This window comes from Mycobacterium sp. Root265, from assembly GCF_001428895.1.
In the GTDB taxonomy this organism is placed as follows: Bacteria; Actinomycetota; Actinomycetes; order Mycobacteriales; family Mycobacteriaceae; genus Mycobacterium.
The window spans coordinates 1-56467 of the sequence record NZ_LMJA01000011.1; the positions used below are offsets into that span (position 1 = coordinate 1).

A 56467-nucleotide genomic window follows, 5' to 3' on the forward strand; every position below is an offset into this window, starting at 1 on the left:
AACCTGACCAGGCTCCACCACGCCACCGGATAGCCCCGAGTCAGCAGCCACAGACGGCCAGCACCAAGAAACCGCCCAACCAATTCGCAACAGCCACTGGTTCCGACTGAAACTCCACAAACCGCGAGTCAGAGGCCGAGGGATTTGGCGATGATCACCTTCATGACCTCGCTGGTGCCCGCGTAGATGCGGGCCACCCGGGCATCGGTGTACAGCCGGGCGATCGGGTACTCCATCATGTAGCCGTAGCCGCCGAAGAGCTGCAGGCAGCGGTCGATCACCCGGGCCTGCATCTCGGTGCAGAACAGCTTCACCCGGGCCGCGTCCGGCGCGGACAGCTCACCGTCGACATGCAGTGTGACGGCCCGGTCCAGCATCGCCTGGGCGGCCTCCACCTCCGTCGAGCAGGCCGCCAGTTCGAACTTGGTGTTCTGGAACGACGCCACCGGCGTGCCGAACGCCTTGCGATCCTTGGTGTAGTCGATGGCCGCGGCGATCGCCGAGCGGGCCTGCGCCACCGAGCCCACCGCCACCGTCAGCCGCTCCTGGGCCAGGTTGTGGCCGAGGTAGCTGAACGCCTCCCCCACCTCGCCGAGCACATTGGCGGCGGGCACCCGGACGTCGACGAACGACAGCTCCGCGGTGTCCTGCACCTTGCAGCCCATCTTCTCCAGCTCCCGGCCGCGGGTGAACCCGGCCATCCCGTCCTCGACGACTAACAGGGTCAGACCCTTGCGCCGGTTGTCGGGATCGGTCGAGGTGCGCGCGACGACGACGACGAGGTCGGCCTGCATGCCGCCGGTGATGAAGGTCTTGGCGCCGTTGACGATCCAGTGATCGCCGTCCTGCACCGCGGTGGTGCGCATACCGGCCAGATCCGAACCGGTGCCGGGTTCGGTCATCGCCACCGCGGTGAGCAGCGTCCCGTCGGCCAGGCCCGGGAACCAGCGCTTACGCTGCTCCTCGTTCGCGTAGTGCAGGAAGTACGGCAGGATCACCTCGAGCTGGGTGCGCACCGTGGACAGCGTCACCAGAGCCTTGGCGGCCTCCTCCTGGAGCACCACGTTGTAGCGGTAGTCCGGACTGCCGCCGCCGCCGTACTCCTCGGGAATGGCGACGCCGAGCATGCCCAGGCTGCCCATCTTCTCGAACACCGCGCGCGGCATCCGGCCACCCTTTTCCCACTCCGGGTAGGCCGGCACCACTTCCTTCTCGACGAAATCGCGCGCGAGTTCGCGGAAAGCCTCGTGATCCTCGGTGAACAGATTGCGTTGCACGTGAAGCCCTTTCGACTAGAAGACGTACTCGACCAGGGTGGCGTTGGCGGTCCCGCCGCCCTCGCACATGGTCTGCAGCCCGTAGCGGATGCCGTTGGCGCGCATGTGATGGATCATCCGGGTCATCAGCACCGCACCGGAGGCGCCGAGCGGATGTCCGAGCGAGATGGCACCGCCCAGCGGGTTGAGCTTCGCCTCGTCCACTCCGGTTTCGGCCAGCCACGCCAGCGGCACCGGCGCGAACGCCTCGTTGACCTCGAAGACGCCGACATCGTCGATCCCGACGCCGGCCTTGTGCAGCACCTTCTCCGTCGCCGGGATGGGTCCGGTCAGCATCAGCACCGGGTCGGCTCCGGTGACGGCACCGGCGCGGTAGTACACCAGCGGGGTCAGGCCCAGGTTGAGCGCCTGATCGGCGGTCATCACCAGCAGTGCGGCCGCACCGTCGGAGATCTGTGAGGAGTTGCCGGCGTGGATGACGCCGTCCTCGGTGAAAGCCGGTTTGAGCCCGGCCAGCTTCTCGACCGTGGTGCCGCGCCGGATTCCCTCGTCATCGGTGATGACGTCATCGTCGGTGAAGACGGGCACGATCTGATCGATGAAGGCGCCGGCGTCCTGCGCCGCGGCGGCGCGGTCATGTGACTGCGCCGAGTACTCGTCGCAGCGCGCTCGCGACAGATCCCATTTCTGGCAGATCAGTTCCGCCGAGATGCCCTGGTTGAAGGAGAAATCGTCATAGCGGGCAAAGACTTTCGGGCCGTACGGCTGGCCGGTGGCGCGCGCCGCACCCAGTGGCACCCGGCTCATCACCTCGACACCACCTGCCACCACCACGTCCTGCTGACCGGACATGACGGCCTGCACCGCGAAGTCCAGCGCCTGCTGGCTGGACCCGCACGCCCGGTTGACCGTGGTGCCGGGGATGCTCTCCGGCCAGCCCGCGGCCAGCACCGAGTAGCGCCCGATATTGCTGGACTGATCGCCCACCTGGGACACACAGCCCCACACCACATCGTCGATCAGGGCCGGATCGACCCCGGTGCGCTCGACGAGTTCCTTGAGCACCACCGCGGACAGGTCGGCGGCGTGCTGGGCGGACAGTCCGCCGTTGCGTTTGCCCACCGGTGTGCGCACGGCTCCGACGATGACGGTTTCACGCATGGGCTCTACTCCTTAGTGGGCGGGACCGCCCAGGTTCCGGTGAATTCTGGTTCCCGTTTGGCGGCGAAGGCCGAATAGGCCTCCCCCGAGTCGGCGGTGGCGAAATTGCCGGGCTGCGCGCGGGCCTCGTTGGCCAGCGCCTCGGCGAAGGTGGCGGTGGCTCCGTCGTTGAGCAGCGCCTTGCTCTGCGACAGAGCGAACGGCGGTCCGTCGGCCAGCCGTTGCGCCAACCCGCCGACAAATCCGTCGATCGCATCGGCGTCCTGCACCCAGGTCACCAGCCCCAGCTCATGCGCCTCGGCGGCGTCGATCATATCGGCTAGCAGCACAAGACGTTTGGCCTGCTGCAGGCCGACGAGTTTGGGCAGCAGCCAGGATCCACCGAGATCGACCGACAGCCCACGCTTGGAGAAGATCTGGCAGAACTTCGACTCCGGGGTGGCCACCACCAGGTCGCAGCCCAGCGCCAGGTTCCAGCCGGCGCCGACCGCGACGCCGGTGACCTTGGCGATGGTCGGCACCGTCAGGTTGTGCAGCGCGAGGGCGACATCGGTGAGCCGCTGCAGCTTTCGCCGCGGATGGATGACCTCGCCGGTGCCGATGTCGGCGCCGGAACAGAACGCCCCGCCGGCACCGGTGAGCACCACCGCGCGTACCGAATCGTCGGTGTCGGCTGCGCGGAGCGCCGCCGCCAGTGCATGCCACAGTTCGACGTCGATGGCGTTCTTGCGGTGCGGCCGGTTCAGGGTCAGGGTGCGCACCCCGTCGCGGTCGTCGATCAGCAACACATCACTCATGCGCGATCCGCCTTCGGCTCCTCGCTGGTGCTCACGCGTACACCGGGCCGATCGCACCCTCACCGCGCAGGGCGGCCAATTCCTCGGCGGTGTACCCGAGTTCCCGCAGGACGTCGTCGGTGTGCTCCCCCAGGCCGGGTACCGCACCCATCCCCAACTCCAGACCGCTGACCACCGGTGGCGGCAGCAACGCGGCGATCTCGCCGTTGGGCGTGCCGACCTGCCGCCAGCGGTCCCGGGCCTTCAGATGCGGGTGCGCGATGACCTCGCTGGGCTTGTTGTAGCGCGAGTTGCCGATCCCGGCGGCATCGGCGATGCGCTGGATATCGTCGAGATCACGCTGTGTGCACCATGATTCGATGGCCGCGTTGAGCTCATCACGGTGCGCGCACCGCTCCGGGTTGGACGCGAACCGCGGGTCGTCGGCCAGGTCGGGGCGTTCGATGATCTCCCGGGCCAGCCGCTGCCATTCCCGGTCGTTGGTGGTGCCGAGCACCACCGTCTGCCCGTCACGGGTCCCGAACGAGCCATAGGGCGCGACGGCCGGAGAGCTCATACCGAGGGGCTCCTGATCGATCCCCGAGTGCTGGGTGTAGGTCAACTGGTAGCCCATGATGTCGGTCATGGTGTCGAACAGGCTGACCGCGACGGCCGGGGCGGCATCGGCGGCGCCGTTGCGCGCCCGGCCCAGCAGCAGCGCCATGATCGACAGTGCCGAATACAGGCCGGTGGTGATATCGGCGACCGGCGCACCGGGCTTGGCGGGCATCCCCGGATAGCCGGTGGCCGCGCACGATCCCGATTCCGCCTGCACCAGAAGGTCATACGCGCGCTTCTCGGACAGCGGGCCGCCCGGGCCGTAGCCGTCGATCTCGACCGGGATCACCTGCGGGTGCCGCGCCCGCAGGTCCGCGGGACCCAACCCGAGTCGCGCGGTCGCCCCGGGGGCGAGGTTGGACACGAACGCGTCGGCACCGGCGAGCAACCGGTGCAGCACGTCCATACCCGCAGGCGATTTCAGGTTCAGGGTCACCGATTGCTTACCCCGGTTCGCCCACACGAAGTGGGCGGCCAGGCCGTTCACCACATCGTCGTAGTCGCGGGCGAAATCCCCACCCTTGGGGTTCTCGATCTTGATCACCCGGGCGCCGAAGTCGGCGAGCACCCTGGTGCACATCGGCGCGGACACCGCCTGCTCCATGGCGATGACGGTGATGCCGGCCAACGGCAATGCCGGCCCGGTGGTGCTCATGAATATGATCCCCTCTGCCTGAACGCGAGATTGCCGTTATCACGACAAAGTGCGAGTGGACATGACGATAACCGCACCCTCGCGTGACTCTTCAGGTCAGTAGCTCTTGGGAAGGCCCAGGACATTGGCCGACAGGAAGTTCAGGATCATCTCCTGGCTGACCGGGGCGATCTTCATCAGGCGGGACTCCCGGAAGAACCGGGAGATGTTGTACTCCTCGGAGTAGCCCATCCCGCCGTGGGTCTGCAGCGCGCGGTCCGCGGCGTCGAACCCGGCATCGGCGCACAGGTACTTGGCCATGTTGGCCTCCCGTCCGCAGGACTGGCCGTTGTCATACAGCCAGGTGGCTTTGCGCAGGATCAGTTCGGCGGCGTCCAGGCGTGCCAGGGAGTCGGCCAGCGGGAACTGGATGCCCTGGTTTTTGCCGATCGGACGGTCGAACACCACCCGCTCGTTGGCGTATTTCACCGCGCGGTCCAGCGCCACCCTGCCGATGCCCAGGGCCTCGGCGGCGATCAGCATCCGCTCCGGATTGAGTCCGTGCAGGATGTAGGAGAAGCCCTTGCCCTCGTCACCGATGCGATCCTCGACGGGGATCCGCAGGTCGTCGATGAACACCTCGTTGGAGCTGACGGCGTTGCGGCCCATCTTCTTGATCGGCCGGATGTCGACGTGATCGCGGTCGATGTCGGTGAGGAACAGGGTCAGACCGTCGGTGGGCTTGGCGGCCTCGTCCCGCGGTGTGGTGCGAGTCAGCAGCAGGATCTTCTCCGACTCCAGCGCCTTGGAGATCCACACCTTGCGGCCGTTGACGACGTAGTGGTCGCCATCGCGCTTGGCGAAGGTGGTGATGCGCGAGGTGTCCAGTCCGGCACCGGGTTCGGTGACCCCGAAGCACACGTGCAGGTCGCCGTTGACGATGCGCGGCAGCGTCGCCTTTTTCATCTCCTCGGATCCGAAGACCACCACCGGTTGCATACCGAAGATCGACATGTGGATGGCGCTGGCGGCGTTCATGGCGCCACCGGAGCGGGCCACCTCCTCGGCGAGGATGGTGGCCTCGGTGATGCCCAGACCGTGCCCGCCGTACTCCTCCGGGATGGTCATGCCCAACCAGCCGCCGGCGGCGATCGCGTCGTAGAACTCGGTCGGGAACTCGTGCGCCTGGTCTTTTTCCATCCAGTAGTGATCGTCGAACCTGGACGCCAACTCGGCCACCGATTTGCGGATCAGCTGCTGATCCTCGGTCAGTTCGAAGTTCATTCCCTCAGACACAGTTCCTCCTCAGTCCGTGCACGCGACGGCACGGTGCAGGTGTTCCTGCACCGTCCGCCGAATACGCTCTCTGGCTAGTCTTGGACGCCGCTCACCGCGCGCGCGTTGGCGGTGAAGTCGGCGACCTCGGCGCCCGAGCGCTTGTCGTGCGAGCTCGACGCCTGGATCGAAATATCGTGCCCCTCGGCCTGTTTGCGCAGCGCGCCGACGGTGGCCTGTTCGCGCGGGATGTGCTTGAAGGGCTCGAAGTGATACAGCCGCATCGCGTTCTCGTGGGTGATCTTGTTGATCTCGTCGTCGGGAACGTCGTAGGTGTCGAACACCGCGTGCAGTTCCTCGGGGGCCCCGGGCCACATCGAGTCCGAGTGCGGGTAATCCATCTCCCAGCAGATGTTGTCCACGCCGATCATGTGGCGGTTCTTCACGCCGACCGGATCGGAGATGAAGCACGTCATGAAGTGCTCACGGAACACCTCCGAGGGCAACTTGCCGCCGAAGTCCTGATGCGTCCAGGTCGAATGCATCTCATAGGTGCGGTCCACCCGGTCCAGGAAATACGGGATCCACCCGGTGCCGCCCTCACTCAGGGCGATCTTCAGGTCCGGGTAGGCCTTGATCGGCGCCGACCACAGCAGATCCGCGGCGGCCTGCACGATGTTCATCGGCTGCAGGGTGATCATGACGTCCATCGGCGCATCGGGCGCGGTGATGGCCAGCCGGCCCGAGGATCCGATGTGCACGTTCATCACGGTGTCGGTGTCCACCAGCGCATCCCACAGCGGCTTCCAGTACTCCAGGTCGTGGAAGCTCGGATAGCCCAGCGCCGACGGGTTCTCGGTGAAGGTCAGCGAGTGCACGCCCTTTTTCGACACCCGCCGGATCTCCTGCGCGCACAACTCGGGATCCCAGATCGCCGGGATCGCCATCGGGATGAACCGGCCGGGATGCGAGGCGCACCAGTCATCGATGTGCCAGTCGTTGTAGGCCTGCACCAGTGCCATCGAGAATTCGGCGTCCTCGGTGGCGAACAGCCGCGCCGCGAAACCCGGGAACGAGGGGAAGTTCATCGTCGCCAGCACGCCGCCGGCGTTCATGTCCTTGACGCGTTCGGCGGCGTCGTAGCAGCCCTTGCGGATCTCATCGAGTCCGGTGGGCTCCAGGCCGTACTCCTCCTTGGGGCGGCCGGCGACCGCGTTGAGGGCCACGTTCGGGATCACCGTGTCGCGGAACTGCCAGGTGTCGGATCCGTCCGGGTTGTGCACCAACCGCGGCGCCTCGTCGACATATTTCGCCGGCAGGTGGTTCTTGAACATATCCGGCGGTTCGATGATGTGGTCATCGACGCTGATCAGAATCATGTCGTCTTGGTGCATGGGCCGTCCCTTCGGGGTTCCATCGTCGAACGCTGGAGATTCTCGATACATGCAAACTAACTTCTCACAGTACGAGAATCAACGTCCGAGAGCGTTCTCGGTGCCCCTGACCGCGTATTTCGGTCCTCGCCGCGGCCACGGGCAGGCTGATTCACGGGCGTCTTCATTGACCTTACGACCAAAGACTGGAAATCTGTTAGTCAGTTATGAGAATATGATTCTCGTACCGGAGAAGCCGCGGACATCAGCTGGACTTCCAGCCTGGCCGCGAGCGGCAGACCCGAACGAACACACCAGAGAGGTTGCACCGTGGCGTTTTTCCCCAAACCAGCAGCGGGAAGCTGGACCGAGAACTGGCCGGAACTCGGCACGGCACCGGTTGACTACACCGATTCCGTCGATCCCGAGCACTGGAAGCTGGAACAGCAGGCCATCTTCCGCAAGACCTGGCTGCACATGGGCCGGGTGGAACTGGTCCCCAAGAAGGGCCGCTACGTCACCCGCGAACTGCCGTCGGTCGGCCCCGGCGTGTCGATCATCATCGTCAACGACGGCGACGAGATCCGCGCCTTCTACAACCTGTGCCGTCACCGCGGCAACAAGCTGGTGTGGAACGACTACCCGAACGAAGAGGTCTCCGGAAGCTGCCGGCAGTTCGTCTGCAAGTACCACGCCTGGCGTTACGACCTGAAGGGCGATCTGACCTTCGTCCAGCAGGAGAGCGAGTTCTTCGACCTGGACAAGGCCGACTACCCGCTCAAGTCGGTGCGCTGCGAGGTCTGGGAAGGCTTCATCTTCGTCAACTTCGACGATGACGCGGTCTCGCTGGAGGAATACCTCGGCGAGTTCGGCGAGGGCCTCAAGGGCTACCCGTTCCACGAGATGACCGAGCACTACAGCTACCGCTCGGAGATCAAGGCGAACTGGAAGCTGTTCATCGACGCGTTCACCGAGTTCTACCACGCGCCGATCCTGCACATGAAGCAGGCGGAGAAGGAGGAGGCCGAGAAGCTGGCCAAGTTCGGCTTCGAGGCGCTGGCCTACGACATCAAGGACGACCACTCGATGGTGTCGTCGTGGGGCGGAATGTCGCCGCCGAAGGACATCAGCATGGTCAAGCCCATCGAGCAGATCCTGCACAGCGGGCTGTTCGGGCCGTGGGACCGGCCCGACATCGACGGCATCCTGCCCGAGGAGCTGCCGCCGGCCATCAACCCGGGACGGCACAAGACCTGGGGCACCGACTCTTTCGAGTTCTTCCCGAACTGGACGCTGCTGTTCTGGGTGCCGGGCTGGTACCTCACCTACAACTACTGGCCCACCGGCGTGGACAGCCACATCTTCGAGGCCGACCTGTACTTCGTGCCGCCGAAGAACCTGCGCGAACGCCTGTCGCAGGAGCTGGCCGCGGTGACGTTCAAGGAGTACGCGTTCCAGGACGCCAACACCCTCGAAGCCACCCAGTCCCAGATCGGCACGCGCGCCGTCACCGAATTCCCGCTGTGCGACCAGGAAATCCTGCTTCGCCACCTGCACATGACCGCGCACCAGTACGTTGACAGGTACAAGGCGAGCCTCGAAGAAAAGGCGGCCGACGCATCGGCAAACGGCGCCGCGGCCACGAAGACCGAGAAGGAATCAGCAAATGTCTAAGCTGCCCGAGGAATTCGCCGATCTGGAGCGGTTCGCCGAATGGTGCCTTCCCACCGAGGAAGAGCGTTACCAGAAGCGGCTCAATTCGACGATGGCCCAGATGCAGGAGCTCTACGACGCCGGCATGAAACGGCTCGAAGACATCATGGTCTACGTCGACGCCCGTTTCCCGCTGGCGTCGATGCCGGAGGACGCCAAGGCACTGGTGCACCTGGGCCAGTCGATCGTCATGGTGAGCTTCCCCATCGAGGTGTGGAAGCAACCGCGCGTGCTCGACAGCGGCGCGGCCTATATCAACCTCATCAAGGAGCCGGTGGTCTAGGCGTGTCAGACGTACTGACCCTCAAAGCCGCGGGTCTGGTCGACGTCGATGCCGGGGCGATCATTCGCCCCGGCATCGTTCGTGTCTCCGGAGACCGCATCGTGGGCATCGGCGGGGAACCCGAGGGCGAGGTCATCGATCTCGGCGACGCCATCCTGTTGCCCGGGCTGATGGACATGGAAGTCAATCTGCTCATGGGCGGGCGCGGGGAGAACCCCGGCCTGTCCCAGGTCCAGGACGATCCGCCGACCCGGGTGCTGCGCGCGGTGGGCAATGCCCGGCGCACGCTGCACGCCGGGTTCACCACCGTGCGCAACCTCGGTCTGTTCGTCAAGACCGGCGGCTATCTGCTGGACGTGGCGCTGGGCAAGGCCATCGACGCCGGCTGGGTGGAGGGACCACGGGTGATCCCCGCCGGTCATGCCATCACTCCCACCGGTGGCCATCTGGACCCGACCATGTTCGCCGCATTCATGCCCGGAGCACTGGAACTCACCGTCGAGGAGGGTATCGCCAACGGCGTCGATGAGATCCGCAAGGCGGTGCGCTACCAGATCAAGCACGGCGCCCAGCTGATCAAGGTCTGCGTCTCGGGCGGCGTCATGTCGCTGACCGGTGAGGCCGGCGCCCAGCACTATTCGGACGAGGAATTGCGCGCCATCGTCGACGAGGCGCATCGCCGCGGTCTGCGGGTCGCCGCGCACACCCACGGCGCCGAGGCCGTCAAGCATGCGGTGGCATGCGGTATCGACTGCATCGAGCACGGCTTCCTGATGGACGACGAGGCCATTCAGGCGCTGGTCGACAATGACCGCTTCCTGGTGACCACCCGCCGGCTGGCCCAGGCCATGGACGTCTCCAAGGCACCAAAAGTCCTGCAGGACAAGGCTGCCATCATGTTTCCGAAAGCGGAGACGTCGATCAAGGCGGCGTATGAGGCCGGCGTCAAGATCGCCGTCGGCACCGATGCCCCGGCCATCCCGCACGGTAAGAACGCCGACGAACTGGTCACCCTGGTGGAATGGGGAATGCCCCCCGCCGCGGTGCTGCGGTCGGCAACCATCATCGCCGCCGACTTGATCAACTCCACCGACCGGGGACGGCTGGCCGAAGGGTTGCTGGCCGACATCATCGCGGTGCCCGGCAACCCCCTCGAGGACATCACCGTTACACGGAATGTCACATTTGTAATGAAGGGCGGTAAGGTCTACAAGAATGAGTACGCCGATGGCTCCTAGCCGAACTGACGACCTGGTGGAAATCCAGCAGCTGCTGGCCAAATACGCGGTCACCATCACCCAGGGTGACATCGAGGGCCTGGTCAGCGTCTTCACTCCCGACGGCACCTACAGTGCCTTCGGTGAAACCTATGCGCTGGAACGATTTCCGGTCCTGGTCGACGCCGCCCCCAAGGGACTGTTCATGACGGGCACCGCACTGGTCGATCTCGTCGAGGGCAGCGACGACGCCACCGGCACCCAGCCGCTGTGCTTCATCGAGCACTCCGCTCATGACATGCGGATCGGGTACTACCGGGACACCTACGTACGCACCGGGGACGGCTGGCGTCTGCGCACGCGTGCCATGACCTTCATCCGGCGCAACGGTGATCACGACCACGGCAAGCCGCATGCCATCGGACGGCCCTCGGCATGAGCGAGCTCTACGATCCGGCGAGATTTCGCACGGCGCTTCCGGACTGGCTCGCCGAGCATGACCTGACGCCACCGGAAGACCATTCGCTCGAAGGCCACATGCGCCAGTTCGCCCGGGTGCAGAAAGCACTGTACGACGGCGGCTGGAGCCGGTACGGCTGGCCCGAACACGCCGGCGGCCTCGGGGGTCCGGCCATCCTGCGGGCGCTTGTCGGCGAGGAGATCGTGGGCCGCCGGCTTGCCGAGCCAGGACCCTACTCGATGCTCGAGGTGCTGGCACCCACCATGATCGACTACGCCACACCGGAACTCGCCGCCGAGATGGTGCCCAAGCTGCTGTCCGGCGAGGAGCAGTGGTGCCAGGGATTCTCCGAACCCGGGTCGGGCAGCGACCTGGCGTCACTGACCACCAAGGCCGTGCAGAAGGGTGACCAGTGGGTCATCAACGGCCAGAAGGTGTGGACGAGTTTTGCGCAGTTCTCGCACCGCTGCATCCTGCTCACCCGCACCGGCGAGGGGCACGCAGGCATCACCGCGTTCTTCATCGACATGGACACGCCGGGGATCAGCGTGCGTCCGTTGCGCACCATGCACGGCGTCGACGAGTTCTGCGAGGTCTACTTCGATGATGTCGTCGTCGACGCGAGCCGCATGCTGGGCAAGCCCGGTGACGGCTGGCAGCTCGCCATGGACCTGTTGCCCTACGAGCGATCCACCTGCTTCTGGCAGCGCATCGCCTACCTCTACTCACGTTTCGATGCGCTGATCAATGATCTGAAGGAGATCGGGCAGTCCAGCCCGAAGGACATCGACGCGGATATGGGCGAGGCGTACCTGGCCCTGCACACCCTGCGGTGCCGGTCCCGTGCCACCCAGCACCGGCTGGGCGAGGGCGAGAAGCTCGGTCCGGACACCTCGATCGACAAGGTGCTGCTCGCGACCGCCGAGCAGCGCCTCTACGACACCGTGCACGACCTGCTGCCCGGTGTCATCGAACTCGATGACACCGAGTGGCGCACCGAATACCTGTACTCACGGTCGGCCACCATCTACGGGGGCACCGCCGAAGTGCAACGCAACATCATTGCCCGCCGCCTGCTCGATCTCGGGAAGGAGTGACGATGGATCGCGAGTCACTCGAGATGCTTGAGGCATCCTTGCGCAAGACCATGCTGTCGGCGTCGGGTCCGGATCTGGACGCGGCGCTGACCGAACTGGGCTGGGCCGAGATGCTGGCCGACGCGCCGGACCTGGCGATCCCGCTGGTGTTCCGGCTGCTCGGCGAAACGGGTTCGCACGCCTCGGTTCTCGTCGATGTCGTCCTGCATGCCACCGGCAACACCATCGGCGACACCGTGGAACTGCCGATCCCTTACGCGGGTAACGGCTGGGTGGTGTGGGACCGCATCAGTGCGGTCAGCGCCGAGCCGACGATGGGCGGGCTCCCACTGCGCCGCGAGGAGGACGGTTACCCGATCCGGGTGACCGAGGCCCGCCGCGCGGTCAGCTGGTGGCTGATCGGATCAGCCCGGGCGATGCTCGCACTGGCGCGCCAACACGCGCTGGACCGCGTTCAGTTCGGAAAGCCGATCGCATCATTTCAGGCAGTGCGGCATCGACTGGCCGACACCTTGGTGGCCATCGAGGGCGCCGAGGCGACACTGACCCTGCCGAGCGCGGACAACCCCGACCTGCTCGCCCTGCTGGCCAAGGCCGCCGCGGGCAGGGCCGCGCTGACTGCGGCCAAGCACTGCCAGCAGGTGCTCGGCGGTATCGGCTTCACCGAGGAGCACGAGTTGCAGCACCACGTGAAGCGGGCGCTGGTGCTCGACGGACTGCTGGGCAGTTCACGCGAACTCACCAAGAAAGCGGGTGCGGGATTGCGGGCCCGCGGCTCGGCACCCCGACTCGCGCAGCTGTAGCGCGAATTCACCGACGAAACTACGGTCATTGCTGGTTGGAGGCTGTTTTTCCGGCAATCGCCGTAGTTTCGGCGCGCCCTCATTAAGGGAAAGCCGGTTTTCCGGTAGGCCTTCTGAAAAGACGAAAATGAGAATAGTATTCTCGTCATGAGGAAGCTAGAGTCTCCGACACGTACGTCGCGAGGGGGTGGAGCACGGCAATGCCCAGGCATTCTCCGGTACAGTCCATTCATGTCCTTCCCAGTCGGCACGCAGCTGAGGCGCCGGTGACCACCGCAAGCGAAGAACCTGCCTGGAAGCAGCGCGCGGTCGAGCGCTCGATCAAAACCGCCAAACTGCGGGCCGCTCAGCGGGTTCAGCGATTCCTGGATGCCGCCCAGTCGATCATCATCGAGAAGGGCAGCACGGACTTCACCGTGCAAGAGGTCGTCGACCGCTCCCGCCAGTCACTGCGCAGCTTCTACCTGCAGTTCGACGGTAAACACGAGCTGCTGCTCGCACTCTTTGAGGACGCACTCAGCCGATCCGCGGACCAGATCCGGGCTGCCGTCGCCGGCCATACCGATCCGATCGAGCGGCTCAAGGTCGCCATCGAGCTCCTCTTCGAATCCTCCCGGCCCGACCCGACGGCGAAGCGTCCGCTGTTCACCGACTTCGCCCCCCGACTGCTGGTGTCGCACCCTTCCGAGGTCAAGGTGGCGCACGCCCCACTGGTGGTGCTGCTCACCGAACTCATGGAGGAAGCCGCCGAAGCGGGTCAGTTGCGGCCCGGCCTCAATCCGCGCCGGATGGCCGCGATGACGATGCAGACCGTGATGTTCGTCGCACAGTCCAGCGGTAGCGAGGACGTCGCCGTCAAGCCGATCTCGGCGCAGGAAGTGTGGGACTTCGTCGCTCACGGCTTCACCACCGAAGACTGAGAATCCCGTTCTCGCGGGTGTGTCTCCCGCCCCGGCACGACGCCGGTGCTTCTTATCGCGCCCCGCTGCGAACGCCCGCATCGATCCGACCCTCCGGTGCGCTCCGACATCAAGGACACCCCGCCGCCCGACCCGCTCTCCCGGTGCCGGATTCTGCGCGACGCTCCGTGTCGAGAACCCAATTCTTCTAAGCGAAGAGTACAAATATCCCGATTTGAGTCTGTCATTGACACAGGTGCCACCCGGTGAAAGAGTGCTGAGCAAGTGCACAAAAAGTACTCCGAGGAATTGAGGACCACATGGCAGGGCGGGTAGAAGGCAAAGTCGCATTCGTCACCGGTGCGGCACGCGGGCAGGGCCGCAGCCACGCCGTTCGGCTGGCCGAAGAGGGCGCCGACATCATCGCGATCGATATCGCCGGACCGATCCGGCCCGGCGTCGAGACCGCCATTCCGGCCTCCACCCCCGACGATCTCGCCGAGACCGCCAACCTGGTGAAGGGCCTCAATCGCCGCATCGTCACCGCCGAGGTCGACGTCCGTGACGCCGCTGCACTCAAGGCGGCCGTCGACAGCGGTGTGGAGCAACTCGGACGGCTGGACATCGTGGTGGCCAACGCCGGCATCGGCAACGGTGGCGACCCCCTGCACGAGACCAGTGAGCTCGACTGGGACGAGATGATCGACATCAACCTGTCCGGTGTGTGGAAGTCGGTGAAAGCCGCTGTGCCGCATATCATCAACGGCGGCCGAGGCGGCTCCATCATCCTGACCAGCTCGGTCGGCGGACTGAAGGCCTACCCGCACTGCGGCAACTACGTGTCGGCCAAGCACGGTGTGGTGGGCCTGATGCGCGGTTTCGCCGTCGAACTCGGCCATCACAACATCCGCGCCAACACTGTGCATCCCACCCACGTCAACACCGACATGCTGCACAACGAAGGCACCTTCAAGATGTTCCGGCCGGACCTGGAAAACCCGGGCCCCGACGATATGGCGCCGATCTGCCAGATGTTCCACACGCTGCCGATCCCGTGGGTCAACGCCGTGGACATCAGCAATGCGGTGCTGTTTCTGGCCTCCGACGAGGCGCGTTACATCACCGGTGTCACGCTGCCGGTCGACGCCGGTAGCTGCCTGAAGTAACCGATGACCGACACCGTCCTGGTCACCGGGGCGTTCGGTCTCGTCGGGTCGGCGACAGTGCGCGCGCTGGCCGCCGCCGGCCACCGGGTGGTGGCCACCGACCTGGGAAACGATGCGAATAAGGTGAAGGCTCAAGCGCTTCCGAGCGGCGTGGAAGCGCGCTGGGCCGACCTGACCTCGACACCGGACGTACAGAGCCTGATCGCCGACGTCGCGCCGGATGCCATCGTGCACCTGGCCGCGGTCATTCCGCCGCCGATCTACCGCAACCCCGGTCTGGCCCGCAAGGTCAACGTGGACGCGACGAAGACACTCGTCGACACCGCGGCGGCCGCACCGAAGCCACCGCGATTCGTCCAGGCGTCCAGCAATGCCGTCTACGGATCCCGCAATCCGCACCGCAACGCGGACCCCGTCACCGCCGAGACACCCCCGCGGCCCACCGAGTTGTACGGCGGACACAAACTGGAATCCGAAACCTACGTGCGGGGATCCAGCCTGGAATGGGTGGTGCTGCGACTCGGCGGCGTGATGAGCACCGACTTGAGTGCCCTGCCGTTCACCCTCGACGCGCTGTACTTCGAGAGTGCGCTGCCGGTCGACAACCGGATCCACATGGTCGATGTCCGCGATGTGGCAAGCGCTTTCGCCGCGGCCACCACCGCCGATGTCGCCGGAGAGATCCTGCTCATCGCCGGCGACGCGTCGCACCGCATGCTCCAGGGTGATGTCGGCCCGTCCCTGGCCGCCGCGCGCGGGCTGCCCGGAGTGATCCCGCCCGGACGGCCGGGCGACCCCGACAGTGACGACGACTGGTTCATCACCGACTGGATGGACACCACCCGCGCCCAGGAGGCGCTGCAGTTCCAGCACCACACCTGGCCCGACATGCTCGCCGAGATCAGCGCCCAAACCGGCTGGAAACGCCACCCGTCCCGGCTGATCGCCCCCCTGGCCCGCGCCTTCGTGAAAAGGCAAGGCGCATACCGCACATCACCGGGGATATACGCCGATCCGTGGCGGGTGCTCAGCGCACGGCTGGGTGACACCGGACTGGACGCCGCACGGGCATGACGGCGCTGGTGATGGGGGCCAGTGGCTTCCTCGGGTCCCACGTGACCCGCCGGCTCGTTCAGCGTGGTGAGAACGTCCGGGTGCTGCTGCGGCGATCCAGCGACACCCGCGGCATCGACGATCTCGAGGTGGACCGCCGCTACGGCGGTCTGTTCGATGACGAGGCCCTGCGCGAGGCGATGACGGGCTGCGATGCCGTCTACTACTGCGTCGTCGATGCCAGGATGTGGCTGCGCGACCCGGCTGCCCTGTTCTCCACCAATGTCGACGGGCTACGCCACGTCCTCGACGCCGCACTGGCGGTCGGCATCGCCAAGTTCGTCTTCACCAGCACGGTGGGCACCCTGGCCGCGGCCGGAGAGCGACCGGTCACCGAGAACGATGTGGCCGACTGGGACGGCGGCGGACCCTATATCGAATCACGCAGGGCCGCTGAAGCTCTGGTGCTGAGCTACGCGCGTGACCGCGGTCTGCCCGCCGTCGCGCTGTGCGTGTCCACCACCTACGGCCCCGGTGACTGGCAACCCACCCCGCACGGTGAGGCGTTGGCCATGGTCGGGGCCGGCCGCCTGCCGGTCTACTTCGGCTACTCGCTGGAGGTGGTGGGGATCGAGGACGCCGCCCGCGCCATGCTGCTGGCCGCCGAGCGTGGTCGCCCCGGTGAGCGCTACATCATCTCCGATCGCTTCATGAGCTCCCAGGACGTCCACCGGATCGCTGCCGAGGCCGCCGGTGTGCGCGTCCCGAAGATCGGCATCCCGCTGCCGGTGCTGTACGCCGGCGCCCGTCTCAACGATGTCGCGGCCGGCCTGCTGCGCCGAGACCTCAAGTTCGCGACCGTGGGTATGCGGATCGTGGAGAACATGGGCCGCCTCGATCATTCCAAGGCGGTACGCGAATTGGGCTGGCAGCCTGAACCGGTGGAGGATTCGATCCGCCGCGCGGTCCGGTTCTTCGCCGACCGACGTCCATGACCGGCTGGGTGACCGGCGATACGACCGGACTGGCGATTCCGGTCGACCCGGCCACCCTGCGCGCGGCGGGGCCCGAATTCCTGACGACGGCGATACGCCGGTTCGGCATTCTCGCTGCCGACAACAAGGTCAGTCGGGTACTCAGATTCGAAGAATGCGGCGGCGGCAGCACGGGCCGCAAAGCACTGCTCGACGTCGAGTACGAGCGGCCCCAGCCGGGATTGCGCGCCGAGCTGTTCGTGAAGTTCTCCCGCGATCTCGACAACCCGCGCCGTGACCGCGGAAAATCACAGATGGAGCTGGAGGTGGGCTTTGCGGCGCTGTCGGTGCGCACCGATCTCCCCGTCGCGGTGCCCGCGTGCGTCTTCGCCGACTATCACCGCGAATCCTGCACCGGGATGCTGGTCACCGAACGCATCGCTTACGGAACCGGCTCAGTCGAACCGCATTACGACAAGTGTCTCGACTACACCATGCCGAACGCGCTCGAACACTATGAGGCCCTGCTCGGCTCGGTCGCACGCCTGGCCGGGGTGCACCGGTCCGGCCGGCTGCCCGCGGCGGTGGCTGAGCAGTTCCGATACGACGCCGACAAGGTCACCGTCGGAAAACGGGTCCGCCACTCAACAGCGGACCGCATCGAGCGCGTCCGTGCACTGACCGCATTCGGTTCCGCGCATCCAGGGCTGATGTCCGCACCGACGGGCGCGTTCACCGACCGCATGCTGGCCGATGTGGAGCGGATCGCGGCCGCCGAGGACGCCATCATGGCGTGGCTGCACGGTACCGGCGACCACATCGCCCTGTGCCACTGGAACGCCAATGTGGACAACGCGTGGTTCTGGCGCACCACCGAGGGGGCACTGCGCAACGGCCTGATGGACTGGGGCTGCGTCAGCATCATGAACGTCGCGATGGCACTGTGGGGTTCACTGTGCAGCGCCGAGACCGAAATGTGGGAGAAATACCTCGACCACCTGCTGACGCACTTTGCCACCGAGTACGCCGGCGCGGGCGGACCGGACCTCGATCCGGTGATCCTGCGGACCCAGCTGATGCTCTACGTCGCGGTGATGGGGGTGGCCTGGCTGCTCGACACCCCGGGCTTTCTGGCCGCGGCGGTCCCCGACCTCGCCGAGATCGCCGACCGCCACGACCCGCGCATCAGCGGCGACGAATCGGTGCGGGCACCACTGCTGATGCTCAACAACATGCTGTACCTCTGGGAGACCGAGGATTTCGGCGCGCTGCTCACCCGGCTGCCCTAACGGGCGGCCTTGCGCCCGATTTTCTCCCCATCGCTTCGCCTGACACCGAGCTCGGTGCCGATCACACCCTGCTCCTCCAGCTCGTCGATCTCCTCGCCGGTCAGGCCGAGCTGGGTGAGCAGTTCATGATTGTGCTCACCGAGCAGCGGCGCCGGCTCCCGATGGAAGAAGTCCGGGCCGTGCGACACCGACACCGGCAGCGTGCTGTGCGGTGCGGCGATGTTCACCGGATGCCCGACGTGCTCGAAGAAGCGCCGGTGCCGCAGCTGCGCCAGTTCGGTCTGCCGGTGCGGCTGCATCACCTTGGCCACCGGAACACCGGCCGGCCACAGTGTTTCGATGATCTCGTCTCCGGCCCGGGTCTCGCACCAGGCCGCCAGCTCCTCGTCGATCCGATCGTGGTGTGCGCGGCGGCCGGCGGCGGTCGACAACTCGTCGGCCATCGCCCAGGCCGGTCGGCCCAGCGCGTCACGTAGCGCGCGCCACTGCGCGTCGGTCTCGACCGCGACGGCGACCCAGCTGTCGGCACGGTCGAATTCGTCGATATCGGCGCTGCGGTAGAGATTCTGCGGCGCGGCCGTGGGGCCCCGGTTACCGTCGCGCTGTAACAGCGCGCCGTACGCGGAATGTTCGATCACCTGCTCGGCGGCGATATTGAGCGCCGCGTCCACCATGGCCGCCTCGACCAGAACCGCCTCCCCGGTGCGGCGGCGGTGCTCCAGGGCCAGCAGCAGCGCATTCAGCGCGTGCACACCGGCATTCGGGTCACCGACCGAATAGGGCTCGAACGGGGTGCGGTCGGGGTATCCGGTGAGCCAGCTCAGTCCGGACGCGTCCTCGATGATGTAGGCGAACGCCGGGTTGTCGCGCCACGGGCCGTCCAGCCCGAATCCGGGCATTCGCAGCATGATCACACCGTCGCGCAGCGTGCGCACCGTCTCGAAGTCGAGGCCGATCTGATCGATCACCCGCGGGGTGAAGTTCTCCACCACCACATCGCAGGTGGCGATCAGCCGTCGCAGCAGATCCCGGCCCTCCTCGGTCTGGAAGTCGAGGGTCAGGCCCTTCTTGTTGGTGTTGAGTGCCGAGAAGATCGGTGAGCGCTCCCACCACTGTTCCTCGCTGGCGGGGATGCCCGCGATCAACCGGGTACCGTCCGGGCGCGCCGTGGACTCGAGATGGATGACCTCGGCCCCGAGCATGCCGAGCACATGGGTGCACGACGGTCCCGCCCAGAAGGTCGTCATGTCCAGGATGCGGAGTCCGCTCAGCGGCAACCGGTTCCGGTCCAGCTCGCCGTCCGGGCCGGGGTGCGGCGGCAGGTCCATTGCGGCCACCTCATCGGTGTGCTGACCCAGTGCGGGTGCCTCCGCCGGCGGACGCAGCTCGACGCCGCCGAGCCGGTACGGATGCGCGGGCTGCACGAACTGCCCGCCCGGGTGCTCCACGAATGCGCCGCGTTGCACGAAATGATCCATCTCGGTGACGTTCGCACCACTGCCCACCGGTGCATTCGGGATCCGGAACGCCGTGGCCAGATCCCGGAGCTCATCGGCCTGCTGTTCGCGCACCCAGGCGTACAGCTCCTCGGCGTGCAGGTTGGCCTGCTCGGTGATGGTCAGGGTGGTGTTCTCGTCGATCCACTCGTCGTGGCCGGACATGGCGCACAGGTCGTGCCACTGCTGGGCCGTCCCGCAACCCAGCGCCACCAGCCCGTCGGCGGCCTCGGCAACACCGGGCACGGTAGGCCGGCGCTCGGTGCGCCACGGACGGCCGAGCATCTCGAAATAGGTCACCGGATAGTAGGTGAGGCACAGGATCTGGGCCTCCAGCGCGGAGAGGTCGATCAGCTCTCCGTAGCCGTCACGCAGGGCACGAACCCGGAACGCCTGGGTCATCGCCGCGGCGTAGGCGCCCGTCACCCACTCCCCGACCCGGCCACCGACGTGCGCGGGCGCCCGGTCCTGGGAGCCGCGCCCGATGCCGATCGCCCCACCGGACCAGGCCTGCAGGGTGAACTCGGTGGCCGGCCGGTCATGCCACGGACCGTCCAGCCCGAACGACGTGACGGCGGTGACGATCAGATGCGGGTGCCGCCGATGCAGATCCTGCGGTGAGATCAGTTCGGCAACAGCAGATCCCGGCGACCACACCACCGCATCGGCGGTGGCCAGTAACCGGTCCAGCAAGGTCGTGCCGGTGGCCGGGTCGACCACCACGCTCCGCTTGGCGCCGGCCAGGAACTTGAACAGCGCACCGCTGTCACCGGCGGGGATGGTGGCGCCCGAGGCCGACCAGCGCCGGAGCGGGTCGCCCTCCGGTGATTCCACCTTGATGACGTCGGCGCCGCCGTCGGCCAGGATCCTGGTGCAGTACGCACCGGCGATACCCGTGGACAGGTCGATGACGGTGTAACCAGTCAGTGGTGCAGTCATATCCATTCTTTCGCCGAAACTGTATTCCAGCAGGCCAGCACTCGACGTTTCCCTTCCGGAATACAGTTTGGGCGCTATTCGGGCTTGCTCCGGTTCTTCTTGGACAGCCGGAAGTCCGGCGGGAACTTGCTGTCGTTGTCGTTGACGGCGGCCGACAAGCCGGAGTCGATCGACTCGAACATGTCCAGGTCGTCCTCGCTGTCGTTGGCGACGCCGTTGCCCATCGACTCGAAGAAGGCGCTCAGCAGGCTGCCCATGTACTCGCCCTGATGCTGTTTGAAGATCTCGAAGAACATCTTCTGCTGAAACACGGTGTCCACCGGACGGTTCCGGGTACAGGCCTGTGCGTACTTCTGCGTCTCGGCTTCCAACTGATCGCGGGCCACCACCTTGTTCAGGAAGTTGCAGTCATACATCTCCGCGGCGGTGAACGGACGCCCGGTGAACACCATCTCCTGGAACTTGCGCAGGCCCATCATCTGCACCCAGGTCCACATCCGCGGGCCCCAGCCGTGATAGCGGAACGACGGGTGACCGAACAGTGCGTCGTCGCTGGAGATCACCAGATCGGCATCGGCGCACTGGTAGAAGTGCCAGCCGTAGCAGTAGCCCTTGGCCTCGACGATGCTGATCTTCTTGAAATCCTGGAGCGCGCGGTTGCCGGCCTGCGAGTTGGCGTACCACGAGCTGATGGTCGCCCCGTTGCGGAACGTCCCCTTGGGCGGGTAGGTGACCTCACCGACCCCGTCGTCCTCCAGCCGCAGTTCGGCCAGCCGGGCCGCCGGATTGTCGTTGCCCTCCATGAATTCCGGCAGATCCGCACCGCTGCCGAGGTTGTCGCCCACACCGCGGATGATCACCACCTTCACATTGTTGTCGGTGTTGGCCGCCCGCAGGATGTCGGCATAGCGCAACCGTGCCATCGATGTCGGCGCGTTGAGGAACTCCGGCCGGTCGAACGTGATGGTCGCGATCTTGGTCTTCGGATCCTTCTCGTAGCGGATGATCTCTTCGGGGGACGGACGATCCGCCATCAGCGGGCTCCTCTGCAGCAGTGATGGATGGGGTTCAACTCAGGGCCGGGACGGCGGCACCGGACGGCGTGCGGGTCAGCACCCGAGGTCCGTCGGCGCCGATGACGACGGCGTCCCGGGTGAACACGGCCCCGACGCCCTCCTCCCAGACGTATGCGGTCAGCGCGAGAACCACGCCGTCCTCCAGCACGTCGTTTTCGGCGGTGGCCCGCAGATGGGGCGTCACGACGGGCGGATCGAACCCCAGACCGAGGCCATGCGCCACCGGCATGGCCGGCAGTCGTTCACCGGCCTGCTCGTAGGCCACCAGCAGGGCGCTGGTCGTGTTCCCCGGCCGGCAGGCATCGATCAGTCTGTCCCACAGCTCATCTCGTCGGCGGTACAGCGAGCGCGCCGCGTCGGTCGGTTCGCCGACATAGTAGGTGCGGGCCACCTCACCGACATAGCCGTCGGCGAGCACCCCGGCGGACAGCGCCACCAGATCACCCTCGCGCACCCGGCCGTCGACACGGTCGCGCCGCCACGGATGCCCCTTCGAGGTCACCCACGCGGCATCCTGGGTCGCCGGTGTGCTCACCCCTCCGGCGGCCTCGCCTTCGAGGATCACCCCGGCGAGGTGCTGTTCTGTCGTGCCAGGGTTCAGCTCGGCCGCCCCTTTGGCCAGCCCCTGCTCGGCGACGGTCAGCGCACGGCGCAGGGCGGTGAGCTCCTCGGGGGTCTTGACCCGCCGGGCGGCCCGCATCGCCGGCTCGGCGTCGACCAGTTCGGCGTTCGGGAACACCATCGGCAGCAACTTGGCGAACATCGGTGTCAGGGCGTCGGTCCCGACCCGCCGCGCGGTGTCGGCACCCTTCATCTTCTGCATGATGGCGACCAGAGTCATCGGGTTCCAGGCGAAACCGTAGAGGTTCTCGTGTGGGATCTCCTCGGGGATGCCCTCATCCCAGGTGCTGTTCAGGTGGATCTCACCGGTCTCGCGGACGTACGAGCAGATCGGCCCGAACGGTCTGGTTCCCACCACCCACAATTGGGGCGCACCGGAGATGTAGCGGACATTGGCCTGCCGTCCCAGCACCAGGATGTCCAGGTCATGGGCTTCCATCTCGGCTATGGCACGCTCCCTGCGGCTGACCCGCAGCGCCCGGCCGTCGGCCTCGATCTCAGTTCCCACCGGACACCTCGAAGGGGTCGTAGGGGTAAGCGGTCAGCGGCATCCAGCCGTCCTCGGTGACCACCACGATCTCCTCCCCGCGGTAACCGCCGGTCCCGTCCTCCCACACCACTGGTTCGAACACCAGCAACATGCCGGCCGGGAACACGAAGTTGTCATCCCACTGCTGTCCGAGATCGGTTCCGATCATCGGCATCTCGGCGGCGCTGGTGCCGATGCCGTGGCCCAGGTAGAAGTGCGGCAGCCACGGTTTCTGCCCACCGGCGGCCTCTGTTGCCGCACGCCCGAGGTCACCGCAGCTGGCACCGGCCTTGGTCACCGAGAGGACCGCGTCGACGATCTGGCGCCACTTGTCGAACTGCTGCTGCTGGCGCGGCGTGGGATCCTCGCCGACGATCCAGGTGCGCCCGTGGTCCGAACAGTAGCCGTGGTAGGCAATCGACACGTCGGTCCACAGCACATCGCCGCGGGCGACCTCACGTTCGGTGGTCAGCAGCGGGAGCGCCAGATCGCCGGTGGTGGTCCAGGTGCCTTCGGCCTTCGAGGCCGGCATCACCTGCCAGATGGAGTCGAACATGTTGGTGGTGGCGCCGAGCTCGAATGTGCGACGGACGAATTCGGCAGACAGGTCGATCTGGCGTACCCCGGGTGACAGTGACTTCTGGATCTCGGAGACGGCCTGCTCGGTGATCTGCGTCGCCCGGCGCAGGCAGGAAATCTGGTCGACGGTCTTGACCAGTTTGGCCGCGCCGACCACCGGAGCGGCGTCGACCGGGGGTCGGGGAAACAGCCGATTACCGGCCCTGCGCATCGATCCGGTCAGCTCGTCGACACCGACGGTGGCTTCGGTCGGCAACAGCCCGGCCAGGATGCCGGCGAACTGCTCGACGCCCTCGTCGAATTCGAGGTAGACCGGGCCGTTCAGGTGGTCGTCGGGCAGCCCGGATTCGCTCACGGAGCCCTCGCGGAACGGCAGGAACAGATGCGGGTGCACGTCGCCGGCGATCACTACCGCCACCGGCCGCTCGATGTGGGACAGCCCGGCGTCGGCCAACGGCCAGCTGATTCCGGTGGCATACATGACGTTGCTGTTGCCCAGCAGCACCAGAGCATCAATGCCCTGCTCGGCCATCGCGGCCTGCAGCCGCGCCGAGACCTCGCGGCGCATCCGGGTGAGGTCGGGCTCGTCGGGAACGTGCAGCCAGCTCAATCCGGTCCGGGCGATCTGGGTAACGCCGGAACGAGTCGAGGTCGTCATGCCGGTGCCAGGCCCAGGAACTTCTGGATGTTGGTCGAGACGATCTTGGTGGCGTTCTCCGGGCCGACCGCCTCGATGACGGTGGCCAACGATTTCTCGGAGTAGCCGAACGTGGACTCGTTGTGCGGGTAGTCGCTGGACCACATCACGTTGTCCACGCCGATCTCGTCGATCAGCCGCAGCCCCAGCGGATCCACCATGAACGACGCACTCATGTGGTTGTCCCAGTAGTGCCGGATCTCTTGCTGCAGTTCGTGATTGAACATATGCCGGTAGGACGCCAGCATGTGCTCGCCGTCCTGCAGCGCCGTCGGCACCCAGGCGATACCGCCCTCGAACCAGCCGATCTTGAGCTTGGGGTGGCGGTCCAGGATGCCGGAGAACAGGTACTTGGCGAACTGCTCACGGAACGAGTCGACGTTGACCATCATCCCGACGACGACGCTGTTGTTCTCACACGGCGTCTTGGGGGGCGTCTCGCCGATATGGTGGCTGACCGGCAGGCCGGCGTCCTCGATCTCGTCCCACACCGCGTCCAGCGCGGCGCCGCCGTAGTCGTAGATGTTGCCGTCGTCATCCTTGCCCGGATTCAGCGGCAGCAGGAAGGTCTTGAGCCCCAGCGCCTTCAGCTCGACGATCGTGCTGCGGGTGCCCTTGGGGTCCCACCAATTGATCAATCCGACGCCGTAGAAGTGCCCATTGGAGCGCTCCTGCAGGTCGGCGATGTGCTCGTTGTAGATCCGGAAAACCCGCTCACGCAACGACTTATCCGGGTAGTGGAAAAGGGCGAGGACGGCATTCGGGAACGCGAGTTCCTTGTCGATGCCGTCTTCCTTGAGCTCTCGGATGCGGGCCTCGATGTTGTTCGACGCGGCACCGGCCAGATCGTCGTATTGCATGAGGACCCGGCCGAAGTCGCCGCCCGTCCAGGGCTTGCCCTTCATGCCGACCATGTAGGCGCCGTCCTCGTACCAGATGCGCGGCGCGGCACCCTTGAGCTCCTCGGGGAAGCGCTCGTAGAAGATGTCGTCGGCGACCGAAATATGGTTGTCGGCCGAGAAGATCTCGGTGCCTACCGGGAGCCCGGCGAGGCTTTCCGTCGAGGCGTGGCCGTGCCGGTCTTTGGGTGCGCCGAAACCTTCGGGTGGGTAGAGACTCGGCGATTTGGGTGTTGCGGTGGTCATGTCCGTCTCCAATGGGGCTGTGGGAAGGGAGGTCGGTGGGCTTACCAGCTCACCGGAAGTTCGTAGACGCCATAGGCGAGGCGGTCGTGCTTGAAGGGCACCTGATCGAAGGGAATCGCCAGGCGCATGGTCGGGATGCGCCGCAGCAGGGTGTGGAACACGATCTGCAGTTCGGCGCGCGCGAGCTGCTGACCCACGCACTGGTGGCGTCCGTACCCGAAGCCCAGCTGCTGGCCGGCGTCACGGCGCAGGTCCAGCTTGTCGGGCTCGGGGTAGGTCTTGGCATCCCAGTTGGCCGGGGCCAGGTCGATGATGACGCCTTCGCCGGCTTTGATGGTCTCGCCACTGATCTCGATGTCCTCGATGGCGACGCGGCGCTGGCCGTTCTGGATGATCGACAGGTAGCGCATCAACTCCTCGGTGGCGTTGGCGATGACCTTGGGGTCCTCGGCATTGCGCAGGAAGTCGGCCTGTTCGGGGTTTTCCAGCAGCGCCAGCACGCCGATGCCGATCACGTTGGCGGTGGTTTCGTGGCCGGCGATCAGCAGCCCGGTGCCCAGCTGGGCGGCTTCCTTGACGCTGATCTCGCCGGCGTTCACCCGTTCGGCCAGATCGGACACGGCGTCCTCGGCTGGGTTGGCCTGCTTCTTCTCGATCAGGTTGATCAGGTACTGGTGCAGGCTCATCGCGCCCTTCTGCATGGCGTCCGCCGCGGCGTAGCGGGCCAGCCCGGCGTTGGCGTGCTCCTGGAAGAACTCGTGATCTTCGTATGGCACACCGAGCATCTCGCTGATCACGACCGTCGGCACCGGCAGCGCCAGCTTGTCGACGATATCGGCGGGCTGGGGGCCGGCCAGGATCTCGTCGATGCACTCGTCGGTGATCTTCTGGATGACCGGGCGCAGACCTTCGACGCGGCGGAAGGTGAACGGCTTGGACAGCATCCGTCGGAAGCGGGTGTGCTCCTCGGCGTCGGCGGTGAACACCGAACGCGGGCGCTTCTCGACGGTGGAGAGCATGTGCTCGTTCCAGTGCGGGAAGCCCTCGCGGCGGTCGTCGACGCTGATCCGTGCATCCGAGAAGAGCGCACGGGCCTCTTCGTGTCCGGTGATCAGCCACGGGGTGTCACCGTTCCAGATCCGCACCCGGGAAAGCCCTTTGGCATTGTTGAGCATCTGCCGCGGCGGCGCGAAGGGGCAGGACGCCTCCCGCTCCATCGGGTATTCCGGGATGTCGGTTTCGGTCAGCGTTTCAGACATGGGTCCTCAGTCTTGGATGTCGATGGCTAGGGCTGGGCAGGCCGCCGCGGCGGCACGGGCATTGTCGTACTGGTCCGGGCCGGGCTCGGGGTCGAGCAACTCGACGACTCCGTCCTCGTCGCGCTGGTCGAACACGTCCATCGCGTTCAGCACGCACTGGCCCGATGAGACGCATTTGTCCTGATCGACAGTCACTTTCATGCGGACTGCCCCGTCACCGGGGCCAGCCACAGGCCGACGATCGCGTCGATGAGCCCGGAACCGGCGGCACTCCACGAGCGGCCCGACGCGACGGAGCCCGCGGTGAGCGCCCGCTCGCGGTCGGCGCAACTGTGCATCAACAGGTTTCGGGCCATGATGTTGCGTTCGTAGCGCACGACGACGGGCAGGTCGGGAAGGCACCGGTTGATCCCGTCGATGACCTGCACCAGCGAGGCCGAACTCAGGGCGTCCTTGACCACGATCCCGTGGTAGGCCGGGTCCGTCATGGCCTGCGCGGCGAAACGCGCATACCAGGTGGGGTTGCCCAGCTCCTCGAGGTGATCGGTCAGCGGACGCACCAGGCAGGCCACCCACCCCCGCAGGTCGGTGTGCTCGTCGGTATCGGCGACGAGGCGCTGCCGGAGTTCCTCGATCGGCCGGCGGTGGCGCTGTTCGATGGCGCGCACCAGGTCGGTCTTGGTGCCGAAGTGGTACCCGACGGCGGCGTTGTTCCCTTGTCCGGCAGCCTCACTGACCTGACGGTTGGATACGGCGAAGACGCCGTGTTCGGCGTAGAGCCGTTCGGCGGCGGTCAGGATGGCCTCGCGGGTGGTGCTCGCCCGGTCGGTACGCAGGGGTCTGGCTGCGGTCACCGTTACAGTCAACGCTGCTCCTGTAATTAAGTCAAGCGATTGATTTAATGGGCCGATCGCCCACCGCGCGCGCTCGGCGGGACTACGGTTGGTGGCGGGAAATCAGCCGATGCGCACCAGAAACCGTCGTCTCGCGGTTCAGGGTTTCTCTTTCCGGACCAGCACCTTGCCCGCCACCGTCCCACCGTCGATCGGCAGCACCGTGCCGGTGACGTAGCGCGATTTGTCGGTGGCGAAATACAGTGCCGCCTCGGCGACATCGTCGACGGTGCCCTCGCGTTTCAGCGGCCGGTCATTGCGCATCTGGGCGCGGATCTTGGCCTCGAACTCCTCGAGGTGCTCCCGGTCCTCGCCGGCCGCACTCTTGCGCACGATGGCGGTCCGGATATTGCCGGGCGCGATGGCGTTCACCCGGATCTCATGGTGCGCCAGCTCGATGGCCACCGACTTGGTGAACTGGATGACGGCAGCCTTGGATGCACGGTAGGTCTGCACTCCCCCGCCGGCCTGGATACCGCCGATGGAGGTGAGGTTGATGATCGATCCGCCGCCGGTCTCGGCCATATGGCGGGCGGCGTCCCGGGTGCCTGCCATCACCGCGCGCAGGTTGATCCGCATGACGGCGTCGAAGTCGGCGAGGTCGTCATCGAGGAATCTGCGGTGCATCGTGCCGGAGATACCGGCGTTGTTCACCATCACGTGCAGGCCGCCGAACTCCCCGACGGCGGTGTCCACCAGCGCGGCGACCTGGCTCAGGTCGGTGACATCGCTGGTGAGAAATCTTGCCGCCGAACCCAACTCATCGGCCACCGCCTTGCCGCGCTCGGCGTCCACGTCGCCGAAGACGACCTGCGCGCCCTCGGCGGCGAACCGGCGCACCAGGCCCTCACCGAGCCCGGATGCTCCTCCGGTGATGACGGCGACCTTGCCGGCCAATTCGCTCATTGCACGCCTTTCAGAAAGTCCAGCAGCAGCCCGTTCACGATGTCGGGCGCCTCGATGTGTGGGCAGTGACCAGCGCCCGGCACGACCGCCGATCGCCCGTCCGGGATCTGCCCGGCGATCCCGGCGGCCCAGCCCGCGGGCAGCAGTTTGTCAGCAGCGCCTTCGATGACCAGCACCGGCACCGCGATGCGGTCATAGGCCCGGACACTGGACGGGGTGGGTGGCGACTCCAGACCGGGACGGCGAAATCGTGCGGCGGCCAAAGATTCCCAGGCTCCGGGCGTGACGCTGGAGTCATAGCGCCGCTGCACGTAGGCGTCATCGCCCGGGTAGGCCGGGTCGGCGAACAGCGCGGTCACGATGGCACGCATCGCCTCGAACGTCGCGTCGTAGTCGTAGAGCGCACCGACGTGCTCGTTGCGCTGGATATCCCCGCCACCGCAGATGGCGGTCAGCGAGCGCACGGGCAGCACCGGCTTGTCCGATGTGGTGTCGACGAGCAGATTGATCGCACCCATCGAGTTGCCCACGAAGTGGGCCGCACTCACCCCGAGAACCTCGCAGAACCGGGCGATGTGGCGAATCCGCATACCGCGGCCGTCGGTGAAATCGATGACCTTCGCGGACTCGCCGAATCCCAGCATGTCCGGAGCCAGCACCCGATACTGCCGGGCGAGGGCGTCGATGGTGTTCTCCCAGGCGATCTCGGCGCCGCCGCCGAATTCACCGCCGTGCAACAACACCACCGGGTCCCCGGTGCCGGCCTCCAGGTAACTGGTGTCCAGCCCGTCGACGCTGATTTTCTTGCGGTCGAAGCTCATTTGATCGCGATCGGGCTGACGGGAGCTCCGACGGCGCCGACGACCTTCAGCGGCGGTGCGATCAGCTGGAACTCGTACACCCCGTCGGCCGCGCAGTCGGCGGCCAGGCCGCCCAGATCCCAGTACTCGCCGAACATCAGGCCCATATCGCGCAGGCACAGCATGTGCATCGGCAGGAACGTGCCCTCGACGCCGTTCGCGGGATCGGGATCCTCCACCATCAGATTGTCGGCGGCCACCGCGGCGACATCGTGGTCGTGCAGCCAGGACGCGCACGTCCAGTCCAGACCGGAGCCGGCCTCGTGTCCGTCGCCGGTGGACAGGAAACGCGTCCACCAGCCGGTGTGTACGACGACGATGTCGCCGCCGCGGATCTCGACGCCCTGCTTGGCGGCGATATCGTCCAGTTCGGCCGGTGTGATCGGGTTACCGGGCTCGCAGAAGACGTCGGCGCCCCGATGGGCCACCACATCGAGCAGCACCCCGCGTGAGGTGATGCCCTTGACGTCCACCTTGTCGATACCGCAGTGGTAGGCACCGAAACTGGTCACCGAGTCCGCCGGGAAACCGTTGTACAGCTTGTCCTCGTAGTAGACGTGCGACAGTGCGTCCCACTGGGTGGCCGCCTGCAGCGACATGGTGATCATGTCGTCGTTGAACCGGAAAGGATTGTCGACGAAGAATGAACTGAGTTCCTGCGCGACGGAGTTGCGGGCCCATTCCGGCGCGTACTTGACCAGGGTCTCGGCATCGCCGCCGTCGACCGTCATCACGTGGATCGGGTTGAAGCGGAACTTGAACGCGCCCTGCGGCCCGTTGGCACCGAAGTCACCGCCCAAGGAGATGACGGTGCCCTTCTTGACCGTCGCCGCGGCCTCGGCCACCTTGTCGGCGGTGATGAGGTTCAGGGTGCCGAGTTCGTCGTCGTCGCCCCACCGCCCCCAGTTGCGCACGTCATCGGCGACGCGGCGAAAATCCTTCATGGTGGCCACTATTCGGATACCTCCAGTGTCGCGGCGATCTTACCGGCGATGCTGCCGCCATCCACCCAGATCACCTGTCCCGATATGTAACTGGCTGCCGGGCTGTTCAGGAATGCCAGCACCGACGCCTGCTCGTCGGGTCCACAGACATGACCGAGCAGGGTGGGGAACGAGTCGAGGTAGTTCTCGCCGTACGCCGATCGCAGTTGATCGAGGATCGGTGTCTCGGTGACGCCCGGTCCGGTGCAGTTGATCCGGATGCCGCGGGCACCCAGATCCAGTGCGCGGGTCATGCCGTAGAGGATGATCGCCTCCTTCGACAGCCGGTAGCCGCCGTCGGCGAGCGCCTCCGGGTTCGCCTCACACCAGGAGATGCCCTCTGCCATGGACGTTGTCGCGAGCAGCCCGGCGGTGACGGCGGAGTTCGCGAGGTAGTTGGCCGCGGCGAGCGAGGACACGTTGGCGATCGCCGAGCCGGCGGGCATCTGCGGCAGCAAGGCCTCGGTGAAGTGCCTCGTGCCGAGGAAGTTGATGGTCACCACCAGCAGCGGCTTGCCGATCCCCGAGGACACCCCTGCGACGTTGAACAGCGCGTCGACCGGACCGTCGATGGCCGCCACCGCGGCATCGATCGACGCGGTGTCGGCGAAGTCCACCTCGATGAAGTCCGCCGGGCCGGCCTGCGGTGTGCGCAGATCGAGTCCGGTGACGTGCGCTCCGAGATCGGCCAACTGCATGGCGAGATGCGCGCCGATACCCGACGCGCATCCCGTCACCACAACCCGGCGCCCGTCATAGCGCCAGCGGTCGTTGCCCATGTCTATTGGGCAGCCTCGCGCTGATCCTTCTCCAGCTGGGCCGCCTTGACCCGGCCCTCGTTGATCTCGGCCATCGCCTCGGGAATCTCACCGGCGGTGAACTTGCCGCCCCGGCCGGTGGGCAGGCCGCCGAAGGAGTAGGTCTCGTCGAACATCGGCGTGTTCGACGGCTGGCGGCGGGCCTCGACCTTCTCGATCACCGGCGCCAGTCGCTTGGCCTTGTCCGCCACGGCCTTTGCGTCCCGCTCGATGAACTCGGGCAGGATCTCCTTGCCCATGATCTCGATGGACTCCATGGTGCCCTCGTGGCTGCGCGGGTTGAGCAACAGGATGATCTCGTCGACACCGCTGGCCTCATAACCGCGCAGGAACTCGCGCACGGTGTCCGGCGACCCGATGGCGCCGCGGCCCGGGCCGTAGGCCAGCGTCGGATCCTCCTTGACCGCCTCCTGGTAGAGGTCCCAGACGCCGGTGCGCCCGGGGGTGTGCATCCCGGTCAGGTAGTAGTGCATGATGCCGAACGAGAAGAACCCGCCACCGGTACCGAGGCGCTTGAGGGCCTCCTCCTCGGTCTTGGCCACCATCATCGACAGGTCGCCGCCGATGGCCAGGATGTTGGGGTTGATGGCCGGCGTCACCGGCGCTCCCTCTTCCTCGAACGTCTTGTAGTAGCCGTCGACCCGGTCCTTGAGCGCCTCGGGCCCGGTGTAGGCGAAACTCAGTGCGCCGATGGCTTTCTGGGCCGCCATCTGCACCGATGACGGTCGGGTGCAGGCCACCCAGACCGGGGGGTGCGGGCTCTGCAGCGGCTTGGGGATGACGTTGCGGGCCGGCATCTCCACGTGTTCGCCCTTGAAGCCGGTGAACGGCGCCTCGGTCATACAGCGGATGGAGACCTCGAGGGCCTCTTCCCACATGGTGCGCTTGTCGGCGGGATCGATGTCGAAGCCCCCCAGTTCGGCCACCGAGGAACCCTCACCGGTGCCGAACTCCACCCGGCCGTTGGACAGGTGGTCCAGGGTGGCCACCCGCTCGGCGATGCGAGCGGGATGGTTGATCGGTGGCGGTAGGTGCATCACGCCGAAGCCGAGCCGGATGTCCTTGGTGCGCTGGCTCGCCGCGGCCAGGAACATCTCCGGCGCGGTGGAGTGGCAGTACTCCTCCAGGAAATGGTGCTCGGTGAGCCAGACCGTGGAGAACCCCGCCTTGTCGGCTGCCTCGACCTCGTCCAGCCCGTGCTGGAACAGCTGGTGCTCGTCATCCTCCGACCACGGCCGCGGCAGCGGGAATTCGTAGAACAGCGAGATCTTCATGCGGTTACCTCTCTATTGGAGTTCTCAGATATGTGTTGTGCCGCAACGTAGCCGAACGTCATGGCGGGTCCGATGGTGGCGCCGGCACCGGCGTAGCTGCGGCCCATCACCGCAGCCGAGGTGTTACCGGTGGCGTACAGGCCGGCGATGACACTGCCGTCCTCGCGCAGCACCCTGGCGTGTTCGTCGGTCAGCAGTCCGCCCGAAGTGCCCAGGTCGCCGAGAATGATCTGGAAGGCCAGGTAGGGCGGTTTGCCCAGGGGCGCGAGGTTGGGATTGGGCAGGGTGGGGTCGCCGTAGTAGTTGTCATAGGCACTGTCACCGCGGTTGAAGTCGTCATCGTGGCCCTGGCGGGCCAGATCGTTGAACCGGGTTGCGGTGTTGCGCAATTCGGCCGGCGGCACCCCGATCTTGGTGGCCAGTTCCTCGAAGCTGCCCGCCGTCGCCACGATGCCCGAGTCCAGCCAGGCCTGCGGAATCTTACGTCCGGTCGGTACCGGCGCGAAGGGCACCTTCGGGATCGGCAGATGGCCACCGACGACGTAGCGGTGGAAGGAGTCGATGTCGGTGACCAGCCAGCAGGGCACGTGGTCGATGCCCGATTGCTGCCCCTCGATCATGGCGTGCGCGAAGTCCATGTAGGGCGCGGCCTCGTTGATGAAGCGCTTGCCCGCCCCGTTGACGACGAACTGGGCAGGCATCATGCGCTCGTTGAGCATGAACTGCAGCCGGCCGTCCGGCCAGCACATCGCCGGGAACCACCAGGCCTCGTCGAGCAGTTCGGTGGCGGCACCGACCTTCTCCCCCGCCCGGATACCGTCACCGGTGGCAGCCGGGTTGCCGAAGCTCCAATCCTGCTCCAGTAGCGGAAGATACTGGCGGCGCCATTCCATATCGTGGTCGAAACCGCCGGTGGCCAGCACCACACCGCCGCGGGCGGCGATCCGCATCGGCTTTCCGTCGCGCTCGACGACGGCACCGACGACCCGGCCGTCCACATCGGTGATGAGTTCGGTCATCGGGGCCGACAACCACAGCGGGATGTCGTGCTCCTGCAGGGCCAGCCTCATCCGGGCCATCAGCGACTGTCCGATCGCGGCCATCCGGTCCCCGAACACCCGGGCCCGGAACATCCGCCAGATCAGCTTCACCAGCACCGCCTTGCCCCGCCAGTTCTGCCGGACCTGATAGAACAGCCGCAGGTCCTTGGGCGCGAACCAGATTCCCTTCGGGGCGAGCGCCAGCGGGGCCAGCAGATTCTGCTCCTCGGCGCCCAGCTTGCGCAGGTCGATCTCGGGGACGTTGATGGTGCTGCCCCGTTCGGATCCGCCGGGTAGCTCCGGGTAGTAGTCGGCATAGCCGGGCTTCCAGACGAATTCGAACCAGTCGCTGGAGCGCTCCAGGAAGTCCATCATCTCCGGTGCGGCGTCGACGTAGGCGCGCAGCCGCTCGTCGCTGACCAGCCCGCCGGTAATGGTCTTGAGATAGTCGAAGACGCCATCGGGATCGGGGTGATAGCCGGCACGTCGCTGAGACGGTGCACCGGGTACCCAGATGCCGCCGCCGGACAGTGCGGTCGAACCGCCGAACTTCGGTGACTTCTCCACGATCAGGGTGGACAGTCCGGCCGCGTCGGCCTTCAGCGCGGCGGTCATGCCGCCGCCCCCGGAGCCGATGACCAGAACGTCGACGGTGTGGTCGTAGGGGGTGCTCACTGGGGTACCGCCGTCCGAATCGCGAATCCCGCGATCAGCTCTGGAGCAGCGCGGTAGTAGCGCTGCTGCGTCTGGTAGTTGCCCTGGGCTGCCATCGCGGCGAAGGCCGCCACCCAGGTGCGGATCTCGTGGGCCGAATTGCCGGCCTCACGGGCGATCCACTCGTTGGTCCAGCCGTCCACTTCGGCCAGCCGGTTGGTGTCGATCAGATCGAGCAGTGCGTGGTCCCAGTCCGGGTTCAGTGGCTGCAGCGGGCTCTGTCCGTGGGCGAAGTCGTGCGCGGCGGCGATCACCGCCTCCTGCCGGGCCGCTCGTCCCTCCGGGGACATCGGCGCCCCGCCGACGATCCGGGCCAGCGCCGCCGGCGGCGCGGTGGCCAGCGTCGGCACCGGCGGATCGTGGGACAACCCACCGGATCCCACGATCAGCACCCGTTTGCCCAGGGTGCCCAGATACTCACCGATCGCGGCGCCGAGGGCACGGGTGCGTTTCAGCGGGCCGAGCGGGGTGGCCACCGAGTTGATGAACACCGGGATGACCGGTCGCGAGGCCGCATCGCCGAACAGCACTTCCAGTGGCTGCACGGTGCCGTGGTCGACCTCCATGGCCGCCGACAACGCTACGTCGACACCCGCCTCCCATGCCGCAGAAGCCATCTCGTCGGCCAACGCCGCGGGGACATCGAGAGGTCCGGCGTAGGTGCCGTAGTCCCCGACACCGGTGGCGGCGCTACCGATGCAGAACGGCGGCATCAGCCGGTAGAAGAAGCCGTTGTAGTGGTCCGGGGAGAAGATGACGACGAGCTCGGGATCGAAGTCGGCCACGAACGCGCGAGCCTGCGCGAGCTGGGCGTTGATGTCCTCGAGCAGCTCCTCCGACGGCCCGGGCAGGTTAAGCAGGGGGCTGTGCGACATGCAGCACAGGGCGATGTGGGACAAGGGATTCACCTCCCGCGGTGAGACAGAGGACGTCGAAGAGTTTTGCGCTGGTCTCGTCGGACAACTGGGCCAGACAGGCCGCCGCGATGCACCGATCCGGCCGGATGAACAGCACGGACTCGGCATGCGCGTCGAAGAACTTCTTCAGTGCCCCGGTGCGGTCCCCCACGATGGTGACGTCGGGATCGTCATGGCCGTTCCAGTGCAGCTGGGTGTTCGGCCTGGCCTCGATGAGGTTTGCGCCCAGCCGTTTCCAGCGCGCGAAGGTGACGTCGCCGAGCAGTGCGCGCGGATTGTTGTTCCACGCCAGCACCGCGAACCCGGTACCGAGCACCTCGTCGAGCAGGATGTTCTGGGTGTCACGGGTGTCCACGTGGGGCTGGATGAACAGCGTGCCCGCCGGTGGTACCGCCGATGACGACTCGGTGTGTACCACCGCACCGGTGTCGTAGCGCGGCATCGGCTTGAACCGCATCTCCAGCACGTAGCGCTTGAGCGTCGGAACCACCGAGGCGGCGCGGATCACCTTGTCCCGCACGGTCGCGATGCGCGGGTTGGTCGGCGAGATGACCCGGCCCACCAGGGTGGACAGGTCGATCATGGCGCGTGCGTGCTTGCGGCGCTCGGCGTCGTAGCTGTCCAGCAGTCCGTCGCCGGCATCGCCGTTGACCACCGCGGCGAGCTTCCAGCCGAGGTTCGCCGCATCGCGGATCCCGCTGTTGTAGCCCTGGCCCTGCCAGACCGGCATCAGGTGGGCGGCATCCCCGCCCAGCAGCATGCGACCGGCGCGAAAGGCACCGGCGATCCGGGAGTGATGGGTGTAGACCCGGTGCCGGATGATGTCGACCCGGTCGGGGTGCGGCACGAACGGTGCCAGCATGCGTGCGATGAACTCCGGCTTCTCGACCTGCTCGTCGGTCTCGTCAGCGTGAATCATGAACTCGAAGCGCCGGATTCCGTGCGCGATCGAGATGGACGCATACGGCCGGTGTGGGTCGGCACCGACCTCGCTGTTGGGGTGCCCGAGCGGGTCGGAGGCAAGGTCGACGACCAGCCAGCGCGTCGCCGATGTGGTGCCTTCGAACGAGACTCCCATCAGGCGGCGGGTCGCGCTGCGCCCACCGTCGCAGCCGATCAGGTACTGCGCCCGCAGGCTGACCGGATCGCCGGAGGCCAGCAGGTCGGCGCTGACACCGTCGTCGTCGGCGACACAGTTCTCCATCCGGGTGCCCCACCGCACCTCGACGTGGTCGAAACGTTCGAGTCCGCGCAGCAATTCGGCGTCCACGAGCGGCTGGACGAACCCGTTGCGCTTGGGCCACCCGAATCGGGCGTCCGGCGGTGCCATCTCGGCGAGCAGGCGACGCTTGCCGTCGAAGAAACGCAGGATCTGGTTCGGCACGGTATGCGGCAGGATCTGCTCGACGAGACCGATCGACTGGAAGGTGCGCAACGACTCGTCATCGAGTCCCACCCCGCGCGGGTAGTCGATCAGGGTGTCGCGTTCCTCAAGAATGACGGTCCGAACACCCTGGAGCCCAAGGATGTTCGCCAGTGTCAGCCCGACGGGTCCGGCGCCGACGATCAGGACGTCGACCTCTTCGGTGGCGCGGCGGGCGGTCATGACCTGCCCAGCAGGAAGTCGATGTGCAGCCGGTCGAAGGTCTTGGCGTCCTCGTACTGCGGCCAATGTCCGCAGCCGGGCATGACCTCGAAGCGCGCACCCGGGATCATCTCCGAGATGCGCCTGCCCTCGCTGACGTCCGCGGTCGGATCGTCACTGGTCCACAGCACCAGGGTGGGCGCCGTTATGGCGCCGTACTCGGCGGGCCCGAGCAGGTTGCGGGCCCGGATCTCGGGATCCTGCAGCGCCATGATGTCGCTCATCGCGGAGACGAAACCTGGCTGCTGATACACCTTCTGGCGGCTGGCGACGATATCGTCGTAACCCTTGGACTTGTCGGCCATCAGCCATTTGATCCGGGCCTGCACGGTGTCCCAGTCCGGGTTCTCGGCGGCGGCCATGGACAGCGTGATGATGCGCTTCATGACTTCGGGATCGGCCTGTGACCCACCCGCGGTGTTGAGCACCAGTCGTTCGATGCGCTCGGGGTGATCGGAGGCCGCGCGGGCGGCCACCCAGCCGCCCAGCGATTCTCCGGACAGGTGCACCGTGTCGGCCCCGATGGTGTCGAACACCGCCAGCAGGTGATCGACGTAGTGCGCGACCTCGAGCGGATGTCCGGGTTTGTCGGTGTAGCCGTGGCCGAGCATGTCGATGGACCAGGTGGAGAAGTGCTCGGCGTGCGCCTCCAGGTTGCGCACGTAGGCCTCGGCGTGCCCGCCCGAACCGTGCAGCAGCACCAGGGTCGGCTTGCCCGGGTCACCGGCATGCAGATAGCGGGTGCGCACGCCCCGCGCGTCGAGGTAGCCCTGGGTGAACGAAACGCCCTGGAGATCACTCCAGACGCTTTCGTGGACGGACATCCCGCTCCTCACCGATCCCGCTGTAACGGAAATCTCATTCTCGCAATTGAGCAATCATGTGTGCTAATATCGAACACCAATGTGCACTATCTATAGAGCATCACTCTCACGATGACGTCTGTCAAGGGACTCGGCCCAAGCTCAGAGCCGCAGGCAGCCGCAGCAACCCCCGCGCGTCCGGCGGCCGGTTCACAGACTCTGGCCAGGGGACTTTCCGCGCTACAGGCGGTATCCAGTGCGCCCACGGGTGTCACCGCCGCCGAGGTCGCCGACTTCGTCGGCGTGCACCGCACGATCGCCTACCGTCTGCTCAGCACCCTGGCTCAGGCCCGGTTCATCACGAAGGGCTCCGACGGCAAATACCGGCCGGCGGCAGCACTCGCGGTACTCGGCGCATCCTTCGACAACAACGTGCGCCAACTCAGCGTCCCCACACTGCGCATGCTCGCCGATGACCTGGGCACCACGGTGTCGCTCCTGGTCGCCGAGGGCGATCAACAGGTCGCCATCGCCGTCATCGTGCCGACGCTGGTCTTCTACCAGTTGTCGTTCCACGAAGGCAGCCGCCATCCGCTGGAACGCGGCGCGGCGGGGGTGGCGCTGCTGGCCAGCATGCCGCCGCGGCCCGGCGAGCGTGACCTGGTCCGGCAGGCGCGCGAACAGGGCTGGGTCATCACCCACGGTGAGATCGAACCGGACACCTACGGCCTGGCCGTCCCCGTCCGTCGCCGCGCCCCGTCCCCACCGACCTGTATCAACCTCATCTCCCACCGTGAGGACGTCGTGCTCAACGGCCGCGAGGCCGTGGTCCGCGCGGCCCGGCAACTCTCCGACATCCTCAGCTGACAGGAAGGACTGTGGCAGTGTCCGATTCAGAGAATCACTGGCATACCGAGGTCGACGTCGTCGTCCTCGGCACCGGCGGCGCCGGACTGGCCGCGGCGCTCACCGCCGCCACCAACGGCGCCAGTGTCGCGGTGTACGAGAAGGCCGCCACCGTGGGTGGCACCACCGCAGTATCCGGCGGCATCACCTGGATACCCGCCCACGACCGGCTTGCCGGCGCCGAACTGTCGGTCGACGATGCGCTGAAATACCTTGAGGCGCAGTCCCTGGGCGCCATGGACCGGGAACTGGTCGAGACGTTCGTGCGGACCGGCCCGGCCATGCTGGACTATCTGGAGCAGCACAGCGATTTGCGGTTCGAGATCGCCGAGGGCTTCCCCGACTACAAACCCGAACTGCCCGGCGGGCGTCCCGGCGGCGGCCGGTCGCTCAACGCCAAACCGTTCGATCTGGCCACCCTGGGCGCATGGCACGACCGCATCACGGCCTTCCCGCTGGACTTCAGCAATGTCGGTATCGACGCCGAGACCAAGGCGCGCATCCACGCGACGGTGGACGATTCGCTGGCCGAACCGTGCGTCGCCGGCACCGCACTGGTCGCGGGACTGCTCAAAGGCCTGCTGGACCTCGGCGTCGCCCCGGTCACCGAGGCGCGCGCCGTCGAACTGATCGGCTCGGCCGAGGGCATCACCGGCGTGCGGATCAACCACGACGGCAAGGACATCCAGGTCCGCGCCCGGCGCGGGGTGATCCTGGGCACCGGCGGATTCGAGTGGGATCCCCAGCTTGTCGAGGCCTACCTGCGCGGCCCGATGCGCGGTGCGGTCTCCCCGCCCAACAACACCGGCGACGGCCTGCGGATGGCCATGGCGCACGGCGCCGATCTGGCGAACATGGGCGAGGCCTGGTGGGTGCCCATCGTGCAGATCCCCGGGGACACCCTGGGCGGCCGTCCTCGCAGCCGCAGCGTCCGGCTGGAACGGACCCGTCCCCGCAGCATCATCGTCAACCGGGCAGGCAAACGCTTCCTCAACGAGGCCGGCGAGTACAACTCGATGGCCGGACCGTTCCATCACCTGGACCCCAGGGCCGGTTACCTCAACGATCCGGCCTGGATCGTGTTCGACGCGCAGCACCTCAAGCGCTACGGGTTCCTCGGTGTCGATCCCGACGGGCCTGCACCGGACTGGTTCCACGAATCCGCCACCCTGGATGACCTGGGCGCCAAACTCGGCATCGACCCCGAAGGCCTCACCCGGACCGTCGACGCCTGGAACGTCAACGTCGCCGACGAGACCGATCCCGACTTCGGCCGTGGCGCAAGCGCATACGACGGGTACTGGGGTGACCCCTCGGCGCCGACCCCGGCACTACAGACGTTGGGTCCGCTGGACACCGCCCCGTTCTACGCGGTGCCGGTGGCCGTCGGCGCGATGGGTACCAAGGGCGGCCCGCGCACCGACCGCGACGGGCGGGTGCTGCATGTCAGCGGGAAGGTCATCCCCGGGCTGTTCGCCGCGGGCAACGCGATGGCCGGGGTAACCGGCAAGGCCTACGGCGGCGCGGGCGGCACGCTGGGCCCGGCCATGACCTACGGCTATCGCAGCGGTTACGCCGCCGCGACCGGCCAGTCCGCCCCCACCCCCGAGTGATTTCGGCGTGATTGGTTGCGGCCAGCGCAACCAATCACGCCGAAATCGCAAAGGCGACTAGGGCTGGTCTTTGACCGCGGCCTTCGGCGGGCCCGCGGTCTTCCAGTCCTCCAGGCCGTCCTCGGCCAGTCCGACCGGGAACTTGTGCTCGTGCACCTGCGCCCAGTGGCTGTGGTTGAGTTCGTGCAGGGTGAAGCAGGCGTTCAGCGAGTTGTAGAAACCCTGGTTGTCCTGGGTCTGGTTCACCGATTCCTTGACCAGCAGTGCCGCCATGGTCGGCACCTTGGCGATACGGCGGGCGAATTCGACCGTCTTGTCGGCCAGTTCGTCGGCCGGGAAGATCTTGGACACCATGCCCAGCGCGTGCCCCTCCTCGACCGAGAGGGTGTCACCGGTGAGCATCAGCTCCTTGGTCTTGCGGGCACCGAACTCCCAAGGGTGCGCGAAGTATTCGACACCGCACATGCCCAGCCGGGTGCCGACGACGTCGGTGAACCGGGTGTTGTCGGCGGCGACGATCAGGTCGCAGGACCACATCAGCATCAGCGCCGCCGCGTAGACGTCACCGTGCACCGAGGCGATGGTGATCTTGCGCAGATTGCGCCAACGCCGGGTGTTCTCGAAGTAGTGATGCCACTCCTGCAGCATCAGACTCTCCGCGCCCTGCCGCGTCCCGCCGTTGACGGTGAAGCTGGGGTGCTGGTCCGGGCCCGGGGTGTATTCGGCGCGCTGCACCTTGGAGCCGACATCGTGGCCCGCGGAGAACATCGGACCGTTGCCGCCGAGGATGACGACACGCACGGTGTCGTCGGCCTCGGCACGCAGGAACGCCTCATGCAGCTCGACGAGCATGCCGCGGTTCTGCGCATTACGCGCCTCCGGCCGGTTCAGCATGATCCGGGCGATGGTGCCCTCGTCGAGGGTTTCGTATGTCACGAAGCGGTATTCGGGAGTCTCGTCTGCCATGAATCGCACTCTATTCCTATGAGAACGCCGTTACCGCGCCGGGCGCACTACAGCGAAAGGATGGTCGCCGACGCGGTGCCGGGGGCGCCGTACACCTGGGCCAGGCCGACGCGCGGATTGCCGGGGACCTGACGCTCCCCCGCTTCGCCGCGCAACTGCCGGACCAACTCGTGCATCTGACGCAGGCCCGAGGCACCGATCGGCTCGCCGTTGGCGATCAGACCGCCGTCGGTGTTGACCGGGATGGAACCGTTGATCTCGGTGGCGCCGTCGATCAGCAGCTTCTCCTGCTCACCGTCGGCACACAGCCCGGTCTCGGCCATGTGGATGACCTCGGCGCCGGCGTCGGTGTCCTGCAACTGGGCGATGTCGACGTCCTCGGGCCCGATTCCGGCGGCCTCGTAGGCGGCCTTGGCGGCGAACACCGTCGGCGAGGGATCCTCGTCCAGCGGCGCGGAGGTGGCGTGCACCTCATAGGCGCCGAAGGTGCGGGTGCGAATCTCACTGGCCCGCACGTAGACCGGCTTGTCGGTGTACTTGTGGGCGATATCGGCGCGGCACATGATGACCGCCGCCGCGCCTTCGTCGGGTGCGCAGAACATGTATTGCCGCAGCGGGTAGTTCAGCACCGGCGAGGCCATGATCTCCTCCACGGAGATCTCCTTGCGCCGGAAGGCATTCGGGTTGAGCACGCCGTTGCGGAAGTTCTTGTTGGCCACCCGGGCCAGCGTCTCTTCGGAGATGCCGTGCTTGTGGATGTAGTGATTGGCCTTGATGCCGAAGAACTTGGTGGTCACGAACTGGCCGTTGTTGGCGTACCACTGCGGCAGCGCGAGTTTGGCCGGATCGTCGGTGAAGGCACCGCGCGGATGCTTGTCCAGGCCGATCGCGATACCGATGTCGTACTTGCCCAATCGGATGGTGTCCGCGGTCTGTTGGATGGCACTGGCCGAGGTGGCGCAGGCGTTGAAGACGTTGGTGAAGGTGATGCCGGTGAGGCCGACCAGGCGGGTGACGGCATCGGGGTTGGACACCTCGTAGCTGCCGCCGAACCCGAACTGGATGTCCTTCCATTCCAGCTTCGCGTCGGCCAGCGCGCTGGTGATCGCCTCGGCACCCATTTCCATCGCGGTCTTGTCGAACCGGCCGAACGGGTGGATACCGACGCCGATGATCGCTACATCGTTGCTCATGTCTGGGACTCCTTAAACCGGCTTGAACCAGAAGGTGACGAGCTCGTCACCGTCGGCATCGGTGGCGAACGGCTCCATGGTCAGTTCGACCTCCATGCCGAATTCCAGCTTGGCGGGATCGTTTTCGGTGAGCCGGCCCTCGACACGGATCAGGTCGCCGAGTTGAACCAGTCCGACACCGAACGGCACGAAGTCCTTGCCGGTCGGCCCGGCATACGGCGCTCCGGGCGGGAAGCCCTGCGTCGTCCAGGCCACGACGGTGCCGCGGCGGGGCAGCAGCAGATCGGCCATCTCGGCCTTGCTGCACTTGGGACAGCGCTCTTGACGCGGGAACGTCGTCGCGGAACACGCGCCACACTGGCTGCCGATGAGTTGCGGATTCTCATCGGGCCAGGTGGAGATCTCGGGGGCAAGCGCCTTCTGCATCAGGCTCCTCGGCTACCTGTAGAAGAATGTATTGACGAATTCGTACAGTAACATTTCTCGAAAGTGGAAACCACATTCTCATTGAGGTTTGACCTGCGCACCATCGAGTAGCCGAGCGGTCGCCGCATAGACATCGAGGTCGCGGGTGGCCACCCGCCCGGCCAGTTCATCGAGACCGGAATCAGACTGCAGCGCACTCTGTGCCAGCGACAGAATCTGCAGCCGGGCACGAATCGCCCGTCGCTCGGCAGTATCGGTGCGATGGTGGGCGTCGATGGCGACGATCAGTTCCTCGATACCGGTGTTCTGCGACGCGATGATCTTGAGGATCGGCAACCCGGTCTCGATGTGCAGGTCCCTGGCGGTCTGATCGGCACCGTCGCGGTCGGCCTTGTTGACGACGATGATGTCGGCGATCTCCAGCAGACCCGCCTTGGCGGCCTGGATCGCATCTCCGGCCCCCGGGTTGAGGATGGCCACCGTCGGGTCGGCCACGGCGGCGATCTCGATCTCTGACTGACCCACTCCCACCGTCTCCAGCACGACGATGTCGTAGTGCAGTGCCGCCAGCAGCCGGATCGCCGCGGGCACCGCGGCGGCCAACCCGCCGAGGTGTCCGCGGGTGGCCACCGAACGGATCATGACGTCGGGGTCGTTGATGTGGGCGGCCATCCGGATCCGGTCACCGAGCAGCGCTCCCCCGCTGTACGGCGAGGACGGGTCGACGGCCAGCACCGCGACCCGTAACCCCCTGGCCCGGTACGCCGATACGAGCACCGCGACGGTGGTGGACTTTCCCGCGCCCGGCGGACCGGTGATCCCGACGGTGCGCACCGGCGATGCGGGCAGCATCGCCAGCACCTCGTCGCGACGCTCGCTTTCGACCAGGCTCAGCAGCCGGCCTGCGGCACGCTGCGATCCGGCACGGGCGGCGTCGAGCAGTTCCTGGATGTCCATCGACTGCGACTTTATGGCGCGACCTCGATGACCGTGGCCGAACCCATGCCGCCGCCCGCGCACATCGCGGCCACGCCGATACCACCTCCGCGCCTGCGCAGTTCATGAACCAGGGTGACGATCATCCGGGCGCCGGTGGCCGCGACCGGATGCCCCAGCGAACACCCGCTGCCGCTGACGTTGACCTTGTCCGGGTCGATGTCGAGCAGCTTGATGGTGGCCACGCACATCGCCGCGAATGCCTCGTTGATCTCGAACAGGTCGACATCGGAGAGCGAGATCCGGGCCCGGGTCAGCGCTTTGGTGATGGCCTCCACCGGGGCGAGCCCGGTGAATGCCGGATCCACCCCGACCGATGCCCAGGCGCGGATGGTGCCGAGCGCGGGCAGTCCGAGCCGGTCGCTGGCGATGGCAAGGGCCGCCGAGGCGTCGTTGGCGCCGCAGGCATTGCCCGCGGTGATCGAGAAGCCGTCGATCTCCGGGTGCAGCACCTTGAGTCCGGCCAGCTTCTCCAAGGTGGTGTCGCGGCGGGGATGTTCGTCGGTGTCGAATACCCCGTGCGGGGTGTCGATGGGCAGGATCTCGTCCTTGAAGCGTCCCTCGTCGATGGCCGTGATGGCCTTCTGATGTGAGCCCAGCGCCCAGGCGTCCATCTCCTCGCGGGTCACCCCGGCCTTGACCGCGGCGTTCCAGCCGACGGTGATCGACATGTCCATATTCGGTGCGTCGGGCCGGTCGGGATGGGTCGGCGGGAACCATGGCTGGAACTCCTCGCCCACCTGGCGGATGAACCGCGGCGAGGTGGAGGCCGAGTTCACCCCACCGGCGATGATCAGCTGATCCATCCCGGACCGGATGCTCGCGGCGGCAGTCTGCACCGCCGCCTGTCCGGCGGCGCAGTGCCGGTTGAGCGCCAGTCCGGGTACCGAGGTCAGGCCGGCGGTGACGGCCGCGTGCCGGGCGACCACGCCGCCGCCATAGAGGCCCTCGCCGAGGATGACGTCATCCACCGGGGCACCGTCGAGTCCGCCGGCCACCGCTGCGACCACATGGTCGGCGAGCACGTAGGCGTCGGTATCGCGCAGTGTGCCCTTCTTGGCGGTGCCGATCGGTGTGCGCACTGCGGAGACGATGACGGCCTCAGGCATCGGAACTGCCCCTTTCACGCTGGAATGAGAATGTTATTCTCTCAGTCTGAGAGTGCCAGTTGCAAGAAGGAGAAGTAGATGGACATCGCCGGTAGCTCCGCGCTCGTCGTAGGTGGCGCAGGAGGCCTTGGAGAAGCGACGGTCCGCCGATTGCACGCTGCGGGCGCCAAAGTGGTGGTCGCAGATCTGGCCGACGAGAAGGGCCCCAAGCTCGCCGAGGAGCTCGGCGTGAAGTACGTCCGCACCGACGCGACCTCCGAGGAATCCGTCAACGCCGCCGTCGCCGAGGCGGAAGCCCTTGCCCCGCTGCGTATCTCGGTGGACACCCACGGCGGCCCGGCGGCCGGTGGCCGGCTGATCGGCAAGGACGGTTCGCCGCACGGCCTGGAGGGGTTCGAGACGACGGTCAAGTTCTATCTGACCGCGGTGTTCAACGTGATGCGGCTGGCCGCAGCGGCCATCGCGCGCACCGAACCGCTGGAAGAAGGCGGCCGCGGCGTCATCGTCAACACCGCATCCATCGCCGGCTACGAGGGACAGATCGGCCAGCTGGCCTACGCCGCGGCCAAGGGCGGCGTGCTGGGCATGACGCTGGTGGCCGCACGCGACCTGTCCCCGTTGGGCATTCGGGTCAACACCATCGCCCCCGGCACCATCAACACCCCGGCCTATGGCAAGGCCGCCGACCAACTGGAGCAGTACTGGGGCCCGCAGATCCCGTTCCCCAAGCGGATGGGCCGCTCGACCGAGTACGCCCAACTCGCCCAGAGCATCATCGAGAACGACTACCTCAACGGTGAGATCATCCGTCTCGACGGGGGTCTGCGGTTCCCGCCCAAGTGAGCTCGCTCGCCGGTAAGACGGCATTCGTCGCCGGAGCCAGCCGCGGGATCGGGGCCACCATCGCCCACGCGCTCGCCGCGGCGGGTGCATCGGTGGCGGTCGCGGCCCGTTCCGAACAGCGCGGCAAGATGCCCGGCACCATCGGCTCGGTGGCGGATTCGATCCGCGCACAGGGCGGTCGTGCGTTGGCCGTCCCATGCGATGTCACCAGCGAGGAGTCGGTCGACAGCGCTGTCGCCGAGACGGTTTCGGAGTTCGGCGGGATCGACATCCTGGTCGCCAATGCGGGCGTGCTGTGGCTGGGACCGGTGGAATCGACACCGCTCAAACGCTGGCAGCTGTGCCTGGACGTCAACCTGACCGGCGTCTTCCTGGTGACCAAGGCGGTGATCCCGCACGTGCGGGCCCGTGGCGGCGGATCGCTGACGGCCATCACCACCACCGGCGTCGGGATGGCCGGCGCGAACGCCTACTGGGTGTCCAAGGCTGCCGCCGAGCGGCTCTACCTGGGTTTGGCCGACGATCTGCGCCCGGACAATATCGCGGTGAACTGCCTCAGCCCGTCCCGGGTGGTGCTCACCGAGGGGTGGCAGGCCGGTGGCGGCGGAGTCGAGATCCCGCCCGAGTTCGTCGAACCACCCGAGGCGATGGGCCGGGCCGCGGTGCTGCTCGCCGGGCAGGACGCCACCGGGATCACCGGCACCGTGCAGCGCTCCGAGGAACTCACCGTCTGATCTTCGATCAGGAGTACTGGTCGCGCAGTACCCGCCGCAGCACCTTTCCCGACGGCAACCGCGGGATCGCGTCGACGAAGACCACCCGGCTCGGGCGTTTGTAGGACGACAGCCGCTCCCCCACCAGCGCGATCAGTTCCCGCTCGGCGACCGGCGTTCCGGCCGCGACGGCCGCGATGACCGCCTCACCATTCACGCCGTCGGGGATGCCGAACACCGCGCAGTCCTCGACCGCCGGGTGCCCGTGCAGCACCGCCTCCACCTCCGCGGGCGCCACCTGGAAACCGCGGACCTTGATCATCTCCTTGAGCCGGTCGGTGATCCGCAGCCAGCCATCGCTGTCCAGTTCGCCGATGTCCCCGGTGCGGTACCAGCCGTCGTCGAACGCGGCCGCGGTCGCGTCGCCGGGCAGGTAGCCGACCATCGCCGACTCCGAACGAACCTGGATCTCACCGCTGCCGGCGATCCGCACCGCCACACCGGGCACCGGTTTGCCCACCGTGTCCAACCGTGCGTCTCCGATCGGGCAGCAGGCGATCACCGGTAGTTCGCTGGCGCCGTAGGCCGAAATCCATGGCACACCGACCCGTTCGGTGACGGTATCGGCGACGCTCTTGGTGACCGGAGTCGCGCACCACATGATGTAGCGCAGCGAGGACAGGTCGTAGTTCTCCAGGTCCGGATGCGCGGCGATGGCCAGAGCGATGGGCGCGACGGCCATTTCGATGGTGATGCGGTCATCCTGGATATGGGACAGCATCCGGTTGATGTCGAAGCGTGGATGCAGGCGCATCCAGGCGCCGGCGTCGAGCACGGTGGCGATGTTGAGCAGCCCGAGGATGTGCGAGGGCGGCGTCATGATCTGCATACGATCGTCGGCCGTGAGACCGAGCGCGGTCCGCCAGTGCCGCACCGCCGCAGCGAAGCCCGCATGTGTGTGCCGCACGGCCTTGGGCATCCCGGTCGTCCCGGAGCTGAACACGAACAACGCGTCGGCCTCGGGCAGCACCGGTGCCCATCCGCCGTCGGCGGGTGAAATCGGCTCGTCCAGATGCAGCATAGGGATCAGGTCGGCCAGCACCGCGGCATCCCCGACGCCCAGCACCGGCGAGGTCAGCTCCAGCGCATGCGCAACCTCGGCCGGTTTCCAGGCCGAACTGAGCAGCACCACCGATGCACCCAGGCGCCAGATCGCCCGCAGTGCAACGACGAACTCGGGACGGTTGGACGACATCAGCGCGACCCGGTCACCGGCGCTCACGCCGCGGGCGGCGAGCGTGGCGGCCATCCCGTCGGACAGCGCGTCCAGCTCGGCCATGGTGTACTGACGGTCCCCGAATGCCAGGACCGGTTGGTTCTCTGCAGCCATCAACCGACTACCTTATCCGTAACGGAGAATGATATTCTCCATTTGTCAGAATCCGACGCCCAGGAGAGCTTGATGACGGCCGAACCAGTGCCCGCCGACGAAGTGACGATCCTGCTCGACGGTGCCCGCACCACGACGCTGCCGGTCGCAGGCGACACGCTGCTGGAAACGGCACGACGCGCCGGTCTGACTCCCCCGTTCGCCTGCGAGGCGGGTAACTGTGGCACCTGCATCGCCAAACTCACCGAGGGCAGCGCGACCATGAAGGTCAACGACGCGCTCGACGACGACGAGGTCGAAGAGGGCTATGTCCTGACGTGCCAGGCGATCCCGAACTCGGGCCCGCTGACGGTCGATTACGACGACTGAGGCACAACGTCGAACATCGGTGCCGGCCGGTACTCCGGTTCGAAACCCTCCACCCGGATCGGGCTGGCCACCAGCCGGAAATCACCCGCGGTGACCACCATCTCCGGGGTGTCCTCCAACGCCTGCGGCAGTGAGCGCACCGCCGCCGCCGGGATGCCGAGCGGCTTGAGTCTGATCTCCCAGTTCACCGCAGTGTCGGAGGCCAGCGCCGCCGACACGAGCGCCAGCACGTCCTCGCGGGCCGCGGCCCGCTCCACCATGGTCTCGAAGCCGGCGATTCCCGCCTCCCCCGCAAAGGAACGCCAGAACCCGTCATGGGTGATGAACAGCGCGAGGTGGCCGTCAGCGGTCGGAAAGAGCTGTGCGGGAACGTAATAGGAGTGCGCCCCGAACGGGTAGCGCTTCGGCTCGGCGCCGTCGTTCAGGTAGGCCGCGGCGCGGTAGTTCAGTTGCGAGAGCATGACGTCGCGCAGGCACACGTCCACCTGTCCGCCGTCGCCGGACACGATCTTCGCGAGCAGGCCCAGCGCGGCGGTCAGACCCGTCGAATTGTCGGCGGCCGAGTAGCCCGGCAGCGTGGGCGGCCCGTCCGGGTCACCGGTCATCGCGGCCACGCCGGTCGCGGCCTGGATGACGTAGTCGAAGGCCGGGTCGTCCCCGCCGTGCAGGCCGAATCCGGTGAGTGCGACGCACACGATCTTCTCGTTGTACCGGCGCAGGTTCTCATACGTCAGGCCCAGCTTCTTGATCGCCGAGGGCTTCATGTTGACCAGCAGCGCGTGCGAATCGGCCACCAGCTCACCGAGTCTGGCGCGGCCGTCCTCGGATGCCAGGTCCAGGCATATGCTGCGCTTGTTGCGGTTGAGGCTGGCGAAATAGCTGTCGCTGACCTGCCGGGAGATCTCACCGCCGGGCGGCTCCACCTTGATGACCTCGGCGCCGAGGTCGGCGAGCAGCATGGTGGCGTACGGGCCTGCCAGCATCACGCCGATCTCGATGATGCGGATGCCGGCGAGCGGGCCCGTCACAACCGTCTGCTCTTCGCGCAAGCGCTCATCACTGCACCTGCTTGGCGAGTTCGGCGATCACCTCACGCGTCCGATACTTGGACGCGATCAACTCGTCACGGTTATCACCGATCGGCAGCAGGCGCACCGACAGGTCGGTGACACCGGCGTCGGCGAAGGCCTTGAACCGCTTGAGGATCGATTCTTCGTCACCGGCGGCGCAGAGATCGCCGACGGTGCGGGCATCCCCACGGTCGAGCAGTCGCTGATAGTTGGGCGAGGTTTCGGCCTCGGCCAGGATGCGGTTGGCCCGGTCCTTCGCCTCGTCGATCTCGGAATTCGCGCACAGCGTGACCGGGATGCCCGCCACGATGCGCGGCGCGGGTTTGCCCGCCCCGGCGGCGGCCTTGTTGATCTTGGGGGCGATGTGCTCGCCGATGGCCTTCTCATCGGCCATCCACAGCGAGGTCCCGTCGGCGTGCTCGCCGGCGATCTGCAGCATGACCGGGCCGAGAGCCGCCACCAGTACCGGAAGCGGGGTCGCGGCGCCGAGCGCGGTCGGATTGTGCACGGTGAAGGTGTCGTTCTCGACATCCACCGGGCCGGGCCCGGCGATGGCGGCATTGAACACCTGCAGGTAGTCGCGGGTGTAGGCGGCGGGCTTGTCATAGGGCAGGCCCAGCATGTCCCGGATGATCCAGTGATGCGACGGCCCGACCCCGAGAGCCAGCCGCCCGTTCGACACGGCATGCACCGAAAGCGCCTGACGAGCAAGGGCAATGGGGTGCTGCGCCTGCAGCGGCACCACGGCGGTTCCGAGTTCGATGCGGGTGCTGTGTGACGCCATCAGCGCCACCATGGTCAGCAGATCAAAATCGTCGGGCACCTGCGGCATCCAGGCGGTGGCCAGGCCGGCCGAGTCGGCCCATTCGATATCGGAGATCAGCTTGCTGACCTTGCGGGCCATATCGCCGCGCTCGGCCCCGATCATCACGCCGAGTCTCATGACTTGGAAACCTTCTCGGTGAGCGCGCGCACATCGGTCACCAGTTTCTCCAGCGACGTCCCGGTGGGGAACACCGCGGCCGCACCGGCATCCAGCAGCTTCTGCACATCGGCTTCGGGAATGGTGCCACCGACCACCACGGCGATATCGCCGGCATCAGCGGCCCGCAGCGCGTCCACAACACGGGTGGTCAACCCCACATGCGCGCCGGAGAGGATCGAAAGGCCCACCAGAGCAACGTCTTCCTGCAGCGCGATGGAGACGATGTCCTCGACACGCTGACGGATACCGGTGTAGACGACCTCGAAGCCGGCATCACGCAGCGTGCGCGCGACAATCTTGGCGCCCTTGTCGTGACCGTCCAGACCAGGCTTGGCGACCAATACGCGTGTCGCCATCAGCTGTGCCCTCTCTTCTTCGCGCAAGCGCTCATCAGAAGACCACCGGCTGCTGGAACTCGCCCCACACTGCCTTGAGCGCCGAGACCATCTCGCCCACCGTGCAATACGCGTTGGCGCAGTCGATCAGCTTGTGCATCAGATTGTCGTCTCCCTCGGCTGCTCGGGCCAGCGTGGCAAGAGCTTCTTTCACGGCGACATCGTCACGTTCGGCCTTGACCTTGGCCAACCGCGCAAGCTGCTTGTCACGGCCCTCGGCGTCGAGCTCGTAGGTGGCCAGGTCGGGTGCGGGCTCGTCGACGACGAACTTGTTCACGCCGACGACCGGCCGCTCGCCGGACTCGATCTCGTGGTGGATCTTGAACGCTTCGTCGGCGATCAGGCCCTGCAGGTAGCCGTCCTCGATGCAGCGCACCATGCCACCGTGCTGTTCGAGATCGTGCATGATCTCGATGATCTTGGCCTCCGTGGCATCGGTGAGCGCCTCGACGAAGTACGAACCACCGAGCGGGTCGGCGACTTTCGTCACGCCGGTCTCATACGCCAGGATCTGCTGGGTGCGCAGCGCCAGCGTCGCCGACTCCTCGCTGGGCAGCGCGAACGGCTCATCCCAGGCCGCGGTGAACATCGACTGCACCCCGCCCAGAACCGCCGCCAACGATTCGTAGGCCACGCGAACCAGGTTGTTCTGCGCCTGCGGGGCATACAGCGACGCGCCGCCCGCGACACAGCCGAACCGGAACATCGCGGCCTTGTCGGTGGTGGCGCCGTAGCGCTCGCGCACGATGGTGGCCCACCGCCTGCGGCCTGCCCGGTACTTGGCGATCTCCTCGAAGAAGTCGCCGTGGGTGTAGAAGAAGAAGGAGATCTGCGGAGCGAACTTGTCGATGGTCATGCGGCCACGCTCGATCACCGTGTCGCAGTAGGTGACACCGTCGGCCAGGGTGAAGGCCATCTCCTGGACGGCGTTGGCGCCGGCGTCGCGGAAATGCGCACCGGCCACCGAGATGGCGTTGAAGCGCGGTACCTCGGCGGCGCAGAATTCGATCGTGTCGGCGATCAGCCGCAGCGACGGCTCGGGCGGCCAGATCCAGGTGCCGCGCGAGGCGTACTCCTTGAGGATGTCGTTCTGGATGGTGCCGGTGAGCTTCTCGCGCGGCACACCCTTCTTCTCGGCGGCGGCGACGTAGAACGCCAGCAGGATCGCGGCGGTGCCGTTGATGGTGAAGCTGGTGCTGATCTTGTCCAGCGGGATGCTGTCGAACAGGATCTCGGCGTCGGCCAGGGTGTCCACGGCGACACCGACGCGGCCCACCTCCTCGCCGTACTCCGGGTCGTCGCTGTCATACCCACACTGGGTGGGCAGATCCAGCGCCACCGACAGGCCGGTGCCGCCCTGACCCAGGAGGTACCGGTAGCGCTCGTTGGACTCTTCGGCGGTGCCGAACCCGGAGTACTGCCGGAAGGTCCAGGTCTTGCCGCGGTATCCCGAGGCGAAGTTTCCGCGCGTGAACGGGTAGTCGCCGGGCGCGGGCGGATCTCCCGCGCGGTCCGCGGGACCGTACACGGGAGCCAGCGGGATCCCAGAGGGTGTCGCTACCGGGGAGGAGGATTGGTCGCTCATCACTGGATAACGTACTTGCTCAAAATGAGAATGCCAATACCGCTGGCTGAAAACATGCACTGTGACGGCCTGCAGCACACGCCGACGCGCCCGTCACGGGTTCCTCGACGACACCCCGGCGGCACGTCGTGCCTGGACATGAGCGATTATGACACTTGCCGAAAATGAGAATGCCAATACCATCAGGGGAAGCAAGACCCCTTCCGTCCGAGGAGTCAGTATGTCCAGCGAGCAACGTCCGCTTGCCGATCGCACCCTGGTGGTCTCCGGTGGCAGCCGCGGTATCGGGCTGGCCATCGCCCTAGGCGCCGCCAAGCAGGGCGCCAATGTGGTGTTGTTGGCCAAGACCGCCGAGCCCCACCCGAAGTTGCCGGGAACCGTGCACACTGCGGTCGCCGATGTCGAGGCCGTCGGCGCCAAAGCGGTGGCCGTGGTCGGCGATGTCCGCAAGGAAGAAGACGTCCAGCGGGCCATCGACACCGCGGTGCAGACCTTCGGCGGCGTCGACATCGTCATCAACAACGCCAGCGCGATCGCCACCGAGCCCACCGAGGCGCTCGCGGCGAAGAAGTTCGATCTGATGATGGACATCAACGTGCGCGGCACCTTCCTGCTCACCAAGGCCGCGCTGCCCCACCTGCTGCAGTCCGCAGCAGCCCACGTCATCACCTTGGCGCCACCGCTGAACCTGAACCCCTACTGGCTGGGCGCGCACCCCGTCTACACGGTGTCCAAATACGGGATGACGCTGCTGTCGCTGGGCTGGGCGCAGGAGGCCGCCCTACATCGGGAAGGCTCCAATATCGGGTTCAGCTGCCTGTGGCCGCAGACCTACATCGCGACATCGGCGGTGACGAACCTGGCCGACGGCGACAACCTGGCCTCGGCATCGCGCAGCCCGGAGATCATGGCCGACGCCGCGACCCAGATCCTGCTCGGTCCGCCCAAGGATGCCAACGGCCAGACCTACATCGACGCCGACGTCCTGACCCACGCCGGAATCACCGACCTGTCCCGTTATGGCGGTGGCGACGATCCCATCTGGGATATCTTCGTGGACAAATCATGAGTATCTCGCTGCTGCTGGAGATGGCGTCCTCGACCGATCCGGACCGCACGGCGGTCGTATCGGGTGACCTGCGGTTGACCACCGGCGAACTGAGCGAGCTCGCCGACGGCGGCGCCGGCGTGGTGGCCGCCTCGGGGGCCCAGCATGTCGCCTATGTCGGCGCCGGCGGCGCCCTGCTGCCGCTGCTCTTGTTCGCCTCGGCGCGTGCCGGAGTGCCGGTGACACCGCTGAACTACCGGCTGTCCCACGACGGCCTGCGCGCGCTGATCTCGCGGCTACCGGATCCGCTGGTCGTGGTGGACGACGAGTACCGCGCCGCCGTCGGCGACGGGTTCCGGGTGATCGGGTCGGCGGAGTTCCTGGCCGCCGCCCGCACCGCCGAGCCCGCGGCCGAGTTTCCCGATCCCGACTCGGTGGGCGTGGTGCTGTTCACCTCCGGCACCACCTCGGCGCCGAAAGCCGTTGAGCTCACCCATAACAACCTCACCAGCTATATCACCGGCACGGTCGAGTTCGCCTCCGCCGAACCCGGTGACGCCGCCTTGATCTGCGTGCCGCCCTATCACATCGCAGGCGTTTCGGCGGCGCTGTCGAACCTGTATGCCGGCCGGAAGATGGTGTATCTCACGCAGTTCGATGCCCGGGAGTGGGTGCGCCTCGTCGCATCCGAAGGGGTCACCTCGGCCACCGTGGTGCCGACCATGCTGGACCGCATCGTCACCGTGCTGGAATCCCAGAGCACGGCGCTGCCGACGCTGCGCACGCTGGCCTACGGCGGATCCAAGGTGGCACTTCCGCTGGTACGCAAGGCTCTTGAACTGCTGCCTGCGGTCGGCTTCGTCAACGCCTACGGCCTCACCGAGACCAGCTCGACGATCGCGGTGCTGACCCCCGACGATCACCGGGTCGCACTGAGCTCCGATGATGACGCGATCGCCAAGCGGCTCGGCTCCGTCGGCCAGCCGGTGCCCAGCATCGAGGTGCAGATCCGCGGCGAGGACGGAACCGTCCTGGGCGCAGGCGAAACCGGGGAACTGTTCGTGCGCGGTGAGCAGGTCTCCGGCCGCTACACCGGTATCGGCTCGGTGCTCGACGAGCAGGGCTGGTTCCCCACCAAGGATGTCGCGACCCTCGACGCGGACGGCTACCTCTATATCGGTGGACGCTCCGATGACACCATCATCCGCGGCGGCGAGAACATCGCGCCCGCCGAGATCGAAGATGTACTCGTCGAGCACCCGCATGTGCGGGATTGCGCGGTGGTCGGCCCCGAGGATCCCGAGTGGGGCCAGATCATCGTCGCGGTCGTGGTCCCCGCGGCCGGTGCCGAACCGCAACCCGAGGAACTCCGGGAGTTCGTCCGCGCGCAGCTGCGCGGATCCCGCACCCCGGACCGGGTCGTCTTCCGCGACGAGTTGCCCACCAACGCGACCGGCAAGGTGCTGCGCCGCGAACTCGTCAGCGAATTGAACGCAAAGGAGCCCGCATGATCAAGAACGGCACCCGTCTGCAGAGCCAGGTCTGCGACACCCAGGTCATCGTGGTGCGCGCCTCCGAGGGGCTCGAGGACCTGCGCGCCGGCGGCGCACCGCTGATCCCCGTCGGCGAGACCGCCGCCGAGGGCCTGTCGCTGGATCCCGCACTGTCCGACGGCAATCTGATGGGCAAGCGCTACGTCGATGACAGCGGCGCGGAGATCCTGGTGACCAAGGCCGGCGCGGGCACGCTCAGTATCGGCAGCACCCCACTGGCGATCAAGGAAGCGAAGCCGCTGCCTGCCAGCGACTGAGTGGGAGACTGGATCTGGCACCCCTTTAGGCTCAGTCCATGACGACCATCAGCAAGTCGCGCTCGCTGGGCGTGGTGACCGCGGCCTACGTCGTCGCCATCGCGGTGGCGGTGGCGTGGTTGTGGCTGGGCCCGAGCACCGATCGACTCTGGCTCGACACCCTGATCGCCGATCTGCTGGCAACCGTGGCGATCTTCGTCTTCAGCCGGGTGTACCGCAATTCCAGCTTCTATGACGCCTATTGGAGCGTCATCCCGCCGCTGCTGTTGTTCTATTGGGTGTATCGCAGCGCCGATGTCGACCCGCTGCGCACCTGGCTCATCACCATCGTCGTGGTGCTGTGGGCGATCCGGCTGACCGCGAACTGGGTGTACGCGTTCCCGGGTCTGCATCACGAGGACTGGCGCTACCCGATGTTCAAGCAGCGCGCCGGCCGCTTCGAGATCCTCGCCGATCTGGTCGCCATCCATCTGATCCCCACACTGCAGGTTTTCCTGGCCATGGTGCCGGTGTACGTGGCGGTGACCCACCCCGGTCCCGGACTGGGGTGGCTTGCCTGGATCGCCTTCGTCGTGGGCCTGGCCGCGGTGACGCTGGAACTCGTCGCCGATGTGCAGATGCACCGTTTCGTCGCCGAGCGCCGCAGCGGTGACGCCATGGATCGCGGGGTGTGGGGTTGGTCGCGGCATCCCAACTATTTCGGTGAGTTCAGCTTCTGGGCGGCGCTGGCGCTCTTCGGTATCGCGGCGGCGCCGGCGGACTGGTGGTGGTTGATCATCGGCGCGCTCGCCATCCTGGCGATGTTCCTCGGGGCGAGCATCCCGATGATGGAAGAACGCAGCCTGCAACGCCGTCCCGCCTATCGGGATGTGGTGGACCGGGTCTCGCGGTTCGTGCCCTGGCCCCCGAAACGCGAAAGCGCGCCCCGCTCGGCGTGAGGCCGAGCGGGGCGCGCGATTGCGACGACGGTCAGTAAGTGGGGACGAAGACGTTGTTGATCCAGACGCCCCAGTGGTTCCAGCCGGCATCCCAGACCTGCGGGTTGCCCTGCGCCCATGCCGGGTCGGCCGGCTTGGGCGGCGCCCACGCCGGTGCGGTACCCGCGCTGGGGCCGGCCGGCGGCAGCGGAACCGGAGCGGGGTCGGCGAACGCCGTGCCAGCCAACGCAAGCGGGCCGGCGACGAGGCCACCGGCGATGGCGGCTCCAGCGATCATCTTCTTCACATTCATCACGAGATCCTCTTTCTGAGCACCTACGGAGCGGTCTGCCCCGTTGCAAACTGAACTGCAGACAAATACCGCTTCTATTGGCTAACTAAACGCGGGCGTCCGTGTGATCCGCGTCATTTCGCTACGCCCGCATGAGACGTGCTGCGACCGTGGCGGCCTCGGCGGCGCCGCCGGGGAGCGGGCTCGCGGCCGTGGACCGCAACCCGTCGAGCAGCAGTGATATTTGACGACGGGCCACCACCGTCGCCTCCGGCCCGCCGTGATCGGCCAGGCAGGCGTTGAGCCACAGCGCGGTGTACAGGTCATCGACGGTGACGTCCGCGCGCAGGGTGCCGTCGGACTGGGCGTCGGCGATCAACCGTGCGCCGAGTTGGAGGCCGGCCCGGCACACCTTTTCGATGGCGGGTGACGCGTACCGCGAGCTGCACATCGCATCGCTGAAGGCGTGGTCGCCGGCCTGCAACTCGGACAACCCGAACACGTAGGCGGCGAGGCGATCCCACGGCGAGGAGGCGGCCAGCGACCGCTCGGACAGTTCCCCCAGCGTCTGGGTGAGCA

Annotated in this window: 55 protein-coding genes (1 of these 55 cut by a window edge); 20 read left to right on the forward strand and 35 right to left on the reverse strand. The window is 66.8% G+C overall.

The genetic code is table 11. The features are described from left to right. Positions 1-128 precede the first annotated feature (128 nt). The 6 genes from ASE48_RS11715 to ASE48_RS11740 all read right to left on the reverse strand — a co-directional run bounded on the left by ASE48_RS11715 (position 129) and on the right by ASE48_RS11740 (position 7135). A complete protein-coding gene (locus ASE48_RS11715; protein WP_057167265.1) occupies positions 129-1277 on the reverse strand; it encodes an acyl-CoA dehydrogenase family protein in 1149 nt (382 codons plus the stop codon). A 15-nt stretch (positions 1278-1292) separates the two neighbouring features. Next, on the reverse strand, positions 1293-2438 hold the full coding sequence (locus ASE48_RS11720; protein WP_057167266.1) for a thiolase family protein: 1146 nt from the start codon (positions 2436-2438) through the stop codon (positions 1293-1295). A 5-nt stretch (positions 2439-2443) separates the two neighbouring features. After that, complete coding sequence (locus ASE48_RS11725) at positions 2444-3235, reverse strand: enoyl-CoA hydratase/isomerase family protein (protein WP_057167267.1); 792 nt, start codon at positions 3233-3235, stop codon at positions 2444-2446. 31 nt (positions 3236-3266) lie between these two features. After that, a complete protein-coding gene (locus ASE48_RS11730) occupies positions 3267-4487 on the reverse strand; it encodes a CaiB/BaiF CoA transferase family protein (protein WP_057167268.1) in 1221 nt (406 codons plus the stop codon). A gap of 96 nt (positions 4488-4583) precedes the next feature. Further along, positions 4584-5750 carry an acyl-CoA dehydrogenase family protein gene (locus ASE48_RS11735; protein ID WP_057167269.1) on the reverse strand — a complete coding sequence of 389 codons (1167 nt, stop codon included), beginning with the start codon at positions 5748-5750 and terminating at the stop codon, positions 4584-4586. Positions 5751-5836: 86 nt separating this feature from the next. Next, on the reverse strand, positions 5837-7135 hold the full coding sequence (locus tag ASE48_RS11740; protein WP_057167270.1) for an amidohydrolase family protein: 1299 nt from the start codon (positions 7133-7135) through the stop codon (positions 5837-5839). A gap of 309 nt (positions 7136-7444) precedes the next feature. On the opposite strand from ASE48_RS11740, the gene ASE48_RS11745 reads away from it, so the two are divergent. From ASE48_RS11745 to ASE48_RS11795, 11 genes are all read left to right on the forward strand, one after another. Then, complete coding sequence (locus ASE48_RS11745) at positions 7445-8788, forward strand: aromatic ring-hydroxylating oxygenase subunit alpha (RefSeq protein WP_057167271.1); 1344 nt, start codon at positions 7445-7447, stop codon at positions 8786-8788. Next, positions 8781-9110, forward strand: a complete 330-nt coding sequence (locus tag ASE48_RS11750) for a hypothetical protein (RefSeq protein ID WP_057167272.1) — start codon at positions 8781-8783, stop codon at positions 9108-9110. The genes ASE48_RS11745 and ASE48_RS11750 overlap by 8 nt, the downstream gene beginning before the upstream one ends. 2 nt (positions 9111-9112) lie before the next feature. Further along, on the forward strand, positions 9113-10348 hold the full coding sequence (locus ASE48_RS11755; protein ID WP_057167273.1) for a metal-dependent hydrolase family protein: 1236 nt from the start codon (positions 9113-9115) through the stop codon (positions 10346-10348). Beyond that, complete coding sequence (locus ASE48_RS11760; protein WP_057167274.1) at positions 10326-10766, forward strand: nuclear transport factor 2 family protein; 441 nt, start codon at positions 10326-10328, stop codon at positions 10764-10766. The genes ASE48_RS11755 and ASE48_RS11760 overlap by 23 nt, the downstream gene beginning before the upstream one ends. Continuing rightward, entirely contained in the window at positions 10763-11884 is a 1122-nt protein-coding gene (locus ASE48_RS11765; RefSeq protein WP_057167275.1) for an acyl-CoA dehydrogenase family protein, read from the forward strand. The genes ASE48_RS11760 and ASE48_RS11765 overlap by 4 nt, the downstream gene beginning before the upstream one ends. A gap of 2 nt (positions 11885-11886) precedes the next feature. Further along, positions 11887-12687: an acyl-CoA dehydrogenase family protein gene (locus ASE48_RS11770; protein WP_200962133.1), complete on the forward strand. Its 801-nt coding sequence runs from the start codon at positions 11887-11889 to the stop codon at positions 12685-12687. A gap of 266 nt (positions 12688-12953) precedes the next feature. Continuing rightward, positions 12954-13607, forward strand: coding sequence for a TetR/AcrR family transcriptional regulator (locus ASE48_RS11775; RefSeq protein ID WP_057167277.1), 654 nt, complete (start codon positions 12954-12956; stop codon positions 13605-13607). 299 nt (positions 13608-13906) lie between these two features. Beyond that, a complete protein-coding gene (locus ASE48_RS11780; protein WP_057167278.1) occupies positions 13907-14752 on the forward strand; it encodes a mycofactocin-coupled SDR family oxidoreductase in 846 nt (281 codons plus the stop codon). Between the two features lie 3 nt (positions 14753-14755). Continuing rightward, positions 14756-15826 carry an NAD-dependent epimerase/dehydratase family protein gene (locus ASE48_RS11785; protein WP_057167279.1) on the forward strand — a complete coding sequence of 357 codons (1071 nt, stop codon included), beginning with the start codon at positions 14756-14758 and terminating at the stop codon, positions 15824-15826. Continuing rightward, positions 15823-16800, forward strand: a complete 978-nt coding sequence (locus ASE48_RS11790; protein ID WP_057167280.1) for an NAD-dependent epimerase/dehydratase family protein — start codon at positions 15823-15825, stop codon at positions 16798-16800. The genes ASE48_RS11785 and ASE48_RS11790 overlap by 4 nt, the downstream gene beginning before the upstream one ends. Next, a complete protein-coding gene (locus tag ASE48_RS11795) occupies positions 16797-18068 on the forward strand; it encodes a hypothetical protein (protein ID WP_057167281.1) in 1272 nt (423 codons plus the stop codon). Before ASE48_RS11790 ends, ASE48_RS11795 begins: the two co-directional genes overlap by 4 nt. Here the strand turns inward: ASE48_RS11795 and ASE48_RS11800 are convergent. From ASE48_RS11800 to ASE48_RS11880, 17 genes are all read right to left on the reverse strand, one after another. Then, complete coding sequence (locus ASE48_RS11800) at positions 18065-20503, reverse strand: CaiB/BaiF CoA transferase family protein (protein WP_057167353.1); 2439 nt, start codon at positions 20501-20503, stop codon at positions 18065-18067. The genes ASE48_RS11795 and ASE48_RS11800 overlap by 4 nt on opposite strands. A gap of 74 nt (positions 20504-20577) precedes the next feature. After that, the gene (locus tag ASE48_RS11805) at positions 20578-21537 is read right to left on the reverse strand and encodes an enoyl-CoA hydratase/isomerase family protein (protein WP_057167282.1); all 960 of its coding nucleotides are present in this window, start codon (positions 21535-21537) and stop codon (positions 20578-20580) included. Positions 21538-21571: 34 nt separating this feature from the next. Continuing rightward, a complete protein-coding gene (locus tag ASE48_RS11810; protein ID WP_057167283.1) occupies positions 21572-22708 on the reverse strand; it encodes a M24 family metallopeptidase in 1137 nt (378 codons plus the stop codon). Continuing rightward, positions 22698-23966: a M24 family metallopeptidase gene (locus tag ASE48_RS11815; RefSeq protein ID WP_057167284.1), complete on the reverse strand. Its 1269-nt coding sequence runs from the start codon at positions 23964-23966 to the stop codon at positions 22698-22700. Before ASE48_RS11815 ends, ASE48_RS11810 begins: the two co-directional genes overlap by 11 nt. Next, positions 23963-25150, reverse strand: coding sequence for an amidohydrolase family protein (locus tag ASE48_RS11820; RefSeq protein ID WP_057167285.1), 1188 nt, complete (start codon positions 25148-25150; stop codon positions 23963-23965). Before ASE48_RS11820 ends, ASE48_RS11815 begins: the two co-directional genes overlap by 4 nt. A 41-nt stretch (positions 25151-25191) precedes the next feature. Further along, the gene (locus tag ASE48_RS11825; protein WP_057167286.1) at positions 25192-26409 is read right to left on the reverse strand and encodes a cytochrome P450; all 1218 of its coding nucleotides are present in this window, start codon (positions 26407-26409) and stop codon (positions 25192-25194) included. Positions 26410-26415: 6 nt separating this feature from the next. Further along, on the reverse strand, positions 26416-26610 hold the full coding sequence (locus ASE48_RS11830; RefSeq protein ID WP_057167354.1) for a ferredoxin: 195 nt from the start codon (positions 26608-26610) through the stop codon (positions 26416-26418). Next, the gene (locus ASE48_RS11835) at positions 26607-27275 is read right to left on the reverse strand and encodes a TetR family transcriptional regulator (RefSeq protein WP_442928717.1); all 669 of its coding nucleotides are present in this window, start codon (positions 27273-27275) and stop codon (positions 26607-26609) included. Before ASE48_RS11835 ends, ASE48_RS11830 begins: the two co-directional genes overlap by 4 nt. Before the next feature lie 126 nt (positions 27276-27401). Further along, on the reverse strand, positions 27402-28208 hold the full coding sequence (locus tag ASE48_RS11840) for an SDR family NAD(P)-dependent oxidoreductase (RefSeq protein WP_057167288.1): 807 nt from the start codon (positions 28206-28208) through the stop codon (positions 27402-27404). Continuing rightward, on the reverse strand, positions 28205-29029 hold the full coding sequence (locus tag ASE48_RS11845; protein WP_057167289.1) for an alpha/beta fold hydrolase: 825 nt from the start codon (positions 29027-29029) through the stop codon (positions 28205-28207). Before ASE48_RS11845 ends, ASE48_RS11840 begins: the two co-directional genes overlap by 4 nt. After that, complete coding sequence (locus tag ASE48_RS11850; RefSeq protein ID WP_057167355.1) at positions 29026-30012, reverse strand: cyclase family protein; 987 nt, start codon at positions 30010-30012, stop codon at positions 29026-29028. The genes ASE48_RS11845 and ASE48_RS11850 overlap by 4 nt, the downstream gene beginning before the upstream one ends. Before the next feature lie 8 nt (positions 30013-30020). Continuing rightward, positions 30021-30830, reverse strand: coding sequence for a coniferyl-alcohol dehydrogenase (locus tag ASE48_RS11855; protein ID WP_057167290.1), 810 nt, complete (start codon positions 30828-30830; stop codon positions 30021-30023). A 2-nt stretch (positions 30831-30832) separates the two neighbouring features. Next, positions 30833-32143: an LLM class flavin-dependent oxidoreductase gene (locus ASE48_RS11860; protein WP_057167291.1), complete on the reverse strand. Its 1311-nt coding sequence runs from the start codon at positions 32141-32143 to the stop codon at positions 30833-30835. Continuing rightward, positions 32140-33858 (reverse strand): FAD-binding protein, encoded by a 1719-nt coding sequence (locus tag ASE48_RS11865; RefSeq protein ID WP_057167292.1) that lies wholly within the window; start codon positions 33856-33858, stop codon positions 32140-32142. The genes ASE48_RS11860 and ASE48_RS11865 overlap by 4 nt, the downstream gene beginning before the upstream one ends. Continuing rightward, positions 33855-34772, reverse strand: a complete 918-nt coding sequence (locus ASE48_RS11870; protein WP_057167293.1) for a 3-carboxyethylcatechol 2,3-dioxygenase — start codon at positions 34770-34772, stop codon at positions 33855-33857. The genes ASE48_RS11865 and ASE48_RS11870 overlap by 4 nt, the downstream gene beginning before the upstream one ends. Next, positions 34750-36420: a bifunctional 3-(3-hydroxy-phenyl)propionate/3-hydroxycinnamic acid hydroxylase gene (locus ASE48_RS11875; protein WP_057167294.1), complete on the reverse strand. Its 1671-nt coding sequence runs from the start codon at positions 36418-36420 to the stop codon at positions 34750-34752. Before ASE48_RS11875 ends, ASE48_RS11870 begins: the two co-directional genes overlap by 23 nt. Beyond that, a complete protein-coding gene (locus ASE48_RS11880; protein WP_057167295.1) occupies positions 36417-37283 on the reverse strand; it encodes an alpha/beta fold hydrolase in 867 nt (288 codons plus the stop codon). Before ASE48_RS11880 ends, ASE48_RS11875 begins: the two co-directional genes overlap by 4 nt. Before the next feature lie 111 nt (positions 37284-37394). Here ASE48_RS11880 and ASE48_RS11885 point away from each other — a divergent pair, with 111 nt between their 5' ends. Both ASE48_RS11885 and ASE48_RS11890 read left to right on the forward strand, forming a co-directional pair. Further along, positions 37395-38129, forward strand: coding sequence for an IclR family transcriptional regulator (locus ASE48_RS11885; RefSeq protein WP_057167296.1), 735 nt, complete (start codon positions 37395-37397; stop codon positions 38127-38129). 17 nt (positions 38130-38146) lie between these two features. Then, positions 38147-39781 (forward strand): FAD-dependent oxidoreductase, encoded by a 1635-nt coding sequence (locus ASE48_RS11890; protein WP_442928718.1) that lies wholly within the window; start codon positions 38147-38149, stop codon positions 39779-39781. A gap of 57 nt (positions 39782-39838) precedes the next feature. Here ASE48_RS11890 and ASE48_RS11895 read toward each other — a convergent pair whose 3' ends face one another. The 5 genes from ASE48_RS11895 to ASE48_RS11915 form a co-directional block, all read right to left on the reverse strand. Beyond that, complete coding sequence (locus ASE48_RS11895) at positions 39839-40747, reverse strand: enoyl-CoA hydratase (RefSeq protein WP_057167298.1); 909 nt, start codon at positions 40745-40747, stop codon at positions 39839-39841. Positions 40748-40794: 47 nt separating this feature from the next. Then, positions 40795-41940, reverse strand: a complete 1146-nt coding sequence (locus ASE48_RS11900; RefSeq protein WP_057167299.1) for a thiolase family protein — start codon at positions 41938-41940, stop codon at positions 40795-40797. A 12-nt stretch (positions 41941-41952) separates the two neighbouring features. Beyond that, positions 41953-42366 carry a Zn-ribbon domain-containing OB-fold protein gene (locus ASE48_RS11905; protein WP_057167300.1) on the reverse strand — a complete coding sequence of 138 codons (414 nt, stop codon included), beginning with the start codon at positions 42364-42366 and terminating at the stop codon, positions 41953-41955. Between the two features lie 78 nt (positions 42367-42444). Next, positions 42445-43323: an ArgK/MeaB family GTPase gene (locus ASE48_RS11910; protein ID WP_057167301.1), complete on the reverse strand. Its 879-nt coding sequence runs from the start codon at positions 43321-43323 to the stop codon at positions 42445-42447. A gap of 11 nt (positions 43324-43334) precedes the next feature. Next, complete coding sequence (locus ASE48_RS11915; RefSeq protein ID WP_057167302.1) at positions 43335-44471, reverse strand: thiolase family protein; 1137 nt, start codon at positions 44469-44471, stop codon at positions 43335-43337. Positions 44472-44549: 78 nt separating this feature from the next. Between ASE48_RS11915 and ASE48_RS11920 the strand changes: the two genes are divergently transcribed. Then, positions 44550-45314, forward strand: a complete 765-nt coding sequence (locus tag ASE48_RS11920) for an SDR family oxidoreductase (RefSeq protein WP_057167303.1) — start codon at positions 44550-44552, stop codon at positions 45312-45314. Next, a complete protein-coding gene (locus ASE48_RS11925) occupies positions 45311-46048 on the forward strand; it encodes an SDR family NAD(P)-dependent oxidoreductase (protein ID WP_057167304.1) in 738 nt (245 codons plus the stop codon). Before ASE48_RS11920 ends, ASE48_RS11925 begins: the two co-directional genes overlap by 4 nt. 7 nt (positions 46049-46055) lie before the next feature. Here ASE48_RS11925 and ASE48_RS11930 read toward each other — a convergent pair whose 3' ends face one another. Further along, positions 46056-47417, reverse strand: coding sequence for a class I adenylate-forming enzyme family protein (locus tag ASE48_RS11930; protein ID WP_057167305.1), 1362 nt, complete (start codon positions 47415-47417; stop codon positions 46056-46058). Between the two features lie 72 nt (positions 47418-47489). Between ASE48_RS11930 and ASE48_RS11935 the strand changes: the two genes are divergently transcribed. After that, the gene (locus ASE48_RS11935; RefSeq protein WP_057167306.1) at positions 47490-47786 is read left to right on the forward strand and encodes a 2Fe-2S iron-sulfur cluster-binding protein; all 297 of its coding nucleotides are present in this window, start codon (positions 47490-47492) and stop codon (positions 47784-47786) included. Here ASE48_RS11935 and ASE48_RS11940 read toward each other — a convergent pair. Genes ASE48_RS11940 through ASE48_RS11955 form a run of 4 tightly spaced genes read right to left on the reverse strand, consistent with a single transcriptional unit; the run spans position 47774 to position 51821 of the window. Beyond that, on the reverse strand, positions 47774-48814 hold the full coding sequence (locus tag ASE48_RS11940; protein WP_200962134.1) for a CaiB/BaiF CoA transferase family protein: 1041 nt from the start codon (positions 48812-48814) through the stop codon (positions 47774-47776). The two genes, ASE48_RS11935 and ASE48_RS11940, sit on opposite strands and share 13 nt — an antisense overlap. 28 nt (positions 48815-48842) lie before the next feature. Further along, positions 48843-49799, reverse strand: a complete 957-nt coding sequence (locus ASE48_RS11945; protein ID WP_057167307.1) for an LLM class F420-dependent oxidoreductase — start codon at positions 49797-49799, stop codon at positions 48843-48845. Beyond that, positions 49796-50197 carry a cobalamin B12-binding domain-containing protein gene (locus ASE48_RS11950; RefSeq protein ID WP_057167308.1) on the reverse strand — a complete coding sequence of 134 codons (402 nt, stop codon included), beginning with the start codon at positions 50195-50197 and terminating at the stop codon, positions 49796-49798. The genes ASE48_RS11945 and ASE48_RS11950 overlap by 4 nt, the downstream gene beginning before the upstream one ends. Positions 50198-50231: 34 nt before the next feature. Continuing rightward, positions 50232-51821 (reverse strand): methylmalonyl-CoA mutase family protein, encoded by a 1590-nt coding sequence (locus tag ASE48_RS11955; protein WP_057167309.1) that lies wholly within the window; start codon positions 51819-51821, stop codon positions 50232-50234. 220 nt (positions 51822-52041) lie between these two features. On the opposite strand from ASE48_RS11955, the gene ASE48_RS11960 reads away from it, so the two are divergent. From ASE48_RS11960 to ASE48_RS11975, 4 genes are read left to right on the forward strand one after another with little or no spacing between them, the layout of a single operon-like run. Further along, the gene (locus tag ASE48_RS11960; RefSeq protein WP_057167310.1) at positions 52042-52890 is read left to right on the forward strand and encodes an SDR family oxidoreductase; all 849 of its coding nucleotides are present in this window, start codon (positions 52042-52044) and stop codon (positions 52888-52890) included. Continuing rightward, positions 52887-54380 carry a class I adenylate-forming enzyme family protein gene (locus tag ASE48_RS11965; protein WP_057167311.1) on the forward strand — a complete coding sequence of 498 codons (1494 nt, stop codon included), beginning with the start codon at positions 52887-52889 and terminating at the stop codon, positions 54378-54380. The genes ASE48_RS11960 and ASE48_RS11965 overlap by 4 nt, the downstream gene beginning before the upstream one ends. Further along, entirely contained in the window at positions 54377-54679 is a 303-nt protein-coding gene (locus tag ASE48_RS11970; protein WP_057167312.1) for a hypothetical protein, read from the forward strand. Before ASE48_RS11965 ends, ASE48_RS11970 begins: the two co-directional genes overlap by 4 nt. A gap of 38 nt (positions 54680-54717) precedes the next feature. Continuing rightward, on the forward strand, positions 54718-55617 hold the full coding sequence (locus tag ASE48_RS11975; protein WP_200962135.1) for a DUF1295 domain-containing protein: 900 nt from the start codon (positions 54718-54720) through the stop codon (positions 55615-55617). A 31-nt stretch (positions 55618-55648) separates the two neighbouring features. On the opposite strand, the gene ASE48_RS11980 is transcribed toward ASE48_RS11975, so the two are convergent. Together ASE48_RS11980 and ASE48_RS11985 are read right to left on the reverse strand one after the other, a co-directional pair. Then, positions 55649-55909 carry a hypothetical protein gene (locus ASE48_RS11980; protein WP_057167313.1) on the reverse strand — a complete coding sequence of 87 codons (261 nt, stop codon included), beginning with the start codon at positions 55907-55909 and terminating at the stop codon, positions 55649-55651. A 121-nt stretch (positions 55910-56030) separates the two neighbouring features. Further along, positions 56031-56467, reverse strand: the 3' portion of a protein-coding gene (locus ASE48_RS11985; RefSeq protein WP_057167314.1) for a TetR/AcrR family transcriptional regulator. The gene runs 199 nt beyond the window's last position; the window shows 437 of its 636 coding nt (coding positions 200-636); its start codon lies off the right edge, out of view; the stop codon is at positions 56031-56033.

Bases quoted from the DNA above. Each gene is read 5' to 3' on its own strand.
- ASE48_RS11930 (WP_057167305.1), bottom strand. From the start codon at position 47,417: ATGGCTGCAGAGAACCAACCGGTCCTGGCATTCGGGGACCGTCAGTAC.
- ASE48_RS11860 (WP_057167291.1), bottom strand. From the start codon at position 32,143: ATGAAGATCTCGCTGTTCTACGAATTCCCGCTGCCGCGGCCGTGGTCG.
- ASE48_RS11725 (WP_057167267.1), bottom strand. From the start codon at position 3,235: ATGAGTGATGTGTTGCTGATCGACGACCGCGACGGGGTGCGCACCCTG.
- ASE48_RS11935 (WP_057167306.1), top strand. From the start codon at position 47,490: ATGACGGCCGAACCAGTGCCCGCCGACGAAGTGACGATCCTGCTCGAC.
- ASE48_RS11740 (WP_057167270.1), bottom strand. From the start codon at position 7,135: ATGCACCAAGACGACATGATTCTGATCAGCGTCGATGACCACATCATC.
- ASE48_RS11955 (WP_057167309.1), bottom strand. From the start codon at position 51,821: ATGAGCGACCAATCCTCCTCCCCGGTAGCGACACCCTCTGGGATCCCG.
- ASE48_RS11885 (WP_057167296.1), top strand. From the start codon at position 37,395: ATGACGTCTGTCAAGGGACTCGGCCCAAGCTCAGAGCCGCAGGCAGCC.
- ASE48_RS11870 (WP_057167293.1), bottom strand. From the start codon at position 34,772: ATGTCGCACAGCCCCCTGCTTAACCTGCCCGGGCCGTCGGAGGAGCTG.
- ASE48_RS11850 (WP_057167355.1), bottom strand. From the start codon at position 30,012: ATGAAGGATTTTCGCCGCGTCGCCGATGACGTGCGCAACTGGGGGCGG.
- ASE48_RS11780 (WP_057167278.1), top strand. From the start codon at position 13,907: ATGGCAGGGCGGGTAGAAGGCAAAGTCGCATTCGTCACCGGTGCGGCA.
- ASE48_RS11880 (WP_057167295.1), bottom strand. From the start codon at position 37,283: ATGTCCGTCCACGAAAGCGTCTGGAGTGATCTCCAGGGCGTTTCGTTC.
- ASE48_RS11950 (WP_057167308.1), bottom strand. From the start codon at position 50,197: ATGGCGACACGCGTATTGGTCGCCAAGCCTGGTCTGGACGGTCACGAC.
- ASE48_RS11790 (WP_057167280.1), top strand. From the start codon at position 15,823: ATGACGGCGCTGGTGATGGGGGCCAGTGGCTTCCTCGGGTCCCACGTG.
- ASE48_RS11920 (WP_057167303.1), top strand. From the start codon at position 44,550: ATGGACATCGCCGGTAGCTCCGCGCTCGTCGTAGGTGGCGCAGGAGGC.
- ASE48_RS11980 (WP_057167313.1), bottom strand. From the start codon at position 55,909: ATGAATGTGAAGAAGATGATCGCTGGAGCCGCCATCGCCGGTGGCCTC.
- ASE48_RS11750 (WP_057167272.1), top strand. From the start codon at position 8,781: ATGTCTAAGCTGCCCGAGGAATTCGCCGATCTGGAGCGGTTCGCCGAA.
- ASE48_RS11820 (WP_057167285.1), bottom strand. From the start codon at position 25,150: ATGACCACCGCAACACCCAAATCGCCGAGTCTCTACCCACCCGAAGGT.
- ASE48_RS11975 (WP_200962135.1), top strand. From the start codon at position 54,718: ATGACGACCATCAGCAAGTCGCGCTCGCTGGGCGTGGTGACCGCGGCC.
- ASE48_RS11915 (WP_057167302.1), bottom strand. From the start codon at position 44,471: ATGCCTGAGGCCGTCATCGTCTCCGCAGTGCGCACACCGATCGGCACC.
- ASE48_RS11805 (WP_057167282.1), bottom strand. From the start codon at position 21,537: ATGGCGGATCGTCCGTCCCCCGAAGAGATCATCCGCTACGAGAAGGAT.
- ASE48_RS11945 (WP_057167307.1), bottom strand. From the start codon at position 49,799: ATGAGACTCGGCGTGATGATCGGGGCCGAGCGCGGCGATATGGCCCGC.
- ASE48_RS11795 (WP_057167281.1), top strand. From the start codon at position 16,797: ATGACCGGCTGGGTGACCGGCGATACGACCGGACTGGCGATTCCGGTC.
- ASE48_RS11735 (WP_057167269.1), bottom strand. From the start codon at position 5,750: ATGAACTTCGAACTGACCGAGGATCAGCAGCTGATCCGCAAATCGGTG.
- ASE48_RS11815 (WP_057167284.1), bottom strand. From the start codon at position 23,966: ATGACGACCTCGACTCGTTCCGGCGTTACCCAGATCGCCCGGACCGGA.
- ASE48_RS11855 (WP_057167290.1), bottom strand. From the start codon at position 30,830: ATGGGCAACGACCGCTGGCGCTATGACGGGCGCCGGGTTGTGGTGACG.
- ASE48_RS11825 (WP_057167286.1), bottom strand. From the start codon at position 26,409: ATGTCTGAAACGCTGACCGAAACCGACATCCCGGAATACCCGATGGAG.
- ASE48_RS11875 (WP_057167294.1), bottom strand. From the start codon at position 36,420: ATGACCGCCCGCCGCGCCACCGAAGAGGTCGACGTCCTGATCGTCGGC.
- ASE48_RS11830 (WP_057167354.1), bottom strand. From the start codon at position 26,610: ATGAAAGTGACTGTCGATCAGGACAAATGCGTCTCATCGGGCCAGTGC.
- ASE48_RS11960 (WP_057167310.1), top strand. From the start codon at position 52,042: ATGTCCAGCGAGCAACGTCCGCTTGCCGATCGCACCCTGGTGGTCTCC.
- ASE48_RS11895 (WP_057167298.1), bottom strand. From the start codon at position 40,747: ATGGCAGACGAGACTCCCGAATACCGCTTCGTGACATACGAAACCCTC.
- ASE48_RS11840 (WP_057167288.1), bottom strand. From the start codon at position 28,208: ATGAGCGAATTGGCCGGCAAGGTCGCCGTCATCACCGGAGGAGCATCC.
- ASE48_RS11970 (WP_057167312.1), top strand. From the start codon at position 54,377: ATGATCAAGAACGGCACCCGTCTGCAGAGCCAGGTCTGCGACACCCAG.
- ASE48_RS11905 (WP_057167300.1), bottom strand. From the start codon at position 42,366: ATGCAGAAGGCGCTTGCCCCCGAGATCTCCACCTGGCCCGATGAGAAT.
- ASE48_RS11910 (WP_057167301.1), bottom strand. From the start codon at position 43,323: ATGGACATCCAGGAACTGCTCGACGCCGCCCGTGCCGGATCGCAGCGT.
- ASE48_RS11800 (WP_057167353.1), bottom strand. From the start codon at position 20,503: ATGACTGCACCACTGACTGGTTACACCGTCATCGACCTGTCCACGGGT.
- ASE48_RS11785 (WP_057167279.1), top strand. From the start codon at position 14,756: ATGACCGACACCGTCCTGGTCACCGGGGCGTTCGGTCTCGTCGGGTCG.
- ASE48_RS11720 (WP_057167266.1), bottom strand. From the start codon at position 2,438: ATGCGTGAAACCGTCATCGTCGGAGCCGTGCGCACACCGGTGGGCAAA.
- ASE48_RS11765 (WP_057167275.1), top strand. From the start codon at position 10,763: ATGAGCGAGCTCTACGATCCGGCGAGATTTCGCACGGCGCTTCCGGAC.
- ASE48_RS11760 (WP_057167274.1), top strand. From the start codon at position 10,326: ATGAGTACGCCGATGGCTCCTAGCCGAACTGACGACCTGGTGGAAATC.
- ASE48_RS11845 (WP_057167289.1), bottom strand. From the start codon at position 29,029: ATGAGCTTCGACCGCAAGAAAATCAGCGTCGACGGGCTGGACACCAGT.
- ASE48_RS11770 (WP_200962133.1), top strand. From the start codon at position 11,887: ATGGATCGCGAGTCACTCGAGATGCTTGAGGCATCCTTGCGCAAGACC.
- ASE48_RS11900 (WP_057167299.1), bottom strand. From the start codon at position 41,940: ATGAGCAACGATGTAGCGATCATCGGCGTCGGTATCCACCCGTTCGGC.
- ASE48_RS11730 (WP_057167268.1), bottom strand. From the start codon at position 4,487: ATGAGCACCACCGGGCCGGCATTGCCGTTGGCCGGCATCACCGTCATC.
- ASE48_RS11965 (WP_057167311.1), top strand. From the start codon at position 52,887: ATGAGTATCTCGCTGCTGCTGGAGATGGCGTCCTCGACCGATCCGGAC.